The 57,671-nt window shown below is 72.0% G+C and carries 39 protein-coding genes, 1 pseudogene and 2 riboswitches (1 of these 42 running past the window's edge); of the genes and pseudogenes, 25 read left to right on the forward strand and 15 right to left on the reverse strand.

The genetic code is table 11. From position 1 onward, the window contains the following. Window positions 1–65: 65 nt before the first annotated feature. From ACZ38L_RS09355 to ACZ38L_RS09365, 3 genes are all read right to left on the reverse strand, one after another. Entirely contained in the window at window positions 66–563 is a 498-nt protein-coding gene (locus ACZ38L_RS09355) for an LLM class flavin-dependent oxidoreductase (RefSeq protein ID WP_465690872.1), read from the reverse strand. A gap of 363 nt (window positions 564–926) precedes the next feature. After that, entirely contained in the window at window positions 927–1,208 is a 282-nt protein-coding gene (locus tag ACZ38L_RS09360; protein ID WP_465690874.1) for a hypothetical protein, read from the reverse strand. A 413-nt stretch (window positions 1,209–1,621) separates the two neighbouring features. After that, window positions 1,622–1,798 (reverse strand): hypothetical protein, encoded by a 177-nt coding sequence (locus tag ACZ38L_RS09365; RefSeq protein WP_465690876.1) that lies wholly within the window; start codon window positions 1,796–1,798, stop codon window positions 1,622–1,624. On the opposite strand from ACZ38L_RS09365, the gene ACZ38L_RS09370 reads away from it, so the two are divergent. The 7 genes from ACZ38L_RS09370 to ACZ38L_RS09400 all read left to right on the forward strand — a co-directional run bounded on the left by ACZ38L_RS09370 (window position 1,791) and on the right by ACZ38L_RS09400 (window position 20,642). Next, window positions 1,791–5,045, forward strand: coding sequence for a S8 family peptidase (locus tag ACZ38L_RS09370; RefSeq protein ID WP_465690878.1), 3,255 nt, complete (start codon window positions 1,791–1,793; stop codon window positions 5,043–5,045). The two genes, ACZ38L_RS09365 and ACZ38L_RS09370, sit on opposite strands and share 8 nt — an antisense overlap. Before the next feature lie 486 nt (window positions 5,046–5,531). Beyond that, window positions 5,532–6,074 (forward strand): thiamine pyrophosphate-dependent enzyme, encoded by a 543-nt coding sequence (locus tag ACZ38L_RS09375; RefSeq protein ID WP_465690880.1) that lies wholly within the window; start codon window positions 5,532–5,534, stop codon window positions 6,072–6,074. Between the two features lie 251 nt (window positions 6,075–6,325). Further along, window positions 6,326–10,858, forward strand: a complete 4,533-nt coding sequence (locus ACZ38L_RS09380; protein WP_465690882.1) for a cation-translocating P-type ATPase — start codon at window positions 6,326–6,328, stop codon at window positions 10,856–10,858. 276 nt (window positions 10,859–11,134) lie between these two features. Continuing rightward, on the forward strand, window positions 11,135–14,530 hold the full coding sequence (locus tag ACZ38L_RS09385) for a DNA polymerase III subunit alpha (protein ID WP_465690884.1): 3,396 nt from the start codon (window positions 11,135–11,137) through the stop codon (window positions 14,528–14,530). After that, entirely contained in the window at window positions 14,527–15,525 is a 999-nt protein-coding gene (locus tag ACZ38L_RS09390; RefSeq protein ID WP_465690886.1) for a DNA polymerase Y family protein, read from the forward strand. Before ACZ38L_RS09385 ends, ACZ38L_RS09390 begins: the two co-directional genes overlap by 4 nt. A gap of 586 nt (window positions 15,526–16,111) precedes the next feature. Continuing rightward, the gene (locus ACZ38L_RS09395; RefSeq protein WP_465690888.1) at window positions 16,112–18,142 is read left to right on the forward strand and encodes a SpoIIE family protein phosphatase; all 2,031 of its coding nucleotides are present in this window, start codon (window positions 16,112–16,114) and stop codon (window positions 18,140–18,142) included. 106 nt (window positions 18,143–18,248) lie between these two features. Beyond that, window positions 18,249–20,642, forward strand: coding sequence for a SpoIIE family protein phosphatase (locus ACZ38L_RS09400; RefSeq protein WP_465690890.1), 2,394 nt, complete (start codon window positions 18,249–18,251; stop codon window positions 20,640–20,642). 71 nt (window positions 20,643–20,713) lie between these two features. Here ACZ38L_RS09400 and ACZ38L_RS09405 read toward each other — a convergent pair whose 3' ends face one another. Continuing rightward, window positions 20,714–22,474, reverse strand: coding sequence for an ABC transporter ATP-binding protein (locus tag ACZ38L_RS09405; RefSeq protein WP_465690892.1), 1,761 nt, complete (start codon window positions 22,472–22,474; stop codon window positions 20,714–20,716). A gap of 903 nt (window positions 22,475–23,377) precedes the next feature. After that, entirely contained in the window at window positions 23,378–23,920 is a 543-nt protein-coding gene (locus tag ACZ38L_RS09410; protein WP_465690894.1) for a GNAT family N-acetyltransferase, read from the reverse strand. Between the two features lie 130 nt (window positions 23,921–24,050). Between ACZ38L_RS09410 and ACZ38L_RS09415 the strand changes: the two genes are divergently transcribed. The 5 genes from ACZ38L_RS09415 (at window position 24,051) to ACZ38L_RS09435 (ending at window position 30,203) form a co-directional block, all read left to right on the forward strand. Next, a complete protein-coding gene (locus ACZ38L_RS09415) occupies window positions 24,051–24,179 on the forward strand; it encodes a hypothetical protein (RefSeq protein ID WP_465690896.1) in 129 nt (42 codons plus the stop codon). A gap of 296 nt (window positions 24,180–24,475) precedes the next feature. Further along, the gene (locus ACZ38L_RS09420; RefSeq protein ID WP_465690898.1) at window positions 24,476–26,500 is read left to right on the forward strand and encodes a S53 family peptidase; all 2,025 of its coding nucleotides are present in this window, start codon (window positions 24,476–24,478) and stop codon (window positions 26,498–26,500) included. A gap of 615 nt (window positions 26,501–27,115) precedes the next feature. Continuing rightward, window positions 27,116–27,919, forward strand: coding sequence for a Cof-type HAD-IIB family hydrolase (locus tag ACZ38L_RS09425; RefSeq protein ID WP_465690900.1), 804 nt, complete (start codon window positions 27,116–27,118; stop codon window positions 27,917–27,919). A 254-nt stretch (window positions 27,920–28,173) separates the two neighbouring features. Continuing rightward, window positions 28,174–28,743, forward strand: coding sequence for a cysteine dioxygenase family protein (locus ACZ38L_RS09430; protein WP_465690902.1), 570 nt, complete (start codon window positions 28,174–28,176; stop codon window positions 28,741–28,743). Between the two features lie 47 nt (window positions 28,744–28,790). Beyond that, the gene (locus ACZ38L_RS09435; RefSeq protein ID WP_465690904.1) at window positions 28,791–30,203 is read left to right on the forward strand and encodes an FAD/NAD(P)-binding protein; all 1,413 of its coding nucleotides are present in this window, start codon (window positions 28,791–28,793) and stop codon (window positions 30,201–30,203) included. A 225-nt stretch (window positions 30,204–30,428) separates the two neighbouring features. On the opposite strand, the gene ACZ38L_RS09440 is transcribed toward ACZ38L_RS09435, so the two are convergent. Then, window positions 30,429–34,415 carry an SGNH/GDSL hydrolase family protein gene (locus tag ACZ38L_RS09440; RefSeq protein WP_465690906.1) on the reverse strand — a complete coding sequence of 1,329 codons (3,987 nt, stop codon included), beginning with the start codon at window positions 34,413–34,415 and terminating at the stop codon, window positions 30,429–30,431. A 259-nt stretch (window positions 34,416–34,674) separates the two neighbouring features. Between ACZ38L_RS09440 and ACZ38L_RS09445 the strand changes: the two genes are divergently transcribed. From ACZ38L_RS09445 to ACZ38L_RS09455, 3 genes are all read left to right on the forward strand, one after another. Continuing rightward, window positions 34,675–35,124: a hypothetical protein gene (locus tag ACZ38L_RS09445; RefSeq protein ID WP_465690908.1), complete on the forward strand. Its 450-nt coding sequence runs from the start codon at window positions 34,675–34,677 to the stop codon at window positions 35,122–35,124. A 359-nt stretch (window positions 35,125–35,483) separates the two neighbouring features. Continuing rightward, complete coding sequence (locus tag ACZ38L_RS09450; RefSeq protein ID WP_465690910.1) at window positions 35,484–36,110, forward strand: methyltransferase family protein; 627 nt, start codon at window positions 35,484–35,486, stop codon at window positions 36,108–36,110. Between the two features lie 151 nt (window positions 36,111–36,261). Next, entirely contained in the window at window positions 36,262–37,383 is a 1,122-nt protein-coding gene (locus tag ACZ38L_RS09455) for a threonine aldolase family protein (RefSeq protein WP_465690912.1), read from the forward strand. Window positions 37,384–37,616: 233 nt separating this feature from the next. Here the strand turns inward: ACZ38L_RS09455 and sigJ are convergent, their stop codons facing one another. Then, window positions 37,617–38,549: an RNA polymerase sigma factor SigJ gene (sigJ, locus tag ACZ38L_RS09460; protein WP_465690914.1), complete on the reverse strand. Its 933-nt coding sequence runs from the start codon at window positions 38,547–38,549 to the stop codon at window positions 37,617–37,619. A gap of 233 nt (window positions 38,550–38,782) precedes the next feature. On the opposite strand from sigJ, the gene ACZ38L_RS09465 reads away from it, so the two are divergent. From ACZ38L_RS09465 to leuE, 3 genes and pseudogenes are all read left to right on the forward strand, one after another. Then, complete coding sequence (locus tag ACZ38L_RS09465) at window positions 38,783–39,256, forward strand: carboxymuconolactone decarboxylase family protein (protein ID WP_465690916.1); 474 nt, start codon at window positions 38,783–38,785, stop codon at window positions 39,254–39,256. Between the two features lie 145 nt (window positions 39,257–39,401). Then, window positions 39,402–39,788 (forward strand): DoxX family protein, encoded by a 387-nt coding sequence (locus ACZ38L_RS09470; protein ID WP_465690918.1) that lies wholly within the window; start codon window positions 39,402–39,404, stop codon window positions 39,786–39,788. Window positions 39,789–39,923: 135 nt separating this feature from the next. Further along, window positions 39,924–40,571: pseudogene (gene leuE / locus ACZ38L_RS09475) on the forward strand (leucine efflux protein LeuE). 102 nt (window positions 40,572–40,673) lie between these two features. Here the strand turns inward: leuE and ACZ38L_RS09480 are convergent. Continuing rightward, window positions 40,674–41,582: an NADP-dependent oxidoreductase gene (locus tag ACZ38L_RS09480; RefSeq protein WP_465690920.1), complete on the reverse strand. Its 909-nt coding sequence runs from the start codon at window positions 41,580–41,582 to the stop codon at window positions 40,674–40,676. A gap of 347 nt (window positions 41,583–41,929) precedes the next feature. On the opposite strand from ACZ38L_RS09480, the gene ACZ38L_RS09485 reads away from it, so the two are divergent. After that, complete coding sequence (locus tag ACZ38L_RS09485) at window positions 41,930–43,060, forward strand: FAD-dependent monooxygenase (protein ID WP_465690923.1); 1,131 nt, start codon at window positions 41,930–41,932, stop codon at window positions 43,058–43,060. 350 nt (window positions 43,061–43,410) lie between these two features. Here the strand turns inward: ACZ38L_RS09485 and ACZ38L_RS09490 are convergent, their stop codons facing one another. Together ACZ38L_RS09490 and ACZ38L_RS09495 are read right to left on the reverse strand one after the other, a co-directional pair. Then, window positions 43,411–44,997: a Na+/H+ antiporter gene (locus tag ACZ38L_RS09490; protein ID WP_465690925.1), complete on the reverse strand. Its 1,587-nt coding sequence runs from the start codon at window positions 44,995–44,997 to the stop codon at window positions 43,411–43,413. 135 nt (window positions 44,998–45,132) lie between these two features. Next, the gene (locus tag ACZ38L_RS09495) at window positions 45,133–45,726 is read right to left on the reverse strand and encodes a TetR/AcrR family transcriptional regulator (RefSeq protein ID WP_465690927.1); all 594 of its coding nucleotides are present in this window, start codon (window positions 45,724–45,726) and stop codon (window positions 45,133–45,135) included. Window positions 45,727–45,798: 72 nt separating this feature from the next. Between ACZ38L_RS09495 and ACZ38L_RS09500 the strand changes: the two genes are divergently transcribed. The 4 genes from ACZ38L_RS09500 to ACZ38L_RS09515 all read left to right on the forward strand — a co-directional run bounded on the left by ACZ38L_RS09500 (window position 45,799) and on the right by ACZ38L_RS09515 (window position 50,116). Continuing rightward, window positions 45,799–46,626, forward strand: coding sequence for a methyltransferase domain-containing protein (locus ACZ38L_RS09500; protein ID WP_465690930.1), 828 nt, complete (start codon window positions 45,799–45,801; stop codon window positions 46,624–46,626). A gap of 204 nt (window positions 46,627–46,830) precedes the next feature. Next, window positions 46,831–48,105 carry a DUF4185 domain-containing protein gene (locus ACZ38L_RS09505; RefSeq protein WP_465690932.1) on the forward strand — a complete coding sequence of 425 codons (1,275 nt, stop codon included), beginning with the start codon at window positions 46,831–46,833 and terminating at the stop codon, window positions 48,103–48,105. Between the two features lie 466 nt (window positions 48,106–48,571). Continuing rightward, on the forward strand, window positions 48,572–48,955 hold the full coding sequence (locus ACZ38L_RS09510; RefSeq protein WP_465690934.1) for an MOSC domain-containing protein: 384 nt from the start codon (window positions 48,572–48,574) through the stop codon (window positions 48,953–48,955). Window positions 48,956–49,486: 531 nt separating this feature from the next. Next, window positions 49,487–50,116: a hypothetical protein gene (locus ACZ38L_RS09515; protein ID WP_465690936.1), complete on the forward strand. Its 630-nt coding sequence runs from the start codon at window positions 49,487–49,489 to the stop codon at window positions 50,114–50,116. A 301-nt stretch (window positions 50,117–50,417) separates the two neighbouring features. On the opposite strand, the gene ACZ38L_RS09520 is transcribed toward ACZ38L_RS09515, so the two are convergent. Beyond that, window positions 50,418–51,164, reverse strand: a complete 747-nt coding sequence (locus ACZ38L_RS09520) for an SOS response-associated peptidase (protein ID WP_465690938.1) — start codon at window positions 51,162–51,164, stop codon at window positions 50,418–50,420. A gap of 906 nt (window positions 51,165–52,070) precedes the next feature. After that, a riboswitch (M-box (ykoK) riboswitch) is annotated at window positions 52,071–52,249 on the reverse strand. A 239-nt stretch (window positions 52,250–52,488) separates the two neighbouring features. After that, window positions 52,489–52,667, forward strand: a riboswitch (M-box (ykoK) riboswitch). Between the two features lie 686 nt (window positions 52,668–53,353). Here ACZ38L_RS09520 and ACZ38L_RS09525 point away from each other — a divergent pair. Next, the gene (locus ACZ38L_RS09525) at window positions 53,354–53,977 is read left to right on the forward strand and encodes a hypothetical protein (protein WP_465690940.1); all 624 of its coding nucleotides are present in this window, start codon (window positions 53,354–53,356) and stop codon (window positions 53,975–53,977) included. Between the two features lie 52 nt (window positions 53,978–54,029). On the opposite strand, the gene ACZ38L_RS09530 is transcribed toward ACZ38L_RS09525, so the two are convergent. Both ACZ38L_RS09530 and ACZ38L_RS09535 read right to left on the reverse strand, forming a co-directional pair. Further along, on the reverse strand, window positions 54,030–54,893 hold the full coding sequence (locus ACZ38L_RS09530; RefSeq protein ID WP_465690942.1) for an SCO6745 family protein: 864 nt from the start codon (window positions 54,891–54,893) through the stop codon (window positions 54,030–54,032). Window positions 54,894–54,951: 58 nt separating this feature from the next. Next, the gene (locus tag ACZ38L_RS09535) at window positions 54,952–55,656 is read right to left on the reverse strand and encodes a GntR family transcriptional regulator (protein ID WP_465690944.1); all 705 of its coding nucleotides are present in this window, start codon (window positions 55,654–55,656) and stop codon (window positions 54,952–54,954) included. A 134-nt stretch (window positions 55,657–55,790) separates the two neighbouring features. On the opposite strand from ACZ38L_RS09535, the gene ACZ38L_RS09540 reads away from it, so the two are divergent. Continuing rightward, on the forward strand, window positions 55,791–56,333 hold the full coding sequence (locus ACZ38L_RS09540; RefSeq protein WP_465690946.1) for a YbhB/YbcL family Raf kinase inhibitor-like protein: 543 nt from the start codon (window positions 55,791–55,793) through the stop codon (window positions 56,331–56,333). Window positions 56,334–56,508: 175 nt separating this feature from the next. Here the strand turns inward: ACZ38L_RS09540 and ACZ38L_RS09545 are convergent, their stop codons facing one another. Together ACZ38L_RS09545 and ACZ38L_RS09550 are read right to left on the reverse strand one after the other, a co-directional pair. After that, complete coding sequence (locus ACZ38L_RS09545; protein ID WP_465690948.1) at window positions 56,509–57,279, reverse strand: maleylpyruvate isomerase N-terminal domain-containing protein; 771 nt, start codon at window positions 57,277–57,279, stop codon at window positions 56,509–56,511. Between the two features lie 197 nt (window positions 57,280–57,476). After that, a protein-coding gene (locus ACZ38L_RS09550) for an STAS domain-containing protein (protein ID WP_465690950.1) crosses the window boundary here: on the reverse strand, window positions 57,477–57,671 show its end. 288 nt of this gene lie beyond the right edge of the window; only the last 195 of its 483 coding nucleotides appear in the window; its start codon lies off the right edge, out of view — the gene reads right to left on this strand; the stop codon is at window positions 57,477–57,479.

The raw sequence follows: 57,671 nt of genomic DNA on the forward strand, positions 1-57,671 counted from the left end.
ACCTGGCCAAGCTCCGCGAACTCGGCTACGACGTCACCGCCGAACCGCCTCCCGCCGCATAGCGATCACCCGCAGGAGGTTTTCACCTCAGAGTCGGGCACCGGCTCAAAGATCGATGCGTCGAAGGGCGTGGCGTCCATCGCGTCCAGGTAGGCCCGCATGTCGGACAGCGGTGTGCTGGAGTCGTGTCCGCGGCCGCGGACGAGAGGCCGGTGGCTGACGCCGAGGCCGAGCACGAAACGGCCCTGCCATGCCTCGTGCAGGGTTCTGGCGCCGTTGGCCGCGGCCGTCGCGTCGCGTCCGTAGATGGTGGCGATCCCGGTGGCGACCATCAGGCGCCGGCTTGCGGACAGCACCAGGGCCGCATGGGTCAGCGCCTCCTTCCCGGCGGGGGGCTCGTCGATCCACAGCGTCCCGTAGCCGAGGTCCTCGATGGCGGCGACGGTACGCCGCTCCTCATCCGCCGTCGCCGCGGACAACGACGCGAGCCATACCCCGGTGCGGCCCAGGCGGCGTTTGAATGCGGGCAGGTCCGTGAGCAGGGTGGTGATGCGTTCGGTCATGGTGCACTCCGCACTGTTCCTGGGCTTGGGTACAGCAGCCTGGCACTTCCTCGATTCGCGGCGAGATCAGCCTGACTCTGCCGATATGTGACGCAAAGTCAGAGTTGCCGCTCACGGCAACCGCCGGGGGCGTCCGGTGTACGCGTAGACATGGTCAGTTTCGGCAGGCCGACACCCTGAGACCGGCATCACTCGAACTTCGCTGACACTGCTCGGACTCCTCTGTCACGGGACACTCACCGCCGGCCGGCGGAACCGGCGGGACGCCCGCCGTCCGGACCCGTGATCACAGCAGTCCGCCCAGGGGAACGCGGGCAACGGAGAGCCCCCGCCATGGCAGGGGCTCTCCGCACCTCGGTGCCGTCAGAACGGCTCCGAACCCATGCCCAGGATCTGAATCCGCGTCGACCCCGCCTCGTGCGACGCGCCCGGATCCACCGTGAAGTCGCCCTCCTGTCCCGTGGGGAACAGCAGCATGCCAGTGCGGCGGGCAAGGAGCTCGGTCAGGTCCTTGGGATCCACGACCGTGAGTGTGCCGCGCCACTCGGACGGTGCGCCCTCGGCGTGCTCGGCATGGAGTTCGGCGTCGGCGGGAAACTCCACGTCTCCGGAGACAACCGTGACGCGGCTGTTGTAGGTCCTCATGGCGGCAGGTTATGGCGGAGTGGGTGGCCTGGCGCGGGGTGTGGGCCGTCCGGGTCAGGGGCCGTCGGGTTCGGTGGGGCCAGCCGGCAGCTCGGCCTCGGCCTTCTGCTCTCAGTGGGCCGGGCGGGCAGCGGCTGGCGCCGCACCCACGGCTGGCCCGGGCCGCGGTCGGCGGGTGCCGGTACCTCCAACGACGTCCTGCTCACCCGGCGGCGATCGAGGGCGCGGCGTGGATCGCCCGGGCCGGCTACCGGGCGCGGAAGTGGCCGCTGACGGAGTACCGGTCGTCCCGATGGGCCGGCCGGCACGTTCGCACCGGAGTACATCCGCGCAGTGCTCAACTTCGAAGAAAACCCGGGGTTTTCCCTCTAGCACTGGCAGGTCCATGGCGACGATAATCGCCGCGCCGCGACTCAGGTGGCGCGGAGATGGAGGGGACTCATGAGGCGCGTGAAACCGAGGACCGGGGTGGGTGTCAGCGTTCTGGCAGCCACCGCGCTGGCTTTCGGATCGATGCCGGCCGCGGTCGCGTCGACGGGAGCGACCGCGTCGCCCGCCGGACCGAGCCGGCCGGTGATCGTGGTGCTCACGGATCAGCACCAGAACCTGCCGGACACGCGCGCCATGGGGGCCGTCCGCGAATCGGCGGTGGCCGCGTCACAGACCCCTGTGATCAAGGCGTTACACGCGGCCGGTGCCAAGGACATCCACTCGATGGACGTGCTGAACGCCGTGGCCGCCACGGTCTCGACGCGGGAGGAGGCCGCGTTGCGGTCCGACTCGAGCGTCGCCGAGGTCGTGCCCGACGCCGCTGTCAAGGTGATCGACCAGCCCGGGCCGCCGGTGTCGTCGGCCGCGGCCGACGGTACCCCGGGCGGGTCCCAGCCGCCGGCCAGCCTGCCACCCGGAGTCTGCGCGCCGGTGGGCGGTGTGCAACTCGACCCCGAGGCGGTCGAGGCGGTGCACGCGGCCTCCGACAATCCGCGCGAGCAGACCGCGCGTTCGCTCGGTGCGACCGGCAAGGGCGTGATCGTCGGTGACATCGCCGGCAGCATCGATGTGAACACGCCGGAGCTGATCCGAGCCGACGGCTCTCACGTCATCGCCGACTACAAGGACTTCACGGGCGAAGGCGGCTCGGTGGAGTCCGAGGACCTGGAGTCGTTCCTCGACGACGGCATGATCGCCGCGCAGGGCCGGCAGGTGTACGACCTCGCCGACTACACCACGCACCCGTTGGCGCAGCCCTGCCTGATCCGGCTCCAGGGCGTCGCGCCGCAGGTGACGTTGGACGCCTACAAGGTGTACGCCACCAACGACTACACCACCACCTCCGCCTTCCTCGAAGCGATCGACTACGCGGTCGGCGTCGATCACGTGAACGTGCTGAACGAGGAGGCCGGCTCGTTCCCGATGCCGGACACCAGCGCGGACCTGATCAAGCAGGCCAACGCCAACGCGATGGCGGCCGGGGTGACCATCACGGTGCCCTCCTACGACGCCGGCCCCGAGAACACCATCTGGTCGCCCGCCTCCCAGCCCGGCGTGATCTCCGTCGGCGCGTCCACCACCTTCCGCTCCTACGCCCAGGCCGACTCGGCCGGCTACGACAGCATCGGCGCGCGCGGCTGGGTCAGCGACAACATCAGCTCCCTGTCGTCCGGTGGCGCGACCGAGCAGGGGCGGAGCATCAACGTGGTGGCGCCGGGCGACCTGGACTGGGCGATCTGTACGGCGAACACGTCGATCGCGCCCGACTGCCTGAACGGCCGCGGCCAGCCGACCGGCGTGTACCAGTCCGGCGGCACCAGCGAGGCAGGACCGCTGGTGGCGGGCGTGGCCGCGCTGGTGATCCAGGCGTACCGGGAGGCGCACGGTGGCGCCGGCCCGACCCCACAACTGGTGGATCAGATCATCACCGGCACCGCCGACGACCTCGGCGTCGTCGGCTCGGAGCAGGGCAGCGGCCTGGTCGACGCCTACCGGGCCGTCGAGGCCGCGCGTTCCGTCCGCACCGGCGACGGTGCCCCGCAGCCGGTCGGCGACACGCTGCTGACCAGCACCGACCAGCTCGACGCGACGGGCGATCCCGGCACCACCGCGCCGTTCTCGTTGCAGCTGACCAACACCGGCCGCGACGCGCAGACCGTGTCACTTGCGGGTCGCACGCTCGGCGCGAGCCGACTGATCGCCGGCAGGACCGCGACGCTGCGCGACGGCGGCCCCAGCTACCAGGACGCGTCCGGACTGACCCACAACGTGGCCCGGTTCACCTTCACCGTGCCTCCCGGCGCGGACCGGCTCGACGCGAACATCGCGTATCCGGGGACCAGCAGCCAGCAACCCGCCGACCTGACCCTGCTCGATCCGCGTGGACGGCTCAACGGCTACAGCCTGCCGCAGGGCGACGGCAATCACGGGCACATCGACCTGCGTGCCCCGGCACCGGGCAGCTGGACGGCGGTGATCACCGACTTCCTCGGCAACCCCGCCGCCGGTCCGACGGGTTACACCGGGCCGGTGAGCTTCGCCGCCACGGTCGCGTCGTTCCACCCCTTCGGCACGGTGACGCCGTCGCGGGTCACCCTCGCACCCGGCGCCTCGACCACGGTGCGCGTCACCGCGCCGCTTTCCGCACAGGCCGGCGACGAGAGCGCGTCGTTGGCGATCGACTCGCCGCAGGCGGGACCGAGTTCCGTCCCGATGACACTGCGTTCGGTCATTGCGGTACGCGACGGCGTCGGCCAGTTCACCGCCGGCGTGATCGGCGGGAACGGCCGCGCAGGGGTACCGGCGCAGACCCTCTTCTACCAGGTGAACGTGCCTGCGGGGCAGCCGGCGCTCGATGTGCGGCTGGCGCTGGGCAACGGTGCCACCGATCCGTTCACGGCCTACCTGGTCTCACCGGACGGCCAGAACCCGGCGCGCGCCGGCAATCAGGTACTGGTGGGGCAGCCGGGCGCGAACCAGACCGTCGTCAGCACCTCGGCCGCGCGGCTGCACGTGCTCGCGCCGGCCGCGGGCTCGTGGACGCTGATCGTCAGCTTCAGCAATCCGGTGACCGGGAGCGCGTTGTCGACGCTGCTCGACGGTACGGTCGACTTCGCGCCGGTCGTGGCGAGCACGACCGGCGTGCCGACCGGTGGGGTGTTGGCCGCCGGCACGTCACACCTGGTCAGCGTCACCGTGCACAACGACTCGACCGCCGTCGAGTCGTACTTCCTCGACGCCCGGCTCGACCAGCAGACAACCGTGCCGCTCAGCTCGTTCACGCCGTCGAGCAACCTGACGTTGCCGTTGACCGTGAACGCGCCCGAACCGCAGTGGATCGTACCGACCGGCACCTCGCAGCTCGTGGCGACGGCCACCTCGACGGCGCCCGTCATGTTCGACTTCTCGCCCGCGAACGGCGAGCCCGATCTCGCCTCGACGGCCGACGGCGACGACGCCTATGGCAGTTACGCGATGCCGGATCTCACGCAGGGCGACTGGGACATCGTGCCGCAGCCCGCCGGGCCGTCCGGGGCCGGCGCGGTGCCGTCGTCGGTGGCGAACCTGGGGCTCACCGCGATCACGCGGGCCTTCGATCCGTCGGCCGGTTCACCATCGGGTGACCTGTGGGAGCTCGGCCTGCACCCCAACGCATCGTTCAGCCCGGTCGTCGTCCAGCCGGGGCAGAGCACCACGTTGTACCTGAACATCACGCCGAGCGGTCCCGCCGGAAGCACGGTGTCCGGCGACATCTACCTCGACGACGCCAGCTCGCTCAGCCAGAACGGTTACACGCCCACGGGAGACCAGCTCGTCGCGCTTCCCTACCACTACTCGGTCGGCTGAGAGTCGAACGAGACGCGGGTGGGCGAGCGGACTCCGCCCGCCCACCCGCGTGGCTGAACGAGCTCGGTCCGGCCTCTTCGAGGGGGTCCGCCCCTCGCCGTCGGCGTGGGCGAGCAGTCCGGGTCAGGTCATCTCCAGAGTGCGCGCACCATCACCCTGTACCGGAGACGCCATGACCGCCGCCACCGTCAGTGCTCGACTCGTCGCCGCCCTGGCCGCGCCCTTGGATCCGGCCGAGGCCGATGCCCCGTCCGTTTCTGTGCTGGCCGGGCCGGCGACTGCTGGTGCAGCGGGGCGACACGGAGCTCGTCGCCTACGACCTGGACGAGCTGACGAGCGGCGCGGGCGAGCCGACGGCGACGTGCTTCCCGGCTCCCTGGCCGCGCCGGTTACGGGATCGCCGGACTCCTTGACCACCTGCCCGAACGCCTCGACGGCTCGCTCCCCGAACCGGCTCCCCGACCCGCCCCCGAACTGACCACACCCATGCACGGGGAGTACGTCCTGCGTCTGCTCGGGGACGTTCTACCGCCGGACACCGTGATCGTCGAAGAGGCACCGACCTTCCGGGAAGTGCGGTGGCGGAACCTGCCCGTACGGCGGGGCGGCGGCTACTACAACGCGGCCAGCGGCGGTCTGGGCTGGGGTCTGCCCGCCTCCGTCGGCATCGCCCTGGCCGACCCCTCCCGCCCCGTGGTCTGCCTCCTCGGCGACGGCTCGGCCCAGTACTCGATCCAGGCCCTCTGGACAGCCGCCAGGCTGGGCCTGCGGCTGATCGTCATCGTGCTCAACAACGGCGAGTACGCCGCGATGAAAGACCTCTCCCTCACCTTCGGCGCCCACCACCCGCCCTCCTACGACCTCCCCGGCATCGACATCACCCACCACGCCCGGGGATACGGCTGCACCGGCCTGCGCGCCGACGGGCCCGACAGCGTGGTCGAAGCCGCCCGCACAGCTCTCGCCACGCGGACCACCACCGTCATCGACATCCCCATCGACCCGCGCACCGCAGCCCTGTACACCTGACGCACTGCGCCGCGCAGCCGCATCCACGGTCGGGGCGACGCCGCGGACGGTCCGGCCGGCCCAGGCGCGGGTGAGCGGAACGGGTTGACACTGGTACTGGTGGAGCCAGGGCGCGCACGGCCGGTGGGCCGGTCGGTCCGCCCCCCGAGGGCTGGGCCGGGAGGCGGGCGACCGAAGGGTCGCCGGGCTCCGCGGGATCGTCGGCGACAGCGGGAGGACCCGGATTCCCGACATTCGCGAAGGTGAGAGAGATGCTGCGCTTGCTGAGCAGGCTGCCCGCAGCGGGATTGGGCGTCGCGCTGGGAGTTCCCTCGCAGGCCCGCCGGGTCCTCCCGACGGCCGGTAGCGTCGTGCGGCTGGCGGTCGGTGCCGCGCACGTGGGGGTCCGCACGACCGCGCGAGGTGCTACGGCGGCGGTGCGGGTGGGCCGGGTCGGGCTGAACGCGATGTCGCCCGCGCAGGGGTACTGGCGTGCCGGATCGCGGGTGCAGCTCCCGCTGCGTCCGAGCCCGGGGACGACCGTGCGTGGTGTCGAGGCGGCGGCCAGGCGCGTGGCGTCCGGTCTGACGCAGCGCCCGGACGTGCTGGCCGCCTACTGGGACGGCGGGTTGGCCCGGCTGGTGGTGCGGATGACGCAGGACGCGGTCGCCGACCGGGTGGTGGAGCGGGCGACCGAGCTGGCGGCCGGTCAGAAGCTGGAGCGACCGGACGAGGATGTGCTGGAGCCCGCGCACCCGGGCCACACGGGCGGCATCCGGTCCGGGGCGCTGGCCCTGGCGTGTGACGCGGTGGGCGTCACCACCGCGGTTGCCGCGCGGGCCGTCCAACTGGGGAGTACACCGCACCTGGTGACCGCGGGGGTCACGCTGTTGCGCGAGGACCCGCGGATTCGGGTGGCGCTGCGGCGCCGTCTCGGCCGGTCGGCCACCGATCTCGTGCTGGCCACCGCCAACGCGGCCGCCCACGGCGTCGGGCAGTCCCCCACCGCGCTTGTCCTGGATGCCGCGCTGCGGGCCGGCCAGCTGGCCGAGGCCGTCGCCCGGGCCGCCGCCTTCGACGCCGCGCACGACACGGTTTGCGCGCCGGAGCGGCTGAGCCTGGCCGGCCGGCAGGTCGCCCGCCCGGCGATCCGCCGCTACCCGGCCGAGGAGTTCCGGGGCCAGGCGGTCACCGGCGCGCTGCTCGGCGCCGTCGGTACGCTGCTCTTCTCCCGGGACGTGCACGAGGCGGCGGAAGCGCTGATGGCCGGCAACCCCAAGGCCGCCCGCTACGGACCGGCGGCCTTCGCCGCGGCCCTGGGCACCGAGCTGGCCCGCGAGGGTGTCCTGGTCCGCAATCTCGACCGGTTGCGGCAGCTGGAGCTCGTCGACACGGTGCTTCTCCACCCCGCGGCGTTGCGCAGCACCCGGCGTACGGTCCTGGACGTCAACTCCAACCGGTCCGACTGGGACCACGACCGGTTGTGGCAGGCCGCGACCGCGGCCCTGGAGTCCGGCGAGGGGATCGGCCTGAGCCCGGTGCCGGACCAGCGCGGCTCGGAGACCGGGTTGATGGTCGCGTCCGAGCGGGGCAGGGACATCGGCACCGTCCTGGTCGGCTGGGAGCTGGATCCGCTGGCCGAGGCGGCGTTGGACGCGGCCCGGCGGGCCGGTCTTCACGTCGTGGTGCAGGACGACGGCACGCTCGGTGACTTCGGACCGCTCGCGGACGAACTCGTGGGCGCGGAGCGGTCCTTGGCCGATGTGGTTCGAGAGCTCCGGCGGCGCGGCCGGACCGTCCTGACGGTGGCCCATGTTCCGTGCGGTCATGCCGCGACGGAGCAGCAGCTCAGCGCGGAGAGCCGAGAGGTGCTGGCCGGCCTGCTGTGCAGCGACATCGCCGTCTCGCTCACCGACGACAGCAGTGCGGTGGTGTGGGGCGCGGACGTGCTGCTGCTGCACGGGCTGGCCGGGGCGTGGCGGCTGCTGGCGGCGATTCCCACCGCCCGTGAGGTCGGTGAGCACGCGAAGGTCTTCGCCGAGGCGGGTGCGGCACTCGCCGGGTTGTTGGTGGTGACCCGCGGGGCGCGCTCCGAGCGCCTCACCTTCCCGCTCGGGTTCCGGCTCAGCCCGGTCAACGCCGCCGCTGCCGCCTCCCTCGTTTCGGGCTGGCTGGCGGCACTTAGGGTCGGTGCCGATCGCGCGCCGCACCCGCCCGCGCGGGTTCCCTGGCACGCGCTGGAACCGCAGGAGGCCCTGGCTCGATTGCGGGCCGAGGCCAGGGCCGCGGAGCCGAGCGTACTCGCGAGCGTTCGGGAGGCGGTCGGGAAGGTGGTGCGGCATCCGGTCTTCGCGCCCGAGCGCCTCGGCGTGCGCCTGCTCAACGCCGTGCGTGCCGAACTCCGCGACCCGCTGACGCCGTTGCTCCTCGTCGGCGCTACCGCCTCCGCGCTGCTCGGCTCGAGCGTGGACGCGCTGATGGTGCTCGGTGCCATGGGTGTGAACGCCCTCGTCGGCGGGGTCCAGCGTCTGCGGGCCGAGTACGCGCTCTCCGGACTGAGGCTGAGTCAGCGTCAAAAAGCACGCAAAGTGGCCGACTTCGGCGAGGGTGGGACCAGGACGGTGGAGGCAGGGCGGCTGGCTCCGGGCGAGGTGATCGAGCTCTACACCGGCGACGTGGTACCCGCCGACGCCCGGCTGCTGCTCTCCGACGACCTGGAGGTGGACGAGTCCTCGCTGACCGGCGAATCGCTGCCCACCACCAAGCAGGTGGACGCCACCCCCCAGGCCCCCGTGACCGACCGCCACTGCATGGTCTTCGAGGGCACCACAGTGGTGGCCGGCCACGGCCAGGCCGTCGTGGTGGGCACCGGCGACGAGACCGAGGCAGGACGGGCGGCGCATCTGGCCTCCCACGCGCGCCCGGCGCCCGGCGTCCAGGCCAGACTGCACGAACTCACCGGCCGGATGCTTCCGTTCACCCTGCTCGGCGGCGCCACCGTGACCGGCCTGTCGCTGCTGCGCGGCCGGCCGGTGCGGGAGGCGGTCCGCGGTGGTCTCGCGGTCGCGGTGGCCGCCGTTCCGGAGGGCCTGCCACTGGTGGCGACCGTCGCGCAGCTGTCCGCGACCCGGCGGCTCGGCCGGATCGGCGTTCTGGTGCGCACGCCGCGCGCCCTGGAGGCGCTCGGCCGGATGGACACCGTCTGCTTCGACAAGACCGGCACACTCACCGAGAACCGCCTGCACGTGGTGCGCGTCACGGCCGCGGACGGCACGGAGTACCCGGCTGACGCCGCCGATGCGGCCCCGCTGCTCCAGGCCGCCGCGCTGAGCTGCCGCACTCCCGAGCAGGAGGCGGGCATCCATGCGCACTCCACCGACGAGGCGATCATCGCCTCGACCCCGCCCGGATCGCCCTGGACTCCCGTCGAGGTGCAGCCCTTCGAAGCCAGCCGCGGCTACGCCGCCGCCGTCGGGGCCGACCCGGACGGGAGCCGCGAGCTCGTGGTGAAGGGCGCGCCCGAGGTCGTGCTGACCGGCTGCAGGGGCGCCACTGGCGACGACCTCGCGCAGTCCCTGGCCGCTGACGGCCTACGGGTACTGGCGGTGGCCGGCCGTCGCCTGTCCGACACCGAGGAGGCCGCCGACGTACTCGGCCGACCGCCGACGGACCTGGACCTGCTCGGCTACGTCGCGCTGGCCGACACCCCGCGCCCCAGCTCCGCACCGCTGGTGGCCCACCTCCGGGACGCCGGCGTGCGGCCCGTCATGCTCACCGGTGACCACCCGCGGACGGCCCGCGCGGTGGCCGTCCGACTCGGCTGGCCGGCCGACACGGCGGTGGTCACCGGCGATGAGCTGGCCGCCCAGGACCGCGGCGGCCGGGCCCGCCTCCTGCGCGACTGCGGGGTGGTGGCCAGGGTCGCCCCGGAGCAGAAGCTGCACGTGGTGGAGGCTCTGAAGGCCGCCGGCCGGGTGGTGGCCATGGTCGGGGACGGTGCCAATGACGCCGCCGCCATCCGCGCCGCCGATGTCGGCGTCGGCATCGCCGTACGCGGCTCGGCGGCCGCCCGGAACGCGGCCGACCTGGTGATCACCAGCGAAGACCTGTCGATGCTGGTCGACGCCGTGGCCGAGGGCCGGGCCCTGTGGCGCAGCGTGGCGGACGCGATCAGCGTCCTGATCGGCGGCAACGCGGGCGAGATCGGCTTCTCCGTCCTCGGTACCCTGCTGGCCGGGGCCTCGCCGCTGTCCACCCGGCAGATTCTGCTGGTCAACCTGCTCACCGACATGTTTCCGGCGATGGCCGTCGCGGTCACCCCCAGGGAGGAGACCGCCGAGGAGGGCCCGAACAGCGAGTCGGCCCTGGCCGACAGCGTCCCCGTGGGGGTCGCGGTCCTCGGCGATCCCCTGACGCGGCAGATCCGCCACCGCGGCGTCGTCACCGCGCTCGGTGGCAGCACGGCCTGGCTGCTCGGCAAGCTCACCCCGGGTACCGCACGGCGGACCAGCACGATGGCCCTGTGCGGGGTGGTGGGTGCCCAGCTCATCCAGACGGTGACCGGGCGACGGCACAGCCCGCTCGTGCTGGTGACGGTCCTGGGCTCGGCGGCCGTCCTGGTCGGGTTGATCGAGACCCCGCTGGTCAGCCAGTTCTTCGGCTGCACACCCCTCGGCCCGGTGGCCTGGGCCGGGGTCGCCATCGCGATGACCGTGGCCGCACTGGGCCCGCGAGCGCTGCCCGCGCTCGAACGACTGGCCCAGCATCTCGCGGGGACGACGCGGCCGGTCACCTCCACCGGCTGAGCACCCGGCACAAACAGCGGAGTTGGAGGCGGGCTCCGTGTTCAGGCGAACCGCCGATGGAGCCACCGGGCCGACGGAGGGGGAAGTCGGCCGCCATCGACGCCGCGCTGCGTCCACCTCCACCCTCCCTCCCGTCCTTCCGCTGTCGGTTCGTGTCGTCGGGAACGCTATGTGATCGAAATCTAGTCGAACACATTATCGAATAGGCGCTACGCTGGAAGGGCGGAGGGGAACCGGACATGGCGGAGGGGGCGAGGTAGTGAGGAGTCGACCTGCGTGTTTACCCACCTGCATGTCGCTTCCGGCTACTCGGTGCGCTATGGGGCCGCTCTGCCGGAGCAGTTGGTCGCGCGGGCCGCGGAGTTGGGCCTGGACGCCCTGGCGCTCACTGACCGTGACACCGTTGCCGGTGCGGTGCGGTTCGCGAAGGCCTGCGCGAAGGCGGGCATCCGGCCGGTGTTCGGCGCGGACCTGGCCGTGCCCCGCCTCCAGCTGCCGCCGGGCGCGGCAGCGGGAGCCCGGTCGCGGACGCCGGTGCGCGGCGGGGCGTTCGTGGACGAGTCCGCCCCGCGGATCACCCTGTTGGCCCGTGACCGGACCGGCTGGGCGAACCTGTGCGCGCTGATCACCGCCGGCTGGGCCGCTCGGGCCGCTGCCGGCGGCGGCCAGCCGATCGTTCCCTGGCCGGCCCTCCACCAGCACGCCGAAGGCCTGACCGCGCTGCTCGGCCCCGCCTCGGAACCCGTCCACGCCCTCGCCCAGGGCCGCCCGGACAAGGCCACCGACCTGCTCAGCCCTTGGCGCGACATCTACGGGCCCCACCTGCGCCTGGAGGCCGTCCACCACCGCCGTACCGGCACCGGCCCGGGTTCGCTCCGTCTGGCCGCCCGCACGGTCGGGCTGGCCGCCGACCTGGATCTGCTCGCCGTGCTCACCAACGCCGTGCGCTACACCCACTCCGGGCGGGCACCGGTCGCGGACGTCCTGGACTCGGCCCGCCTGCTGGTGCCGATCCGGCCCGGACACGTCGACAACGGTGAGCGCTCGCTGAAGGACACGCCCGAGATGGCCGAGCTCGCGGAGGAGGTCGCCCGGGCGGCCGGCCGGGAGAGCGGGGGAGCGGCGCACCTGCTGGCCACCACCGCGCGCACCGCGGGCGAGTGCCGTCTGGATCCGGAGGCCGACCTGGGCCTGGGGCGGGTGCACTTCCCGGAGGAGGACCAGATCGGCGCCGCCCCCGGCACCAGCGCCCGGGTGTTGCGCGAGCGGTGCGAGGCGGCGATGGCCCGCCACGGCTACGACCGCAGCCCGACGATGCGGGCCCGGCTGGAGGAGGAGCTGCGGGTCGTCCAGACCCTGGGCTGGCCCACCTACTTCCTGACCGTCGCCCAGGTCGTCGACGACGTCCGCGAGATGGGGATCCGGGTGCAGGCCCGTGGCTCCGGCGCCGGCTCCCTCGTGGTGCACCTGCTCGGGATCAGCTTCGCCAACCCCCTGGACCACGGGCTGATCATGGAGCGGTTCCTCAACCTGCGCCGCCGTTCGCTGCCGGACATCGACATCGACGTGGAGTCCGCCCGCCGCCTGGACGTCTACCGCCGGATCCTCGGCCGGTTCGGCACCGAGCGCGTGTGCACGCTGTCCATGCCGGAGACCTACCGGGTGCGGTGGGCGATCCGCGACGCCGGACTCGCGCTCGGCCTGCCCCCGGACGAGGTCGGCAACCTGGCCAAGGCCTTCCCGCACATCACCGCCCGCTCGGTGAAGACCGCGCTGGCCGAACTGCCGGAGCTGCGACAGGTGGCCCGGGCGGCCCACCGGTACGGGCCGCTGTGGGACCTGGTGGAGGGCCTGGACGCGCTCCCGCGCGGCACCGCCATGCACCCGTGCGGCGTGATCCTCTCCGACGCCACCCTCCTGCGGCGCACCCCGGTGGTGCCGACCGCAGGCGAGGGCTTCCCCGCGACCCAGTTCGACAAGGAGGACGTCGAGGACCTCGGCCTGCTCAAGCTCGACGTGCTCGGCGTTCGCATGCAGTCCTCGATGGCCTACGCGGTCGGGGAGATCGAGCGCACCACCGGTCACCGCATCGACCTCGACGACCGCGAGCAGGTCCCGCTCACCGACCCGCAGGCGTACGAACTGCTGCGCGAAGGCGAGTCGATCGGCGTCTTCCAACTGGAAAGTCCCGGGCAGAAGGAACTGCTGGGGCGCCTGCAGCCGACCACGTTCGAGGACCTCATCGCCGAGATCTCCCTGTTCCGCCCCGGGCCGGTACAGGCCGACATGATCAAACCGTTCCTGCTGGGTCGGCACGGCGAGAAGCCGGTCCGCTACCCGCACCCGGACGTGGAGGGCTGGCTGCGCCCCACCTACGGCGTGGTCATCTTCAACGAGCAGGTGATCGGCCTGTTCGCGACGATGACCCGCTCCGACCTCGCGATGGGGGAGGAGGCCCGCCGCGCCCTCGCGAAGCCGGAGCGGCTCCCGGCGCTGGAGGCCTGGTACCGCCGGCGCGCGGCCGCATCCGGCTACTCACCCGCGGTGGTCGACGAGGTCTGGCGGATGCTCAAGGACATGGGCGCCTACGGCTTCGCGAAGAGCCACGCAGTCGCCTTCGCCCTGCCCACCCTGCAGTCCGCCTGGCTGAAGGCCCACCACCCGGCCGCCTTCTACGCCGGCCTCCTGGAGCACGACCCCGGCATGTACCCCAAGCGGCTCGTCCTCGCCGACGCCCGCCGCCGCGGCGTGCCGATCCTCCGCCTCGACGTCCAGCACTCCGCCGACCACTACCGCACCGAACTCCTCCCCGACGGCCGCTTCGGACTGCGGATCTCCCTGGCCGACGTCCACGGCATCACCACCGAACAGGCCCGACGCATCGCCACCCGCCGCCCCTACGCCGACCTCGCCGACTTCTGGACCCGTGCCCACCCCTCCCACCCCATCGCCGAACGCCTCGCCCGCATCGGCGCCCTCGACCCCATCGCCGACGGAGCCAACCGGCGCGAACTGCTCCTGCGGATCGACGAACTCCACCGCCAGCACCGCGCCCACGCCGACTCCACCCAACCGCCCCTCGTGCCTCCCACCGCGCTGCCCGGCGGCACCGGGCTTCCCGAGATGACCGAACGAGAGACGATGCAGGCCGAGCTGGAGGTGATCGGCATGGACGCCAGCCGCCACCTCATGGAGCCCTACCACCCGCTGCTCGCCGAACTCGGCGTCACCCCCTCCCACCTGCTGCACAAGCAGCGCACCGGGGACACCGTGCTGGTCGCCGGCGCCAAGGTGGCGATCCAGACCCCGCCGATGAAGAGCGGCCGACGCACGATCTTCGTCTCCCTGGACGACGGCAGCCGCGGCGGCCAGATCGACCTCGCCTACTTCGACACCAGCCACGAACAGGCCGCCTACCCGCTCTTCCACCACTTCCTGCTGCTCGCCCGCGGCACCGTCTCCCGACGCGGCAAGTCCGTCACCCTCGTCGGCTCCCACGCCTGGAACCTCGTCGACGTCGCCGACGCGCACCGCACCGGCGGCACCGCGGCCGTCCGCCGCCTGCTCGCCGCCGGCCCGACCCCGGCCCGTCGCTCCGAGGAACCAGCCGGCGCACCCACCGGCTCGGGGGCCGGCCGGCTCTGGCACGCGAGCCCGGGGAGCGCCGGGTGACCGCGATCCTGCACCTGCGCTTCGCGAGGCCCAGCTTCGAGACCTACCGCGAGCTGTTCACCGTGCTCGAAGATGTCTCGCCCATGGTCCAGGCCCTTCCGCCCGACTCGGTGCTCATGGACGTCACGGGAGCCCAGCGCTACTTCCGCCGCACCCCGGCCGAACTCGCCGACCTGTTGCAGACCCGCCTGCTGGCCCGCTACGGCCTGCACACCGCGATCGGTGGGGGCGACACCCGTCTGCTCGCCACCCTCACCGCCCAGACCTGCCGACCCGGCGAGACACTGATCCTCGGCGACGATCCCGACACCGACACCGCCTTCCTCCGCGGCCGGCCCGTCCAGGCGCTGCCCGGCGTCGGCCCCGTCCTCGCCCGCACCCTGGCCCGTTACGGCATCACCACCATCGGCGACCTCGCCGACCTCCCGCCGGCCACCCTCCAGCGGATCGCCGGCGCCTCAACCGGCCGCCTCCTGCACGACCGTGCCCACGGCACCGACCCCCGCCGCATCACCCCCACCGGACCGCCCGCCAGCATCGCCGCCGGCCACCGCTTCGACCACGACGTCCTCGACCCCGACGACGTGCGCCGCACCCTGCTCGCCCTCGCCACCGATCTCGGTACGCGGCTGCGCGCCTCCCACCAGGTCGCGTGCCAGGTCGAGCTGCAGGTCAGCTACGCCGACCGCTCCCACACCAGTCGCGCGCGGACCTTGGCCGAGCCGACCGGCCACACCCCTGTCCTGCGGGACGCCCTCTACGGCATCCACACCGCCCTGGGTCTGCAACGCGCGCGCGTCCGCGCGGTGACCGCCCGCGTCGCCCAACTCACCCCCGCCGCCCGCAGCTACGTGCAGCTCACCCTCGACCGGGGCATCGAGGACCGCCGCCGCTTGGAACCGGTCCTCGACAAGGCCGCCGCCCGCTACGGCACCGGAACGCTCGGCCCGGCAGCCCTCACCGGCCCGGCCCGGCCACGCCCGTTCCACCGATGAGAGGGACAGCGCAGCCACCGGCGAACCCGGACTGCCTGTCACCGACAGCCCCCGGGTGTCACCGGCCCGCCGCCCGGGCTGCGCGCGCCGCCGACCGCCGGGAGAGTGGAGTGGATCCTCTTCAGCGCCACCGTCGCCGAGACCCGAGTACGGGGTCCGACCGGGGGCGGCAGCGGGGAGCCGAACGTTCGACACCGCTGGCGTGCGCTGCTGTGACCTGGGCGGTTGATCGCCGGACCGGAAGCGGGGTGCTCCGAAATGGGAACTCGAGTTCGATGGTGGAGCTCTGGCCAGCCGCGGTTCCGTTTCCCGCCCGCGCGCCTCGCCTTCTGGGCCGCCGGCCACGGACCTGTCCGAACACTCGGCGCGCGCAGTGCGGTCGGCTGATCCAGGGGGACTATGGAAGCCGGAGCACTCACTCGACGAGGGGCAGGCTACAGACAGGTGGACAGGCCACGGATCCGGGGCGAGCGGGGTAGCCAGCGTGGTCCGACAGGTGGAAGGAGTGCCTGCGGTGGGCGCAGCCGGAGGGCGTCCGGCTGACGCCGGTCGGCCGGAGGGAAGACCAGCGCAGCCGAGCGGGTTGATGGACCTCCTGGGTGTCGCCGCGGTGTTGCTGGATGCCGGTGGGCGGATCGTCCTGTGGAGCCCGCAGGCCGAGGATCTGTACGGCTACACCGCCGAGGAGGCGCTCGGCCAGTACGCGGCGCCACTGCTCGTGCACGAACAGGACTGGGGCCTGGTGCTCAAGGCGTTCGCCGAGGTCATCGAGACCGGCCGGAGCTGGAGCGGCGCGTTCCCCATCCGGCACAAGGACGGCACCACGCGGCAGGTGGAACTGCGCAACATGCGGTTGCTGGACGACCACGGCGACGTCTACGCCCTCGGGCTCGCCACCGACTCCCCGACGCTGCGCGAGGTCGAGCGGGACCTCGCGTTGTCCACCCGGCTGATCTCCCAGTCCCCCATCGGGCTGGCGATCCTCGACACCGAGCTGCGATACGTGTCCGTCAACCCGGCCCTGGAGCGGATGCACGGCGTCCCCGCGAGGGACCATCTCGGCCGGCACTACCGCGAGGTCATGACCGCCGCGAAGTTCGAGGAGCCCGAGGCGGCCATGTGGAGGGTCCTCCGGTCCGGTGTCCCCATGGTCGACCAGTACACCGTCGTCGGCCGCAGCCCCACCGATCCGGGCAACGAGCACGCCTGGTCACTCTCGTTCTACCGGCTGGAAGATCCCCAGGGACGTGTCCTCGGGGTGGCCGACCTGGTGGTGGACGTCACCGACCGGCACCAGGCGGCCATGGAGGCCGCCCGGGCCAGGCGACGCCTGGCCGTGATCGCCGATGGCACCGCCCGTATCGGCACCACCCTGGAAGTGGATCAGACCGCCCGGGAACTGGCCGAGGTCACCGTCCCCGAACTCGCCGACGTGGTCGCGGTCGACGTCCTCGACTCCGTCCTGGACGAGCATCCCCCGGCCCCTGCGGAGGGCCCCGCGCTCTTCCGCGCCCTCGCGGTCAAAGCCGCCTACCCCACCGAAGCCCTCCAGGCGGCCGATCCACCCGGCCGGATCCTGGCCTACGACGCCGACCACCTGGCCGCCCAGTGCGTGCGCACCGGCCGCCCGATCCTGGTCTCCCACGTGGACGCCACCGACCTCGTCCGCATCGCCCGCGACGAGCACACCGCGCGTGTGCTGGCCCGCGCCGGCGTGCACTCCTACCTGCTGGTCCCGCTCACCGCCCGCGGTCGCATCCTCGGCTTCCTCGGTCTCACCCGTGCCCGCACCCCGGTGCCCTTCGACGAGGACGATCTCGCCCTCGCCACCGAGCTGGCCGCCCGCGCCGCCGTGTGCATCGACAACGCCCGCTCCCACCAGAGCGTGCGCAACGCCGTCGAGACCCTGCAGCGCAGCCTGCTCCCGGACCACCCACCGCGCCTGCCCGGTCTGGAGGTCGCCTCCCGGTACCGGCCCGCACAGGCCAGCTACGAGGTCGGTGGCGACTGGTACGACGTCCTCCCGCTCGACGGTGACAGGACCGCGCTCGTCGTGGGCGACGTGATGGGCAGCGGCATCGACGCCGCCGCCACCATGGGCCGCCTGCGCGCCGCCACCAGTGCCTTCGCCGACCTCGACCTCGACCCCTCCCAGGTGCTCCAGCACCTCGACAAGATCACTTCAGGGCTGGAGCACTACATCGCCACCTGCGTCTACGCCGTCTACGACCCACATCACGCCGAGTGCCGCATCGCCACCGCCGGCCACCTGCCCCCCGTCCTCGTGCGCCGAGGCAGGCATCCCGAACTCCTCGACCTGCCCACCGGCACCCCGCTCGGAGTCGGCCAGGTCCCCTTCGAGACCACCACCTTCAGCCTGGACTCCGGCGACCAGCTGGTCCTCTACACCGACGGCCTGGTCGAAACCCGCCACCACGCCATCGACGAACGGCTGGAAACCCTCCTCCACCTGCTCGACACACCCGACCCCTCCCTGGAACAGACCTGCGACCGGCTCCTCCACGAACTCCGCCGCCCCGCCGACCCCGACGACGTCGCCCTCCTCATCGCCCGCGCCCAGCCCCTCACAGCCGCCCCCGAGCACCCCCGGCCGTGACCCACGCGGCCCGGGGCCCGCGAACGTCCCCCCAGGGCCTGACGCGAACTGGCCGTGCACCCGAGAGATCCTTGAACCAGTGGGTACCCGAAGGCGAGGTGGAACCATGGGCGAGCCGTCGAGCAGCCCCGGAGGTGCCTCCTTCCCGGCCGCGGTGGCTTCGGCCGTGGCGACCGCGGACGGGCTGGTGGCCGGCTGGGGCGCCGGGGCGGAGCAGTTGCTCGGGTACTCCGCCGCCGAGGTCGTCGGCCGGCCCGCGGCGGAGTTGCTCTCCTCGCCGCTCCCGTCGGCCGCTGGGGAGCGGTTCGGCCGACGGGAGGGCTGGGCCGGACGGGTGGGGCTCCGCCATCGGGACGGCAGTGCGGTGACGTGCTCGTTGCGGGCTCAGCCGCTGGCCTGGGGTGACGGGCCGGGCCACTGGCTGTTGGAGGTCCGGGCGGAGCGCGAGCCCGCGGACCGTGGGACGGACCTGCTGATCCACCGGTCGTTCGACAAGTCACCGTTCGCCCTGGCGATCTTCGACACCGGGGGTCGGTTCCTGCGGGTCAACGAGGCCATGGCCAGGCAGATGGCCGCCTCCGAGCAGGAGCTGCGCGGGCTGCGGATCACCGACCACATGGCCGACCCGGCCTTCCAGGAGCCCGAGCGGTGCGTCGACAGGGTGCTGGCGACCGGCGAGCCCGAGTACCTCGTGAACTACGTCAAGGTTCCGGGAGAACCGCGGGCGCACGCCTGGATCGTCCACCTCACCCCGCTGACCGACTCGCTCGGGTCGGTGACCGGCGTGCAACTGGCCGCGCTCGACTTCTCCGAGCAGTACACGGCCCGCGAGCACCTCGCGCTGCTCAACGAGGCCAGCAAGCGGATCGGCAGCACCCTGGACGTGCTCCGCACCGCCCAGGAGCTGGCCGACGTGGCCGTGCCCACCGTCGCGAACTTCGTCTCGGTCGATCTGCTCGACGCCACACTGCGCGGTGAGGAGCCCCCACCGATCCCGCTCGACCGTCCGCTGGAACTGCGCCGCGCGGCCGTCCGATCCGACGCGGAGGAGATCGTCGCGGTCGGTGAGACGAGCCGCTACGCGCAGTTCTCGCCGGTCGCCCGCTGCCTGGCCACCGGCTGCGGCATCGTCGACCGGGTCAGCGGACTGGAGGTCGTGCGCTGGCTGGCCCACGACTCGAAGCGCGCCGCCTGGGTGAACCAGCACCAGCCGCACTCACTGATGGCGGTGCCGCTGCACGCCCGCGGCACCAATCTCGGCGTCGTCCTCTTCACCCGGCTCGCCCCCTTCGCGGCACCGTACGGGCAGGACGACCTGCGGGCCGCCGAGGAACTGGCGGCCCGCGCCGCGGTCTGCATCGACAACGCCCGTCGCTACACCCGCGAACGCACCACGGCCCTGGCCCTCCAGCACAGCCTGCTGCCGCACCGGCTCCTCGAACAGGCCGCCCTCGACGTCGCCGGTCGCTACCTGCCCGCCGACACGAAGGTCGGCATCGGCGGCGACTGGTTCGACGTGATCCCGCTCTCCGGCGCCCGCGTCGCCCTCGTCGTCGGCGACGTGGTCGGCCACGGCATCCACGCCTCCGCCGCCATGGGACGCCTGCGCACCGCCGTCCGCACCCTCGCCGACGTCGACCTGGCCCCGGACGAACTGCTCGCGCACCTGGACGACCTGGTCGCCCGGCTCAGCACCGAACCCGAACCGGAAGCCGAGGCACCCTTCGGAGAACTCGGAGCCACCTGCCTGTACGCGGTCTACGACCCCATCTCCCGCACCTGCTCGGTCGCCAGCGCCGGCCACCCCCCTCCCGCCCTGGCCACCCCGGACGGCGAGGTGGAAGTCCTGGACCTGCCCACCGGCCCGCCCCTCGGCCTGGGCAGCATGCCCTTCGAGTCCATGGAACGCGAACTCCCCGAAGGAAGCCTCCTGGCGCTGTACACCAACGGCCTGGTCGATGCCCGCCATCGCGACGTCGACGCCGCCCGGCACGCCCTGCGCACGGCCCTCGCGGACTCAGCCCCCTCACTGGAAACCACCTGCGACAACGTCCTGAAGGCGCTGCTCGGTGATCAACTCGCCGACGACGTCGCGCTGCTCATCGCCCGCACCCGCGCCCTGGGCGGCAGTCATGTGGCGGCCTGGGACATCCGCCCCGATCCGGCCGTCGTCGCCGAGGCCCGCGCCCAGGCGGCCGCCCAACTCCGTGCCTGGGGCCTGGACGAGCTGGTCTTCGTCACCGAACTCGTGGTCAGCGAGCTGGTGACCAACGCGATCCGCTACGCGGCCCAGCCCATCCAGCTGCGGCTGATCAAGGAACGGAGCCTGATCTGCGAGGTCTCCGACGCCAGCAGCACCGCGCCGCACCTGCGCCGCGCCCGCATCTTCGACGAGGGCGGACGCGGCCTGATGCTGGTCGCCCAGCTCACCGAACGCTGGGGGTCACGCCATACCGGCACCGGCAAGACCATCTGGGCCGAACAGCCCCTCCCCACGTAGGCGCGCTCGGACCCACGCGGTCCTTCGGACACCCTCGGTGGTGGCGGCTCGCCCGGTGATGGCGCGCGGTATCACGTCCTGTCCGCGCCGGATGTCCCGGGCGGGACGGTGTCCCCGTCCAGGCCCGGTGCGGTGTTCGCCGGTTTCAGGGTGAGGACGTGGTCGGCGATGCGGGCGAAGGCCTCGTCATGGGTGATCAGCACGGTGGTGCGTCCCGCCATGAGGTGGCGCAGTGGGATGATCACGTGTTCGGCGGCCTGGGGATCGAGGCCGGCGGTGGGTTCGTCGAGGACCAGGACGGCTGTGCCGCGCAGGAAGGCGCGGGCGATGGCGATGCGCTGGCTCTGTCCGCCGGAGAGTTGGAAGCCGTCGGTGCCGATCCTGGTGTGGTAGCCGTCCGGCAGTGCCATGACGAAGTCGTGGGCGCCGGCGTTGCGGGTGGCGCGCTCGATCTCGGCCTGGGAGGCCTCCGGCCTGCCGTAGGCGATGTTGTCGCGGATCGTGGCGTGGAAGAGGGGCGCCTGCTGGGGCAGCAGGGTGACGGCCTGGCGCAGTGAGGTGAGGGTCAGGTCCCTGAGGTCGTGGCCGTCGAGGCGCACGGTGCCGATGTCCGGGTCGAGGAAGCGGATCAGGAGCTTGGCGAGGGTGGACTTTCCCGAGCCGCTCGGTCCCATGACGGCCAGGACCTCGCCGGGGCGGATGTCGAAGGTGACGTCCGTCAGTACCGGTCGGTCGGGACTGCCCGGATAGCTGGCGCGGACGCCGTCGAAGGACACCCGTCCCTGGACGGTGCCGGCGTCGTGCGCGGTGGGGCTCTCGCGGACTGGGCTGCGCATGTCCAGGAGTTCCAGAACGCGTTCGGCCGAGGCGCCGGCAGCGCCGGCGACCGGGGCGAGCCCGGAGAGCTGCTGGGCCGGCTCGAACAGCTGTGCCATGAAGGCGGCGAAGGCGAGCAGGCCGCCCAGACTCAGCATTCCGCGGTCCAGTTCGACCGCGCCGACGCCCACGACGGTCAGTCCGGCGATCATCTGGAGGAGGTTGAGCCACGGGGGGTAGAGGCCGGCCACGCGCGCGGCGGCGAGTTCGGAGTCGAGCAGGGCCTCGCCCTCCCGGCGCACGCGCTCGACCTCGCGGACCTCCTGGCCGCAGGTGCGGGTGATGACGGCGTTGCGCAGGGTCTCCTCCAGCAGGGCCGTGACACCGCCGGCCCGCCGTTGGACCTGCCGTTCCCGCCGCAGGATCCGACGCCCGAAGAAGCGTGTGGAGAACCAGAACAGGGGAGCCACGACCAGGGCCGCGAGGGTCAGCGGCCAGCTCAGGTACACCGCCGCCGCGGAGAACAGCACCAGACTGAGCAGCGCCGCGCCCCCCTCGATCAGACCGGAGGCGACCAGCTGCTCGATGGTGGAGATGTCCGAGGTGAGCCGGGCCACCAGGTCCCCGCGCCAGCGGCTCTCCAGGGTGTCGGGGGGCAGGGTGTGCAAGTGGGCGACGGTGGCCGTGCGCAGCCGCAGGATGTACCGCTCGGCGATCCTGGTGGCGGTGTAGCCGCCGGTGAAGGTGAACAGTGCCGCCACGGCGGTGACGCCGACCATGGCCGCGGCGAGCGGCCAGAAGGCGGCGAGGTGCCGCGGGACGAGGACGTCGTCGATCAGGTCCTTGAACAGCCAGACCGACGCCACCTCGCCGAACGCGCCCGCGACGAGCAGGCCCGCACTGACCGGCAGCCATCGCGCGTCCGGGCGTACCCACGGCCAGAAGCGTCGAAACGCCTCACGCAACGGGACGGTGGGTGACGCGGTGACCGGTCCCTCGGTGCTGGCCCCGTCCATCGAAGGACCCGAAGGCGGCGCTTCCTCCACGGAGATCCCCCGATCAAGGCGAAGGGGCCGGCGGCGTACCGCCGGTCCCCGGAGATTTGGGAGCATCCCAATTCAGGCTAGACAGGTACAGCTGGTACTGCTACTACCACCAGCCCCAACCGCCGCCGCGCCCGAATCCTCTGCCGTAGCCACGGCCGAAACCACGACCGAAGCCGTAGCCTCCGTAGCCTCCGTAGCCGCCTCCATAGCCGCCGCCACGGCCGCCGTAGCCGCCGCCACGGCCACCACGGCCGAAGTTTCCACGATAAGCGCTCATCATGGTGTCCTTTCTTCGCATCGCCATGCCGCCGGATCCGCCTGCCGATCCACAGGACCAGCGAGGCTCGAACCAGCAACACGAATATGCCGTTTGTGTGGAAACGGACCATCCTTTTGCCCTGTGCACTTGGTGCACCAGAGGCGGACCACTCCCACACCTCCACTATCCGCGATTCTCGGGGAACGCGCACCCGAGGACGAGAACGGCGCACTGGGTGGAACGCCGGCGCCGTGGCGATGCCCTGCGGCAGGGCGTGGAGCACGGCAACCGGACCGGTCTCGCGCTGCCCCCACCCGCGGAACCGGCCGCCGCTCGTCGACGCGGTCACCGCGCTGCCCGAGCCGCGGGCACGCGCTCCACGGAGCATCCGCCCGCCGGGTGAAGGCGGGGTGGAACTCGTCCCGGAAACGTGACGGTCCGGCGAACGCATCCCGTCGCACGCCATCGCGCGGCAGACCCACGGCCGCGTACCGATCGTGGGTGCTCCTCGGCCGGGACGCATGATCAGGCGAAGTCCGCTTCCACGTACGGCAGTTGCCGGTACGAGTGGTCGAGTTCGGCAGGCGTTCGAGGCGATTGCCCGAAGAGTCCGGCTAGGTCGGTCCGCCGGCGAGGTCGCCCGGGCGCAGTCGGTAGACCTGCAGGCTCAGCCCGTAGTACTTGTTGGTCTCGCCGACCCACTGCATGCCCAGCCGCCGGGCCATCGCGATGGCCCGGGTGTTGCCGGGCCGGGCAACCGCGAAGAGCTCGTCGGTGTCCTGGGTGAAGGCCCAGGCGGCCAGTGCGCGGGCGGCCTCGGTGCCGTAGCCCTGGCCCCACGCGTCCGGGGCCAGCTGCCAGCTCATCTCCAGGTCGTCCTCGTACGGGGGTAGCAGCCGGATGCCGAGGCCGCCCACGACCGTGCCGTCCGCCTTGCGCTGGACGGCCCAGCGGCCGCGCGGGGGCGGCAGGTTCGGTTGCGCCTCGGCCCAGGCCTGCAGTACCGAGCACATCGCGGCCAGGTCCCCGACCTGCTCCATCACCGGGGTGAGCCAGCGGGCGACGTCGCGGGTGCCGTAGATCGTCAGCGCGTCCTCGGCGTCCTCGGCGGTCCAGTCCCGGATGATGAGTCGATCGGTGGTCAGTGGGGTGTTCATGGCCCGGCACCCTCCTCGGGTCCTTGTGCTGGCCATGATGCCGCCGCCCATGGCTTTCCCGCACCCGCGTGACCGCGACCGGCCGATGGGGTGCCCGGGCCCGGCTCGGCTACCTGAAGGCGGCACTGGGATGGCCGCGTTCGGGACGTCCCGGGCCAGGGGCACCTACCTGCGGGCACGCCACGAACGGCTGACCTCCCGCCGCGGCCGGATCGAAGCACAGGTCGCCGTCGAACACCCGATCGGCGCAGCGATCTGACACGTGTTCAGCGCCGGCGTCCCGTGTCACGAGCACGGAGCTCGGCGGAGATGGCCCCGACCGGGTCGGGCCCTGCCCGGAAGCGCCCCGCCTGCTGGTTCGCGCCTCGGAGTCGCACAGGACCGGCTGTGCGCGCCCCCGGCCCGTCTGGCGCTGGACGGCACCCTGGACTCCTTGCGACTCATGCAATAGCATGCCGCACATGTGATATTTCACATGTCTTAAGGCACCGCCCCTCTCAGCGCAAGGCCCTGTTCTGCACGGAAGGCACCCCCACTTCAGCGCGAAGGAGCAGCATGCCCCACCGAATGGCGCGCAGTCGCCGCACGGCCGTGTCCGCCGCGTTGGCGCTCGCCCTGAGCGGCGCGGCGGCGCACGTCGCGGCCGCATCGGCACACCCTGGGCCCGCCGTCCTGGCCGGCAGCCAGCCGTCCTGGGCGACAGCGCGGGCCGACCAGGGTGCTGTCCCGGCGAGCAGCGGGATCTCCATCGAGGTCCTGCTGAGCGGCCAGGACCCGAGCGGCCTGGCCGCCTACGCTCAGGCGGTCTCGTCCCCGAACGGGCCGGAGTACCACCACTACCTGACACCGGCTCAGCAGAGCGCCCGCTTCGGCCCGTCCGCCGCGCAGTCCGCCGCAGTGCGCGCCTGGCTCACCGCCTCCGGGTTGAAGATCACCTCGTCCACGGAGCAGTACGTCGCCGCCACCGGTACGGCCGCGCAGATGACGGCGGCGTTCGGTACTCCGCTGCACGACTACGGCGTCGACGGCCACACCTACTACGCGCCGCAGCACCCGGCGACCGTCCCGGACTCCGTGGCCGACGCGGTGCTCGGTGTCGAAGGACTCGACGACGCGCCACACGTCAACAAGCCGGCCTCGGCCCCGGCCGTCGCCCCGAGCGCCGGCGCCAAGCTCGTCACGGGCCCGAACGGCGCACCGTACATCGGCGTGACGCCGTGCACGACCTACTACGACCAGAGCGCGCCGAAGGACCTGCCCAAGGCCTACGGCGCCCACCAGCCCAGCCCCATGTGCGGCTACCTGCCCAACCAGCTACGCGGCGCGTACCAGGTCCCGCAGAGCGGTCTGAGCGGCGCGGGCGCCACGGTTGCCATCGTGGACGCCTTCGGCTCGCCGACCATCGAGTCCGATGTGGACACGTTCGACAGGTACAACGACTTTCCGCAGTTCAAGCCGGGACAGTTCACCGACCTGAGCACCCCGGCCGACTTCTACGACCAGTCCGCCTGCGGTGATTGGACGCCCGAGGAGTCGCTCGACGTCGAGGAGGTACACACCATGGCGCCCCAGGCGAAGATCGACTACGTGGGCGCGAACTCCTGCAACGACGTCGACTTCATCGCCGCCGAGTCCGACATCGTCGACAACCACCTCGCGGACATCGTCTCCGACTCGTACACCGAGGACCTCTACGACACCAACGGCAACACCTCCCCGGCACTCATCAACGCCTACGTCCAGGTGTTCGAGGAGGGCGCGGCCGAGGGCATCGGCTTCTACTTCGCCTCCGGCGACTGCGCCGACGACGCCCCGGCGATCGTGGGCAGCGGCGTCAACTGCGACACCTACTCCTCCGAACCGCAGACCACCTTCCAACCCTCGATCCCGTGGGTGACGGCGGTCGGTGCGACGGCCATCGCGATCGGCAAGGGCCGGAACTACGAGTTCGAGACCGGCATGGGCGACTCCGAGGCGACGCTGCAGAACGGTGCCGCCTGGTCGAGCCTGCCCGGCACGTTCAGCTTCGGCAGCGGCGGCGGCACCAGTGACCACTTCGCCCAGCCGTGGTACCAGAAGGGCGTCGTGCCGGACTCGCTCGCCGACACGCTGCTGACCGGACAACCGGCGAGCCAGCCGATGCGCGAGGTGCCGGACGTGGCCATGGAGGGCGACCTGCTGTTGACGACGATGGTCGGCTTCACGCAGAAACTGCCCGACGGCACCACCGGCTTCGCCGAGCAGGGCTACGGCGGCACCAGCATCGCCTGCCCGCTGTTCGCCGGGGAACAGACCGACGCCGAACAGGCACTGGGCTTCCCGATCGGCTTCGCGAACCCGGAGATCTACGCCAAGTACCAGTCGTTGGGCAAGCGGGCCTTCCACACGGTCACCGACGACCCGGGCGGCCGGACGAAGGCCGTGGCCTACGACGACGGCGTCAAGAACGGCGTGCGGCAGGGCCGGCTCTTCACCCTCGGAACGGACTACACGCTCAAGGCCACGCCCGGCTACAACGACGTCTCCGGTGTCGGCTCGCCGACCCTGGGATACCTGGAGTCGTTCAAGCACCAGGGCTGACGGGTCGCCAGGGGCGGACTGCGGAGGACGAGGGTCCGAAGCGGGTGACGTCGATGCGGCGGGAGTCGGGCTCCCGCCGCATCGACGGCAGAGAGTAGCGGGGGGCCGTTGCTTGTGGCGTCACGCCAGAGGGGGGGGGGGGGAGGGGGGCCGGAGGGGGGGGGGGTGGGGGGGGTGGGGGCCCCCCCCCCCCCCCCCCCACGGCAGCGAGCGCCGGGAGCCTGTCGCTTGTGGCGTACCGCCGGGAGTGGGCGGAGGAAGTCGCCGAGTCGGTCGCGTCCGCGTACGTCGAGGCGTGTGGTCTGCTCGGGGTCGGTGATCGGTTGGGGAGTAGCCGTGGCGGCCTTCTCGCGTTCGCGCCGCCCGCCCGTTTCCGCGTGGTCGATCGTCTCCGCGATGTCCCCAACCATGTCCGGCCCAGGAAAGGCTTGGAACCATTATATGTTTGCAGTCGTTCTCAATACCGTGGGTGATGCCTGACGGGTCCGCAGCACAGGGCTCGGCTGTGATCCGGGGCCGGCGAAGGGAACCCCGGGGGATAATGGAGCAGCACGCGCCCGCTGTCGTTGCCGCTCCCCGCCCGGGCCGGCCGCGACCAGAGCTCATGGAGGCGCCATGCCACCCCCTGCGATCCGCCTGCTCCTTGCCGACGTCGACGGCACCCTGGTCACGGATGACAAGGTCCTGACCGACCGCGCCGTCCAGGCGGTCCACAAGCTCCACGGCGCTGGCATCCTCTTCGCGGTGACCAGCGGGAGGCCGCCACGCGGCATGTCCATGCTCGTCGAGCCGCTCGCGCTGACCGCCGAACTCGCCGCCTTCAACGGCGGTCTCATCGTCAAGCCGGACATGACCGTCGTCGAGCAGCGGGTCCTTCCCGCGGAGGTGGTGCCCCCGGCCGTCGCGCTGATGGAGTCGTTCGGCCTGAGCGTCTGGATCTACCGGGGCGCTGACTGGTACGTCCGCGACGTGACGGGGCCGCACGTGGACCGCGAGAGCTGGACCGTGCAGTTCACGCCCACGCTCGTGCCCGGCTTCGACGGGCTCGAGCAGGACGTCGCCAAGATCGTCGGGGTCAGCGATGACCACCAGGTCGTCGAGGCGGCCGCGGTCGCGGCTCGCGCGCAGTTCGGCGATCGTGTCTCGGCCGCCCGCTCCCAGCCCTACTACCTCGATGTGACCCATCCGCAGGCCAACAAGGGCGGTGTCGTCAAGTACTGGTCCGCCAAGCTCCGGATTTCCTCCGACCAGATCGCCACCATCGGCGACATGCCCAACGACGTGCTGATGTTCGCGCACTCGGGACTGTCCATCGCGATGGGCAACGCCAGCCCCGAGGTTCAGCGCGCGGCGCGGCGGGTCACGACGAGCAACGAGGAGGAGGGTTTCGCGAACGCGGTCGAGCAGTTCATCCTTTGATCCGCGTCGCCGCGAGTTCCGAGTTCCGCTCGGTGGGCGCGCGTGACTTGGCGCTGTCCCGAGGATGCCGGCCGGCTCTCCGGGACCCAACTTCTGCTTATGCAACGGGACGTGCCGACATCGCGACGGAGTGTGACCGCTGCCGTGCTCCCCGGTCCACTCGCGGCGCGCCACCCGATTCATAAGCCCTGCTTGGCAAGGGGCTCACGATTCATTGTTGGACATGACAGCACGGTCGGCCCGATGTTGGCGGTATGACGTCTCCCACTGCGTCCGGCGCAGTCGTCGCCAGGGTCACGGCGCGGATCGACGACCTCGTCGTCGGGATCCGTGAGGTCATCCAGCGCGGCCTGCCACCGGAGTTGACGGCCCATCTGGTCGGTGAGTTACTCGCCCCCGTCCTCGACACCGCGGATCTGCTCACCGCCGAGCAGCGCGAGGGCGACCCCGACAGCTACCGGCAGCACGTGCTGCACGCCGAGCCGGACGGCAGCTTCTCGATCGTCGCGCTGGTCTGGCTGCCCGGTCAGCAGACCCAGATCCACGACCACGTCTCCTGGTGCGTCACCGGTGTCCACGAGGGGCAGGAGCGCGAGCGCCGCTACCGGCTGATGACCGACGGACGGACGTCCCGGTTGATCCCGACCGAGGACGTGGTGAACCCCACCGGCGCGATCGCCGCCTTCGCGCCGCCCGGCGACATCCACCGGGTGCGCAACTCCTGTTCGACCAAGGCGATCTCGATCCACGTCTACGGCGCGGACATCGCCCGGCTGGGCACCAGCATCCGCCGAATCTACCGCGCGCCCGAGGGCGAGCAGTGAACCCCCTTCCGGTCGCGGGCAGCCGCTTGGACAAGGACGCACTCCCTGTGAACCACAGCCGTACCTCTCACGACATCGCAGTGGTGGGCGCGGGAGCCGCCGGTACCCTGACGGTGCTGCGCCTACTCCGCAACATGGCCACCGGCCGGCCGGGGCCGGCCCGGATCTGGCTCATCGACCCCGAACCCGCGGGCCGGGGACTGGCGTTCGGTACCGACGCTCCGCACCACCTGCTGAACGTCCCGGCCGGCGGGATGAGCGCCCACCGGGACGACCCCGGCCACTTCGTGCGCTGGCTCGGCGACCGCGGCGGCGAGCACGACTTCGTGCCCCGGAGCCTCTTCGGCCGCTACCTCGCCGAGAGCCTTCAAGCGGCGAGCGACCGCGGTGACACCCCCGACCTGGTCCGGGTGCCCGACCGCGTCGTCGGCATCACCCACCGGCCGAAGTCGGGCGCCGCACCGCTGAGCCTGCGGCTCCGCGGCGGCCGGACACTCGACGTCGACGCCGCGGTGCTGGCCCTGGGCAACTTCGCGCCCGGTCTGGCCTGGGCACCGCCAGCGCTGCGCGCCTCGGGGATGCTCCTGGCCGACCCCTGGGCACCCGGTGCCCTGACCGCGGTCCCCGAGGACCGCGACGTCCTGCTCGTCGGCACCGGCCTGACCATGGTCGACATGGCGCTCAGCCTGCAGCGCCCCGGACGAATCGTGCACGCGCTGTCGCGGCACGGCCTGGTCCCCCAACCGCACGCCACCACCCCGCTCGTCGTCCCGGCCGCCCCGGAGCTCGACGCCCACTCGGGAGTGGTCGGGCTGCGCCGGGCGGTGCTGCGCCAGATCGCCCACTGCCGCCGCGTCCACGGGGACTGGCGGGTGGGGGTCGACAGCCTCCGCCCTGTCACCAGCGCTCTGTGGCAACAGCTTCCACCCGCCGACCAGGCTCGGCTGCTGACCCAGGACCTCCGGCTCTGGGAGACCCACCGCCACCGGATCCCGCCAGTCAGCACCAGGGCCCTGCGCACCGCCGTGGACGCGGGTCTGGTCAGCATCGGCCGGGGCACCGTGGCCGACGCCGAGACCCCCACCGGCACCCCCGGCGATGTCGTCGAGGTCCGGTTGGACAACGGCCGCCGGCTGCGGGTGGGGGCGGTGCTGAACTGCACCGGCTCCGAGGCCGACCTCACCCGGATCGACGACCCCCTGGTCACCGACCTGCTCGACGCCGGCCTCGGCACGCCCGCCCCCGTCGGCGGCGGTTTCGACACCACCGCCCACGGCCAGCTGCGCCCCGCGGGCGACCGGGCGCCGGCACCGCTGTGGACGCTGGGGTCGCTCCGGCGCGGCAACCTGCTGGAGACGACCGCCATCCCGGAGATCCGTCGCCAGGCCGACGACCTCGCCCTGCTGCTACTGGACCGCAGCGCGTTGGGAACGCGGGGCGAGCCGGCACCGGCCCGCTGAGCCGGCGTGGCCTGAAGGTGTCAAGACTCCGAGTCGGCGCACGTCACGAGCATCACCCCGACGTGGCACGGAAGTTGGAGATGGGCGGCTTCTTCCACCAGCCGGCCGGCGGCCCTGGTCGCGTGACGCGGGTGACGGGAACCGCCGCGGCGATCGGCCCCTGAGGGCTGATGATCGCCGCGGCGGCGGGCCTCCGGCAGTCGCCGGTCTCCTGCTCTCCTACCGTCACATCCTCATGGTGCGAAGCGTGGCGTCCGCCGCCTTGGCGTAGTTGGCCGCCCCCGCGACGGTCGGGTGGAAGGACTGTTGGGAGGGGATCTTTCCGTTCTCTCCCGGCGAGTCCGACGTGACCAGGTCGTTGATCGTCTGCGGGTTCCCGCAGACGGCCTGGCCGGCGAAGGCCGATGACGGATCGGAGAAGGTGACGTTGATCCCGTCCGCACTCGCCGTCGCCGCGGCGGCCTTCATCGAGGCGTCGAGCGTCGTCCCCGTCTGGTCCATCCAGGCGGCGTCGGGGGAGATGTGCGGACTCGCCAGGATCTCGGCGACCGTGGCGACCGACCCGAGGACACCACCCACGCCCGGGATGCCGAAGGCGCCGATCACGGCTGGGGTGATCTTGGGAAGGATGCAGGTTCCCACGGCGGAGAAGAGCGGCGGGTAGCCCATCAGGAGGATCTTGGCGTTCGGTGCCCGCACATGGATCTCGCTCAGCACCTCGGTGATCGACTGCCGCACCGGTCCGTTGATCAGAGCGGGCTCCGCCGTCGCCAGCGAGGAGGTGTCCCCGTCCATCGTCGTGTCGGCGCAGTCGTCGTAGACCAGGCTCTTGATGCACTGCTCGAGGACGCTGACGAAGCGCGAGTCGTTGCCCCCGATCGAGAGCGTGACCAGCGTGGTGTTGTCGTCCAGATAACCCTGGTCCATCTGCGGCAGTTCGCCGTTCTCGTCCTGTCCGGCGAGCCCGAAGGCGTTCTTGGGAGAGTAGACGGAGAGCAGGTTCTGGGTGCGGGCTCCCGAACAGGCGATGAACTGGTAGTCCATGTCCGTGTTGTTCGGGTCGTCCGCGCGGGCGCCGATGGTCTGGCTGGAGTCGGCCAACGTGGACTGGCGGGACCAGGAGTACGGCGAGCGGTGGCAGAGGTCGGCCGAGGTCTTGCCGCCGTCGACGTCGGTGTTGGTGTAGTAGGTGCCGGTCCCCTCGCCCGAGGAGTACGAGTCGCCCATCGCGACCACGAAGTCCTTGGGCTTCGCGGGCAGTGGCTTGAACGCCATGGCGTCCCAGGCGATGTCGTCGTCGGCGGTGCCGTTCTCGGCGGTGTTGGTGAGCACCGCCCCCTGGAAGTCCGAGCCCGGGACGAAGTCGAACACCCCGAGGTCGACCCAGCGGTTCATGTTCCAGTGCTGGTCGACCACGCGGGACTCCACCGTGCCGTTGCCCAGGTGGACGGTGTAGGTCGCCTGGCCGGTGGTGGCACCGGTGTCGGGCACGTGCACCATCACCCTGGTCCAGGCGTTGATGCTCCTGTTGAGCTTGTAGGCGCCGCTCACCTGCATCCAGGCGCCGTTGTGGTCATCGTTGCGCGTGTGCGCGAACCAGAAGTGCGCGCCGAAGCCGCCGCCGATCTGGTGCAGGTCCTCCTTGGCCTCGTAGTGGTTGGACGAGTCGGCCAGGAAGCTGAAGCCGAGCGTGCCGGAGTCGGTCCACCACTTCGTGCAGGGCCCTGCCATCGGCGGTACGGCGCCGCTCACCGAGTCGATGATCAGGGAGCCGCTGGGCAGACCCGAGCTGCCGCAGTCCGGCGGGTCGATGCTGCCGTTGCCCGGTTCGACCCGCAGGGTCTTGTACGTGAGGTACTCGTTGCCGCAGTCGGTGCTGCAGTCCTTCCAGGTGACCGCCTTGGTGTACCACAGGCCCTGGAAGCAGCTCAGCACGGTGCACTTCGGCGGATTGGTCGAGTCGCACCCGTTGGTGCTGTTGCAGAACGCCGACAGCGGGGGCTTCACGGTCTCCCGGTCCGCCGAGTTGATCCACCACGCGGCCGAGTAGCCCGCTGTGTTGCCGTTGTTGGGCTTGCCGGTGTCGTCGAACGAGAGCCCGGTGTTGATCGGCCAGGCGGCCCAGCCGAGCACCTTCTCCTCGTACGGCCACTTCTGCGGGCTGGCGGCGTCCGCGTAGTGGTTGTTGTCGAGGAACGGCAGCCGGTTCTGGTCGTAGATCGGGTTGGCCGGGTTGTTGCCCCAGCCCAGCCCCCAAGGGCCGGTGGCGCTGTAGGAGTTGAAGCCCTCGTTGTAGTCCCAGGCCGCGGCGAACCAGTTCTCGATCTTGGACGGGTCGTCGTTGTTGATCGTGATCGGTGCCGGCAGCGAGGGCGAGTGCAGCTCGTTCCACTTGTCGGCCAGCGTCTGCGCCGCGACCGCGATGTTGGAGGCGTAGTCCAGTGCGACGGCCTTCTGCTGGGCGGCCGGCCACACCTTGTCGCCGGTGCGCAGCCAGTTGCTGGAGTGCATGCCGTCGGTCTGCTGGCCGATGCCGTAACCGCAGTCGACCGTGTTCCAGTCGATCTGCCACACCAGATCGGGGTAGTTCGGGTCGTACGGCAGGCTGCCGTAGAAGTTGCCGACCAGCGGGTTACCGGTCTCGCCGGGCTCCGCGTGCGAGGAGGCCTGCCAGAGGTTGGACTCCTGCGCCATGATGCCGAGCAGGACCTGGGCGGGGATTCGGCCACCGCCGGCCAGCGCGGGCAGCGGGAACATGCCCTGGGGGTTGACCGTGCCCAGGCCGTCGGCGCTGCGCCAGCCGCCCTGGCTCAGCCAGTTGCTGGTCAGGTCGCCGCGGACGGCCATGTCGGCCGCCCACTCGACCTGGTTGGGCGTGGGCTGCAGCGCCTGCTCCGCCGGGTCGTTGCGCGGAATCGCGCAGCCCCGATCGTCGTCGATGGTCGAGGTCGGCGAGCCGCTGGGAATCGCTGCCGTTGCCGCGCTTCGCGGTGCCGTCGCGGCCCGTGGCGCTGCCGCCGCGGACGGCGCCGGGGCGGTGGCGGAGGGCGCGGCCAGTGCTGGTGACGGCGTGTCGGTGCCACCCGCCTTGGCCGGGCTCGGGGCCACGCTGAAGTCCACCGACTGCTTGGTGGCCGGCACCTCGGTGTGGATCTTCACCTGGGCCGGCTGCTGGCCACGCGGCTCGGGGGCGAGCGGGTTCTGGGTGTGGGCCAGCACGTCGGTGGAGACGGCCGTGTCCACGGCGAGCGCGCCGTGCGTCGAGACGGTGGCGTCCGGGGCGACCGGGAGCTGCGTCATCCCCGTGGGCAGCTTGGTCTTCAGTTGCGGCTTGCCGGTGAGGAACACCCGGCCGTCACTGCCCGCGTGGAGCTGGACGGTGCCCAGCGCGCCGGAGGCGACGGTGGTCTGCTTGCCGGCGGTCAACGAGTGCACCCGGGTGGTGCCGTCCGCCGCGTCCAGGTAGTCGAGGCCACCGGCGGAGTCCGGGTGCAGGTCGAACGCGGAGCCGGTGGTGGCGGCCACGCTGCTGGCGTGGCCCGCGGCGTCGAACTTGGTGAGCGTGCCGGCCTGGGCGGCCACGATGCTGCCGCCGACCGGCACCGGCGAGGTGAACTGCCCGGCCGCGGTGACCTGTTGAGTGACCTTGCCGGTCGTGGTGTCGACGGTCAGCAGCCGGGTCTGGGTGTCGTGGTCGTCGCTCTGGCTCAGTACCGCGCTCTCGCCGGTGCCACAGCCCGGGTCGTAGTAGGCCAGCGAGACCTGCTCGGGTAGCTTGGTGACCTGGCCACTGGTCAGGTCCACGATCGCGGCGAAGCCGCCGCGCCGCATCAGCTGCTGGTCGTTGGTGAACTCCCGCGGGGCGTAGACCACCACGGCGCGCTGACCGGAACCGGTCACGCAGGAGTTGCCGATCCACTGGTCGGTGTCGAAGCCCGGCTCTTCGAGCGTGGCCACCGTTCGCCAGGCGTAGGCCTGGCTGCTGTCGGCGGCCAGCACGTGCAGGCCCTGCCCGTCGCCGGAAACCGTGACCGCGCGGTCCGCGGAGGTCTGCCAGCCCTTGGCCAGCGTCTTGTCGGGCGCGGCCACCCGGTCGGTGGCGGCGGGCACCGCGCCGGCGGGCGCGCCGGCGGCCGCGGTGGTGGACGGCGAATCGGCCTGCGCCACCGTGCCGGGCAGCACGGAGGCGAGCAGGCCGGCCAGCGCGAGCACCGGATACAGCCTGCGGCGCAGGTGTGAGGAGCGGCGGGGCGGTGGCCCCGCCCTCACTATGTGTTGCACTGATACCTCTGAGGGCTATTTGGGTCCCATGAACGGGACAATTCGACGCCCGCGGCGGTCGGCCGCCGGGCGAGGAAACAATAGCGGTACTCGCTCGAACTTTTCCCGCACTTGACACCGAGTTTCAACATCGCCAAACTCAAGCCGTCACCCACCGGGTGACACGGCTTCAGAGACGGGGAACAATAGAATGAAGACTCGCATCCTCAAGATGCTCGCGCCGCTAGTGATCGCGATCGGTTCGGTCATCGGCGTCCCGGCGGCGGCCCACGCGGCCACCCTCTGCGGTGGCTACACGAACATCGGCTACGCGGAGCAGTTCAAGGACAGCAAGGGCGTCCCGATGGCCACCCTGTACCTGTACAGCAAGGGCGGCCCGGGCAGTCAGTACTCGTCCGACACTCCCACCTGCGGCATCCTCTTCGCCGAGGGCGGTTACTCGCAGGAGTCCAAGTACATGGGCATCACCCTCTGCTCCAACTACATCGGCGTTCCGTGCACCACTGACCACGGGAATTACAGGGAATACGCCGGCCCGGTCTACCAGGCCCGCGGCGGATGCGGCCAGGCGACCTTCGTCATGAAGAATCCGCAGGGGACGACCATCGTCTCCGGCACCCGCGGATTCAACTGCGACTGAGCAGACCGCGCCGACCACGGAAATAACAGAATGGCTGTCCGCCGGAATGTCCCGGTGGACAGCCATTCTTCTTTTTCGGAGTATCGGTGGAGTAGCGCCGGGTCGAATTCCGGTAGCGGGACGGTAGCGCGGCGGGCGCCGCTTCGTATCGCGCCGCTCCTGTGTGACACGCCGTGAGCCCGCACCAGACCTCGACTCGGTGCCCGCCACCGTGGCCAGGAGGTCATTCCCCCTCCCGGAGATCAACGCCCTGAGCCTCTTGCGTGCCGGCTCACCGCCCGCCGGGCACGTGGGTACCGGGCGTCCGATCGGGAGGCGGCGCGGGCGCTTTTTGCCCGGTGGGGGAGCAGCCTTGAGCCATGGGCACTCTGCGTTCCGCGCTCGTCATCCTCACCGAGGTCTGTGTGTTCGTGTTCGTCGTCGCCTGGATCGCCGGAGCGGTCTACTTCGGTGCGAAGCGCGGCTCGGGGACCTTCGGCCGGGGGCCCGCCCCACGCCGCATTCTGCTGCCCCGGGTCGCCCTGGCCCTGGGCGCCAGCGCGTTCGTCGAACTTCTCCGCCGTACCCCCGCGTCCTTCTGGCACCACTTCGTGTACTGGCAGCCGGTCCTCGCCGTGCTGGGCGCCGTACTCGTCCTCGCCTCCACCGTCCTCCTGCTCTGGGCCCGCTGGACCCTGGGCACCATGTGGTCCAGCGTCCCCCTCGTGCACGAGTACCACGAACTGCGCACCGACGGCCCCTACCGGCTGGTCCGCCATCCCATCTACACCGGCTTCCTCGGCCTGATCACCGGTGGCATGCTCGCCTGCGGCTTCGGCGTCTGGCCCATCTTCCTGATCACCGCCGTCCCCTGGCTGCTGCGCCGCGTGCGCATCGAGGACGACCTGATGGCCCACCGGTTCGGCGCCTCCTACGCCGCCTACCGCGCCCGCGTCCCCGCCCTGCTCCCCCTTCCACGGCCGGGAATCCGCCCGTCCAGCCGCTGACCACGGCCCGCTCGGCAGCGGGTGGCGCGGTGCCGCCGTCGCGGACGGCGCGCAGGCCCGCCCCTCGCCTGGGTGCGCCCGCCGACGGCGTCCAGACCGTCGCTCCGAAAACCGGTTGGCCACAGCGGAGCGGTCCGCCGAGAATCGCCGGATGGACAACTCCCGGACCACGGCGGAGCGACGGTTCGCCGCCAGCCGTACCAGCCACCGCCTGCTCTCCGGCGAGCGGATGGCCACCATGCGTGAGCGACTGGCCCAACTCGCCGACCTGGACGGCTTGGACGTCCGGCCCGACGTCTACGGCACGGACGGCCCGGTGCGCGGGCTGGAGGAACGGGTCGCCGGTCTGCTCGGCGCCGAGGAGGCGGTCTTCTTCCCGACCGGCACGATGGCCCAGCAGGTCGCGCTGCGCTACGGCGCCGAGCTGACCGGCCGCCATGCGGTGGCCCTGCATCCGCTCAGTCACCTGGAGGTCCACGAGCGGCAGGCCTACAACCAGCTGACCGGCCTGCGCGGTCTGTGGCCCACCACCGAGCACCGCATCCCCACACCCGCCGAACTCGCCTCCCTGGGCGAGCCGTTCGGCACACTGACGGTCGAACTCCCGTTGCGGGACGCCGGTTACCTGCTGCCGACCTGGGACGAGCTGGCCGAGCTGGCCGCGGCCGCGCGGGCGACCGGCGCGCGGGTGCACGTCGACGGTGCCCGGCTGTGGAGCACGACAGAACACTTCGGCAAGCCACTCGACGCCATCGCGGGTCTGGCCGACAGCACGTACGTGTCCTTCTACAAGGACCTGCACGGGCTCAGTGGTGCCGCGCTGGTCGGTGACGCCGGGCTGGCCGGGTACGCCCGTGCCTGGCGTCACCGCCACGGCGGCACCCTCTACCAGCAGTGGCCCGCCGCCGTTGCCGCGCTGTACGGTCTGGACACCATCCTGCCCCGGCTGCCCGACTACGTGCGGCAGGCCAGGTCGCTCGCCCCCGCTCTCGGCGCGCTGCCCGGCGCCCGGATCAATCCCGCGCGGCCGCAGACCAACGAGTTCCAGCTCTGGCTCCCGCACTCCGCGCAGGCCCTGAACGCCGCCCACCTCGCGCTGGCCGAGCAGGAGGGCACCTGGTTCGTCGCGCGGTGGCGGGACGCCGCTCCCGGGCTGGCGATGGCCGAGGTCACCATCGGAGCCCCCGCGCTGGAGTGGACCCCGGCCGACGTCACCGAGGCGGGCACGCGGTTCCTGGAGCTGGTGACGCGGCAGGACACCACCCGACCCTGAACCGGCCCGCCGCCCGCGCGGCCGCCGATTCCGGTCCTCCGCGATGCCGACACCGCCCACCCCGAGGGGACGGCTGAACGATGCGGTGGACGGAACCGGCCGGGTTGCCTGGAACTCGCCAGCCAGCGCCCCGGGAACGGAGGCGCGCGAACGTGAAGACAGCGACACGTCGCCACTGCGGGCTCCAGCGGTGCGGGCCCCTGTGGAGCCACTGACGGCGAGGTGAGGGCAGGTCACCTCGCCGTCAGCCGTGCCACATCGGACACCGGTCCGATGTGGCCGAGCTTGTCGGGATTGGACACGGAGCGGATCGCCCGGATCAGGCCGTCAGCGATGTCGAGTTCGAGCACGCTGGCCACGCGCCCTTCGGCGTCGTACATCACGGCCCCCGGCCGGCCGTTGACCCAGACCGGCCGGGGGGAGACGCCGAGCATCCGGATCCGGCGGAACCCGCCGACCAGCAGCTGTGCGACGCGCCGCGGGTCGGCCAGCGACTTCCCGATCGCCCGTGCCTTGCCGCCGCCGTCCCCGTGGAACACCACGTCGGGTGCGAGCATGCCGAGCAGTGCGCCCAGGTCGCCGCCCGCGCTGGCCTCGAAGAACCTACGGGCGAGCTCCTCGCCCTCCGCCCGCCGCGCCGGGGGCGGTGCGCCGTCGATCGGCCGTCCTCCGGAGGCGATGCGCTTCCTGGCGCGGGCGAAGATCTGCCGGCAGTTCGCCTCGGACTTGCCGGTGATCCCTGCCACGTCCGGGTAGCCGTACCCGAAGGCCTCGCGCAGCATGAACACCGCCCGCTCCACCGGGGAGAGGGCCTCCAGCAGCACGAGGAAGGCCATCGACAGCGAGTCGGTCAGCTCGGCGTGCTCGGCCGGTCCCGGTCGGTCGGCGGAGACGACGACCGGCTCGGGCAGCCAGTCGCCCACGTACGTCTCCCGCCGTACCCGCGCCGAACGCAGGTGGTTGATGCCCAGCCGCGTCACGGTCGTGGTCAGGTACGCCTTCAGGTCGGCGATCGCGGTCCCCGCCTGGTGCGCCCGGGTCAGGCCGAGAAAGGCGTCCTGGACGATGTCCTCGGCGTCGCCCACGGATCCGGTCATCCCGTAAGCGATGGAGAACAGCAGCGGCCGGTAGCCGGCCGCGTCCGCCACACCTGCTGGTCCCGGCATGGAACCCCTCCCTCCAGCCCGCGTACCGCGACTTCCGGCCGAGCTCGGTCCTCGCCAACTCCGAAGATCCGCACGGCGTTCAGCAGGGTAGCCGAGGCGGGCCCGCCCGTGCCGCCGCGGTCGGCAGGTTGTCGGAACCCGGCGGGGAGACGCACGTCACATCCACTCCTGTCACAGCCTGCCGGGGTGCCCTGTCTTAGAGGGCACCAGCGGACAACGACAAGGAGCGCACGGTGGAAGCCCGACTGAACGTCCTCACCAACCGGGTCACGGCCACGTTCGGCAAGCACCTCGTCGCGGCGGGCAAGGTGCTCGCGGAGTCGACCCTGCCGGTCGCGACGCGGGAACTGGTGAAGCTGCGCGCCAGTCAGATCAACGGCTGCGGCTTCTGCGTCGACATGCACACCAAGGACGCCGCGCACGCCGGGGAGACCTCCACACGCCTCAACCTGGTCGCCGCCTGGCGGGAGGCCACGGTGTTCACCGACGCCGAGCGCGCCGCCTTGGAGCTGGCGGAGCAGGGCACCCGCCTCGCCGACGCGGCCGGCGGGGTGACGGACGAGGCCTGGGCGAACGCCGCCAGGTACTACGACGAGGACCAGCTCGCGGCCCTGGTGTGCACCATCGCCCTCATCAACGCCTTCAACCGCGGGAACGTCATGGTCCGCCAGCCCGCCGGCGACTACCGGCCCGGCCAGCACGGGTGAGCCGGAGTCCTGCCGCTCCCGCCCCTTCGCCCACGGGCGGAGCTCCCAGGACCTCGTGCCGCGGTGCGAGGTCCTGGGAGCTCCGCCCGATCGGCACGCCGCCCGCACCACCGAAGTGCACCGCACCCCTGCAAGGAGTCAAGTCATGAACCTCGCTCTATGGATCGTCGCCGGGTTGCTCGCCGCTGCCTTCCTGCTCGGCGGCGGCTACAAGGTGATCACGCCGAAGGAGAGGATCGCCGCCGCCGGGCCCAGTGCGAGTTGGGTCGAAGACTTCAGCGCCGGCAGCGTGAAGGCCATCGGCGCGCTCGAGGTCCTGGCCGCACTGGGTCTGGTCCTGCCTGCCGTGCTCGACATCGCGCCGGTACTGGTGCCGCTGGCGGCCCTCGGTCTGGTGATCCTCATGGTTGGCGCGGCGGTCACACGAATCCGGCGTCACGAGATCAAGCTCATGGCGGTGGACCTGGTCTATGTCGTCCTGGCCGTTTTCGTGGTGTGGGGCCGCTTCGGCCTCGAGCCGTTCCTCGGCTGACCGGGGCGGAACCCGGCCACGCGCCGTGGCTTCTTTCGGCGATGCGGCCGGAACGCCCGTGATCACCCCTTCAGGTTTCGCCGGGCCACTGTGACACTTGGTGATCAAGAAGACGGTGACCGGAAAGGCCTCGACATGTTCGGCACCCTCAACCTCCCCGAGTACGCGCTGGGTGCGCTGCTGATCGTCCTGCTGCCAGGACCGAACTCGCTGTACGTGCTCTCGGTGGCGGCCCGCAGGGGGTGCGGGTCGGCTACCGGGCGGCCTTCGGGGTGTTCCTCGGCGACACGACGCTGATCACCGTCACCGCGCTCGGCGCGGCCTCGCTGCTGGCACGCTCGCCCGCGGCCTTCGACGTGATCAAGTATTTCGGCGCCGGCTACCTCACCTACCTGGGCAGGCATGCTGCGCTCGGCGATACGCGCGCTGCGCAGCCGCCACACCGGACTACCGGCCGTGGCCCGGCCCGAGGCCGGCGTCGAACGTCCCTTCCGCAAGGCCCTGATCGTCAGCCTGCTCAACCCGAAGGCGATCCTGTTCTTCCTGGCGTTCTCCACCCAGTTCGTCGATCCGCACGCCGCCCACCCGGCCGAGGCGTTCGCCCTGCTCGGGGCGATCGTGCAGATCTTCTCCCGGGCCTACCTGAGCGCGCTCATCCTCGGCGGCGACCGCCTGGCCTCGGTGTTCCGCCGGCGCAGGCGGCTGGCGGCGTCGATGACCGCCGGCGTCGGGTCGCTGTTCCTCGGATTCGCCGCCAAGCTCGCCACCGCGTCACTCGGCTGAGGTACGGGTGTCGGCTGCGGCCCCGGTGGGCGCCGCCCCGGGGCCGCCGGGGCCCCTCGAGCCTCCTCGCCCGTTCGGCGCGGGTGGGGAGGTGGTCCGGAGTCAGGGCAGCAGGATGACCTTGCCGCGGGCGCGGCGGGCCTCGATGTCGGCGTGGGCCCGCGCGGCGTCGGCCAGCGGGTAGGTCCCCGCGATCGGGACCTCGAGCCTGCCGGCGGCGATCAGCTCGGCCAGCTGCGGGAGGGCCTGCCAGAACCGGTCGGTCGGATCGTCGCCGGTGAAACGCACTCCGTGCTGCGCGGCGGCCGTGTCGGCGACGGTGATCACCCGGGCCGCGTCGCCGACCAGGGCGACGGAGTCCGCCAGCACCCCCGCGCCGGAGCAGTCGAGGACGTAGTCCACTCCCTGCGGGGCGGCCGTCCTGACCCGTTCCACCCAGCCCTCGCCGTAGGGGACCGCGGTGGCGCCGAGCTCGGAGACACGCTCGATCTCCTGCGCCCCGACGGTGCCGACCACGGTGATGCCCCGGGCGGCGGCCAGTTGGACGGCGATGGTGCCGACGCTGCCGCCCGCGCCGTGGATCAGCAGGGTGTCGCCCGCCTTGGCACCCAGGTGGTGCAGGCCGCGGTAGGCGGTCTCGCCCACGGTCACCAGGCCGGCCGCGGTCTCGAAGGAGACCTCCCGCGGCTTGGCGACCGGCTGCTCCAGCAGCGCGTACTCGCTGTAGCCGCCGACGGAGGCCACCCCGAAGACCTCGTCGCCGACCAGGGCGGTGGCGTCCTCGCCGACCTTGTCGACGACGCCGGCCACGTCCCAGCCCGGCAGCACCGGGAACTCCACCGGTCTGACGTCGGCCATCGTCCCGGAACGGATCTTCAGGTCGATCAGGTTGACGCCGACGGCCCGGACCTTGATCCGGACCTGGCCGGACCCCGGCTCGGGGGTGTCGACCTCGGTCAGGGTGAGCACGTCCGGGCCGCCGTAGCGGGAGAAGGTGATCGCTTCGGACATCGAGAACTCCAGGAGGGGGTGGGAGGTGCAGGACGCGGCTGCGGACTGGCCCGCGACACCAGAGTGGCGTCAAAGTGGCGGGATGCCCCGGCGGCAGGCCGTGAGTCCGGGCGCGGGGCCGTGCGGGCGTCGTGGTGAACGGGCAACAGAAGCGTGGGGGAGTCGGTCCGGCCGCAGTGCCGGTGACTCTGGCCCGCCTCCCGCGGGGAGCCGAGCCGGGGGCGGGCGGTGTGCGGGCCTCGCGGTCGGCGACATGCTGCCTCCGGCGCAATGGCGCCCTGCCGCGCAGCGGTCGCTCAGCATGTGCTGGTAGGTAGCCGAGCTTGGCGAAGGCGCGAGGAGTCCCGATGGCCGGAGTGCGCGTGGTGATCGTCGGCGGTGGCATCGGCGGTCTGGCCGCGGCGGTGGCGCTGCGGGCCAGGGGCATTCAGGCGGATGTGTACGAACAGGCCCAACGGTTCAGCGAGGTCGGGGCGGGCTTCATGCTCGCGCCCAACAGTCTGCGGGTGCTCGAGCGGCTCGGGCTCCACGACAAGATCACCCAGTTCGGGGCGCACTTCACCGGGTTCACCGTCTGCCGTGCTGACGGCACCGAGGTGTCCTCGTTGCCGCTCGGCGGAGCCGACGGGTACACCATGTTCGGCATGTACCGCGCGGACATGGTGAACCTGCTGGTCTCCAGTCTTCCGGGCGACGCGTTGCACATCGCTCACCGGTGTGTGGCGTTCACGCAGGACGACGACCGTGCCGTGGTGACCTTCGAGAACGGGGAGACTGCCGAGGGCGATGTCGTGATCGGCGCCGACGGCATCCACTCGGTGCTGCAGCAGCATGTCGTGGAGCCCCGCGACCCGGTGTTCTCCGGTCTCGCGGCCTACCGTGGCGTGATGCCCGCGGAGCGAGTGCCCGACTGGCCCGACGGCGCCGTGCGGTTCTGGAGCGACAGCACCAGGAACCTGCTGGTCTACCCCGTACGCAGGGGTGAGCTGCTGAACTTCGTGGCATTCAGCATGGCCGACGAGCAGATGCGTGAGTCCTGGTCGGCACCGGGCGACCCGCGGCAGCTGGCCGCCGGCTACGCAGACGGCTGGGATCCGCTGGCGGGCGAGGTCGTCTCGCAGGTCGACGCGACCTTCCGGTGGGGCATCTACGACCGGGAAACCCTGCGGCAGTGGACGCGAGGGCGGTTGGCGCTGCTCGGCGACGCGGCCCACCCGATGCTGCCGTACATGGGCCAGGGCGCCAACCAGGCCATCGAGGACGGGATGGGACTGGCCACGCTGCTGGAGGGGGTGAGTACCGTCGACGTGCCCCACGTCCTGGTGCGCTACCAGACGCTGCGGCGCGATCGTGCGGCCCGGTTCCAGCAGGGCTCCCGGTTCAACGTTGAACTCATGGCCGCGGGCAAAGCCCCGATCCTCGGCATGCCCTGGATGTACGACTACGACGTCGAGGCCGAGGCCCGCACCCTGCGCTGAGGGCGGAGCGTGACCCGATCGGCCCTCGGGCCGGCCCGACGGAAGGCGGCGGTCACGGCCGCCCCGACGGCGGTCGGGCACCAGGCCCTCGCCCGGTCGGCCTGCGGCGGGTTCCATGCGAGGCGGTGGGCGCGCGAACCAGCCCGATCGCCGGCATCGTATGCGCCGTTCGCACGGAGTTCGCCCGCTTCGGTGTGGCACGGTCGGCCTGACCGGGATCGGATCCGACCGGCGTGAGCTGGCCGGTACCGCTGAGGATTCCGTCGCGACTCGGGGCGTCGCGCCGGCCGGTGGGCCCGAGGCACGGCACACACCCCTGGGAAACGACGGAACGAGGACGGGGCCGGGGGTCACTCGCGGGCGCGGAGGCTGGCTTCCTCGAGGTCGAGTTCGCGCTGGATCCGGCGCCGGGTGGCATTGCTGATCTTGTTCGCTTCGTAGAGGTGCTGGAGTTCGGTCGCCTCGATGGCGATGAGTGTCCGGCGTATCTCGCGGTAGGCGTCGGCGGGTCGGGCGTCCGGGTCGCTGTGGTGGGCGTCCTCGGTTTGCTGGATGCGGGCTTCCAGGTGGCGGCGGGCCTGTGTCAGGGCGGCTTCGGCGGCGGCGCCCAGATCGGAGAGTTGATCCAGGTCACCGAGCTGTTTGAGCTCTTCGAGAGCGGTGTGGGCGATGTGCCGGCGGGTTTGGGATTCCTCGCGGGCGGTGTGTTCCGGCTCGAGGGCGATGCCCGAGCGGCGGACGACGGGGGCGAGGGTGAAGCCCTGGAAGATCACGGTGAGCGCGATGGTCCCGGTGGTCAGCATGAGGATGAGCGCTCGATGGGGCAGTGGTGCCCCTGTGTTGGTGGCCAGGGGGATGGAGAGCGCGGCGGCCAGCGGCATGACGCCTCGGGTGCCCGCCCAGGACAGGACGGCCGGTACCCGCCAGGAGAGGCGACTGTCGCCCTCCCTGTGCCGGCGGTGGATGAGGGCGGACAGCGGGAAGATCCACAGCAGCCGGATCGCCAGCACGGTGAAGGCGATCAGTGGCACCCACAGCGGCCAGCCGCGCTCGTCGTGTGCGAGGTGGCGGATGGCGGAGGGGAGTTCGAGGCCGATGAGGGCGAAGACGACGCTCTCCAGTACGAAGGTCACGGTGTCGTAGACGGCGTGGATCTGGAGGCGGATGGGGGCGTTGCTGAGCCTGTGGCCGGTGCTGCCGAGGACGACCCCGGCGACGATGACGGCGGTCACGCCGGAGGTGTGTGACTGTTCCGCGATGACGTACGAGGAGTAGGGGGTGATCAGGGCGATGACGGTCTCCACCACGGGGTCCTCGGTCCGTCTGCGGATGAGTGTCACCACCGCGGCGACCGCCGCGCCGATGAGGGCTCCTCCGCCGGAGAGGATCAGGAACTGCTCGACGGTCCCCGACACGGTGATGGCGCTGCCGGAGACCGCGGTGGCCACGGCGACCTTGTACAGGACCAGGGACGTGGCGTCGTTGAACAGGCTTTCCGCCTGCACCATGGCCTGCACGCGCGGTGGCAGGGACAGGCGCCGGCCGAGCGCGGTGACGGCCACGGGGTCGGTACTGGCCAGGACGGAGCCGAGGATGAACGCGGTCGCGGCGGTGAGGGGGGTGATCGCTCGCGCGACGTATCCGACGGTGATGGCCGACGCGAGGACCAGGCCGAAGACCAGGCCGGTCACGGGCCGCCACACGCTGCGCAGGTCGCGGACGGAGATCTCCCCAGCCGAGGCGTAGAGCAGCGGCGGCAGCACCAGCACGCTGATGACGTGCGGCGGCAGGCGGACCTCGGGGACCCAGGGCATCAGCCCGACGAGGAGGCCGGCGATCACGAGGAGCGAGGGAGCGGGCAGGCTCCAGCGCCGGGCACCGGTCGCCACGGCCGTGGCCAGGACCACGAGCAGCAGGATGACGGTCAGGCCGGTCATGGAGCATCCCGGTGGGTTACGGCTTGTTGTCCCCCTGTGGCCAGGTGCTTTACCAACGTAGCCGACCGGGGGAGGTGACGCAGCCGGCGGGCGCGACCTGCTCGCGACCGCACCACCACCGCGCCGGCCCCACCGCTACCCCTCCCGCAGTACGCCGGCGAGGGCCGCCGCCACCACGCGCTGGACGTCGTCGGGTGTCGGTGGGGTGCTGGTGCGGTCGGCGAAGAGGAGGTGGCCGGCGCCGATCAGGGTGGGGGCGAGGGTCGCCGGGTCGGCAGTGGGGGCGATCCGGCCGAGCTCGCGTTCGGCGGCGAGGTAGCCGGAGACCATGGCGGTGGCCTCGGTCAGCAGCGGGACGCCGCGCGGGCGGCTCTGCCGCAGCCGGGCGCGGAGGTCGTCGCGGAAGGTGACCAGGGCGACGATCGCCACCGCGACCGGGCCGAAGAACTCGGTCAGCGCGTCCGCCAGGTTCTCCAGCACGCTGCCGGTGCCGGCCGCCACCCGGAGCGTGGCCGTCTGGTGATCGATCCGGGCGATCCGGTCCAGCACCAGTTCGACCAGGAAGCCGTCGAAGTCCTCGAAGTGCCGGTGCAGCACCCCCTTGGCGCAGCCCGCCTCCGCGGTGACCGCGCGGCTGGTGAGCCCGCTGGGTCCGTCCCGCCGCAGGATCCGCTCGGCCGCGGCGAACAGTTGCGCCCGTACGTCGCGCAGCGCCACTCCGGTCGGCACAGTGCGCCTCCACCTCTCCTGGTCGGGCCCGGCTCATTGACGAGTGGGCATGTGCCCACTCATAGTGGGCACATGCCCACTCTACCGCCCGAGCGCTCTCCGCTCAGCCGGCGCGCATCCCATCAAGCCCGGGAAATGGCCGAGTCGTTCGGCGCCGACCCCGGGCGCTACGACCGCGCCCGCCCCGGCTACCCGCAGGAGCTCATCGCGGCGATCATCACCGACCACCCGGGTGCCGAGGTCCTCGATATCGGCTGCGGCACCGGGATCGCCGCCCGCCAGTTCCAGGCGGCCGGCTGCACGGTATTCGGCGTCGAGGTCGACGAGCGCATGGCCGACTGGGCGCGCGAGCACGGCGTGGACGTCGAGGTCTCCGCCTTCGAGCACTGGAAGTCGGCCGGCCGGACTTTCGACGCGGTGATCGCCGCCCAGGCCTGGCACTGGGTCGACCCGGTCGCGGGCGCCGCGAAGGCCGCCGAGGTGCTGCGCCCCCACGGCCGGTTGGCCGCGTTCTGGAACATCGACCAACCGCCGACCGAGTTGGCCGAGGCCTTCGCCACCGTCTACCGACGGGTGATCCCCGACTCGCTGCTCGCCCAGCGCCCGGCGGCGCCGGGGCCGGACGCCTACACGGGCCTGAGCGCCCGGGCCGAGGACGGGATCCGGGCCGCCGCCGCCTTCGGCCCGCCCGAGGCGTGGCGCTTCGAGTGGGAGCACCCGTACACCCGGGACGAGTGGCTGGACCTGCTGCCGACCAGCGGTGCCCTCGCCCAAGTCCGACAGTCCGCCCTGGCGGAGGTGCTGGCCGGCATCGGCGCGGCCGTGGACGCGGCCGGCGGAAGCTTCACCATGCGCTACTCCACGGTGGCGGTCACCGCCGTCCGCGCCGGAAGTGGCTGACCCAGCACCCCCGATCCAGAATCCGCTGGGCCGGCGTCAGCGCGGACCACGCCCGCCACACCGGTCACGTTCGGCCTCGGTCAACCAGGTCCGGTCGAACTCGAACAATCCACCACGAGTTGATGTGTACCTGGCTAGGGTGGGTCGAGGTCGTCGGGCGTGGTCCGCCATGCCCGACTCCCCGACACCGTGGAGGGTCACGACATGTCCGATTCCAGCCCCGCGCCGTCCACCCCACCCACCCCACCCACCCCGGGTGGCCGTACTCCCGTGGCCTCCCGTCGCTCGGTCCTCAAGGCCGGGGCCGGCTTGGCCGTGGGCGTCGGCACGCTCGCCGGGGCCGCCGGTGCCCTCGGCACCGTGCCGGCCGCCGCGGCCGCGAGCGTCACCGCCCGCCCGCTGCTGCAGAGCGGCACCGCGCTGTGCCAGAACCCCGGCGACTCGGCGAGCCAGCAGGGGCTCGGCTGCGGCGACCTCGGCATCCCGTACTACCGGGCGCACGACAACAGTTGGGGCTACGTCTTCGGCGACTCGTGGCGGACCGCCACCCAGGACCCGAACGGCTACCTGGGTTCCCCCGTGATGCTCAACCAGGCGAGCTTCGACGCGTCCGGAGGCACGCCGATCTCGTTCACCTGGGCCATGCCCACCAGCGGCCAGGCCGCCCAGCTCTTCAACTACCAGCACAACGCGAACAACGGGTTCGGCGTCGAGGTGAGCCGGATCCCCAACGACTGCGTCGAGTTCGGCGGCCGCACGTACATCCAGTACACCTCGGTGGCCCAGTGGCCCACCAAGGACAATCCGTTGCCCGCCGGCCACGACGGCTCGCTGATGTCGGGTGTCGCCTACTCCGACGACTACGGCGTGACCTGGACCGACTACCCCTACCACTGGGCCGGCGACCTGCAGGGCGTCAACCAGTCGCTGTACGGCATGTGGTCGTTCGCCGGCATCGATCCGGACGGCTGGCTCTACGTCTTCTCCAAGCGCTGGAACGGCAGCCACCAGAACACGGCGGACGGTGGCGCCATCCAGCTGTTCCGGATCCAGCCGAACGACTTGCGGGCCGGGAACTTCGGCGCGCAGCAGAACTGGGCCTACCTGAGCGGCTCCTGGCAGTGGACCACCGCGGCACCGCCATCGGTGATCCTGTCCGGCAACAACATCGGCGAGTTCTCGGTGAAGTTGATCGGCGGTAGCTACTGCATGAGCTACTTCGACGTGACCGACTACTCGATCTGCACCCGCACCGCCCCGCGGCCCGACGCCGTCTGGTCCGCGCCCACCCCGCAGATCGTCGGCAACAACCTGCTGCCGCCCAGCCACTGGGGCAAGCCGCAGGCCCCCAACCTCTACGGCGGCTACATCCACCCCGGCAGCGCGAGCGCCACCTCGCTCACTCTGATCGTCTCCCAGTGGAACCCGCCGAACCAGCAGCCCTACCGGGTACTCCAGTTCGACGGGATCAACCCCTGACGGTCGGAACCGCGGGAACCGGCGTGCCGTCGGTCAATCCCTCGAGCCCGCGAGGTGGCACGGTCGGCGACGGCGTACCAGGTGCCGTCGCCGACCGCGGTGACGATGCCGCCGAGCGGGAACGGGTGCTCGATCAGCTCCGGGGCGGTGTCGCGGGCGCGGTGATCACCGATCTGCGCACCGGGGCCGCTGGGAGGGCACCGGGGTACGGCCGGACGTCACCGCCGAACCGGACCCGGCACTCCTGGCCGCCGGGGCACCGGAGCTGGACCGAGGGCTGTCGGCCCTGCTCGGCCGCCCCGTCACGCTCAGCGACGAGCCGCCGGGGTACGGCCTGCTGGGGCGTCAGCTACCGGACTACGAGGGCGGCCTGCCCGAGGCCCTGGCCCCGACGGCCGTCACCGACGCCACCGGCGCCTCGATCACCTCGGGCCGCACCGCCGCCGGCACGTTCATCGACTTCGGCATGGTGCGCCTGGTCACCACCGGCACCCTGGACCGGCTGCGCCGGCGCCATCCGGCGGGCGACCTCGACCCGTGCCGGTTCCGCCCCAACCTGGTGCTCGACACCGGCAGGACCCCCGGCTACCCCGAAGACGGCTGGCAGGGCGCCCGGCTGCGGGTCGGCGAGGCGCTGTTCCAGAGCCAGGTGCCGACCCCCCGCTGCGTCGTGCCCACCCTGGCCCACGGTGCGCTGCCCGCCGACCCGGCCCTGATGCGCACCGTCGTGCGTGAGCACCGGGTCCCGGTGCTCACGCTGGGCAGGCTGGCCTGCGTCGGCCTCCACCTCACCGTGCTGGAGCCCGGGACGGTGAGGTCCGACGACCCGGTCACGGTGGCATCCCGGTAGCGTGCGCAGGGCGCGAGCCGAGTGGCCGTCTGCTCGGCGCCCGCCCCGGGCCGCCCCGGGGCGGGCGGCCTCGAGGATGACGCGGGGCCGCCCGCGCGCCCGCCTCTGCTCACCGGCGGAGCGACACTCGCCGAGGTTGCGGTGCGGGAGGCATTGAGCCGGATGTTCGTGTGCTGACGGTGGCTCTCCTGGCCGGAGGCGCATCGGGACGCCGAAGACAGCGCACGGTGCCCCGTCCCCGACCCGTCGAGGCCGGGGCGTGCCGTCCCCTGATGGCGACTCACCTCATCCGTCGGCAGGCGCCCGCTGCCGAAAGGATGAGTGGGCGTCAGCAATCACCTGGACGGGTCAATGCTCCGTCAATGTGCCTATGGTCGTACAAATCTGACAATTCATCAGAAAAACCGGAACCTGCTCTGATGCCCCGTTCGGCTCCCCGGCGCCAGTCCTTCGATATGCCCGATATGACCGCCCTCAGTACGTTCAAGTCACGGGTCGGCGGTCCCAGCCGACAGAGACAGGAGAAGTTCCATGGAGATCACCCGAGCCACCGCCATCACCGCGGCCGTCGGCGCTGCCGCGGCCCTGGCCGTGACCGGCCTCACCTACTCCTCGGCTGCCTCCCAGCCGATGACCCAGGCGGCCCAGGCCGCCCCGGTCGTCCAGCAGGCGGCCACTCCTGCACAGGAGCCGTTCGCACTGGCGCCCTTCGGCAACGACGGGAAGGGCAACGAGGGCAAGGGCAACGAGGGCGGCGGTGAGCACCGCCACCGGAGGCACCACGAGGAGGGCTGGGTCCACATCAACGAGCGGTCGTACTCCTCCCGCGCGGGCGACTGCGTCACCGTGGTCAGCGGCCTCGGTGCCAGAAGCCTGAACATCCGCAACGACAGCCACAGGACCATCGAGGTCTTCAACGGGGCGGTCTGTGACAACGGCGCTCCGATCGCCACCGTCGGGCCCCACAGCTCCGCCGACGGCGTAGAGCCGCACTGCGTCGGCGATGTCTTCGTCAAGGACGGAGTGGTGGCCAGCTTCCGGGTGGGCCGAGACCATGAGGGCGACCGCGAGGGCGGCTACGGCGGCCACGAGGGCGGCTACGAGGGTGGCCACGAGGGCGACCACGAGGGTGACCACGACCACGGGGACTACGAGGACTGATCAAGCCTTCTCCGGAAGGCCGGAGCAGTGATGGTCTCGACGTCCATGGGCTGCGGCCGAGGGGCCGCAGCCCATGGACGTTTCGATGGATCGAGGACGCGCTCGGTCACCACCTTCCCTGACCGGCGAAGCGTGATCCAGCGTCGCGACAGGAGCCGGACGGGCACGGCCGGGTGCCCGTGGCGCTCACCGCCGGCCCTGACTTTGTGCGGCACTCCGACAGGGTGACGGGCGCAGCGCCTGCCCGGGGGCGGGTCCGTGCCGTGCTGGTCCACGACGGCCGGGTCCGCCAGCGGGTGCGTCAGGTCAGAGGTGGCGCGTCGGGATCCTCCGTCAGCAGTGCCGGGCCGTTGTTGCGGACGCTGTTGACGGCGGTCGAGACCGGACGGACGGTGAGGTGGCCGTCGGCGGGGGTGTGGAGGAGCCGGCGGAGCTGGGCGGGGTCGGTGAGGTCGGGGTCGAGCCAGGCGTCGAAGTCCGTGGTGTCGATGACGAGCGGCATGCGGTCGTGGATGCGTCCGGCGTCGTCGGTGGCCTGGGTGGTGATGATCGTGGTGCTGGTCAGCCAGGCGAGGGGGTCGTCGTCGGGGCGGGTGGGGTCGCGCCAGAACTCGTACAGCCCCGCCATCGCCATCAGGCCGCTGTCGGCCGGCGCGATGAAGTACGGCTGCTTGTACGCCTTCTTCCCCTCAGCGGCCGGGACGGCGACCCACTCGTAGTAGCCGTCGGCCGGCAGGAGGCACCGCCGGGTCGTGAAGGCCTTGCGGAAGGCGGGCTTCTCGCGGACGGTCTCGGCCCGCGCGTTGATCATCCGCGCCCCGACACTGGGGTCCTTCGCCCAGGACGGCACCAGGCCCCAGCGCAGCGGCCGCAGCTGGCGGGCGAGTTCGCCGCTGTCGTGGTCCACCCTTTCCAGGACCGCCCAGATCCGGTCGGTGGGTGCGGTGTTCCAGCTGGGGTCGAGGGTGTCGGCCGGATCCCAGCGGGTCACACCGAAGAGGGTGACGAGGTCCTGGGGTCCGGTGGTGGAGACGAAGCGACCGCACATGCACCCAGCCTGCCACCTGGGGAGCGCGGTTCAGCTGATATCGGCGTGCACGGTGGTAGCCGGTCGGTCGAGGTCGAGTACCCGCGGGGGCCTGGCAACCCGGCCCCGGTGCCCCGGGGACGTCCGCACGACGGCTGACGGACGGTCAACGATCGGTCATAGGTCGGATCGGCCTACTTAATCGGATCGGCCATGTCCAGGGCGGTGACCAGCACCGCGGGCTGGCATCTTGGCTCGGAGCATCGGAGCAGTGGCGGGTCCGACCGCCGGAGCCGGACCGGGAGAGGCGTCGTGACCGGACAACTGAGCGGGGAGGTGGCCCGGGTGAGCCGTCGGAGATTCCTGTCGTCGTTGGCGGTGGTGTCGGCGGCCGTGGTCGGCCTGGAGGGTGGCGCCACCGTCGCGGCGCACGCGGATGTCACGGTGCCCGAGGCGGTACCGGTGCCGCTGGCGTACGACATCGACGGCGCTTCGTACGACGGGGACCGGGCGGCAGCGGACTTCGACGGACGGGGACACGCCCGGCTTCGGGTGCGTCGGACAGCGGCCACGAGGACCGACGGGGGAGAGCGGGCAGCGCGGACCGCACCCACGACGACCGCGGAGCGGAACGGCACGGACGAGGGGACGTCCGGGCAGGCCGGACCGGCCAGAAGAGCAGTCGGGCATCCTGCCGCTGGACGTCGAACCGGGCTGAGCAGTGAGGTAGTTGGACCTATCGGACGGCTACCGCTCAGATGTGCGGGACATCCTGTGCGGAAGCGGATCGGGCGCTGGGACTACTGCCAGGTTCCATCCCGACCACCTCCTCCTGAAACCGCGCACGGTGCGCTCTCCACACGGGCGGCGAAGCCGCCACCCGTCCAGGGCAGCACGAAACCGAGCCCGGCCGGCGCTACCCCCTGGACGGCACCCCTCACGTAAGAGTTTCGGCACTGCACGGCGTATCCCCACCCTCCATGGGCGGGAAGCCACTTGGGGGCACCCCTTGATCCGAGGAGACCTGTCCTGATCCTGGGCGTCTCGCGACGTCGTGGGGTCAGTGGCCTGTATCCGTGCAGACGCCTCACCGAACGAGGTGTCGCATCGCACAGTATGGCGCACGCTGTTCACACACTGTCAAGCCGGACCTTCACGCCGCCCTCGCAGCGGGGGGACAGCTGCGACGGGCACTGCCATTCGCCGGCAATCACCCTTCCCAGCAGCCACTTTCGCATCGTGCTGGAGCTCCGTGCCGCATCGCGCGGCGCGACCGCCGGCGTCAAGATTCAGCAAAGACGGCAAGCGTGGGACCGGAGAGGGTCTAGTCTTGTCGGGGTTTTGAAAGGCACCTCGTTCGGTGAGGCGTCTTCACGGACACAGGCCACTGACCCCACGACGTCGAGAGACGCCCAGGTTCAGGACAGGTCTTCCCGAATTAAGGGTTGATCCCAAGTGGCTTCCGCTCCTTTGGAGTTGGATCACGCCGTGAAGTGCCAAAGCTCTGACGAGTTGGGGTGAACCGGTCGCAGGGGAGCCGGTCCGCTCCTTGCCGTGTCGCTACGGCGCCCACCTCCGTGTGCCCCGACCGCGAGGAGGCGAGAGGCATGGATGCGAGTTGCAGTACGCCGGGCCGTCATCGCCCCCTCCCGCATCTCTCCCCGCTTTCCGCGGGCTCGCGGTAGCCGCCTTCCCCGTCCACACCCCTGACGTGTCCGGATGGCCTGATGCCATCGCGGTCCGCCGCGGCGTGCGCACGCGGGGGCAGACGGCTGCCGCACCCCGACCGGAAACCCTCACCACCTCAACCGAGGAAGGAAGGGCATACCCAGCCGTGAATCTGACGATGCGTCAAGAACTGTCGCACCGGACACGCGCCGCACGCCAGCCGGCACACACCTGTCCGCGCGTCACCCTGGCCCTGCACGACGGTCTGGAACGGGCCTACCGGCTGGACGACCCCGGCACCTGCCCCCCCGGTCCGGCACGGAGAACACCCCGGCCTCCGCGTACGACCCCCGGGTACACCTCGCGTACCTCCTCGCCCGTCAGGGCCACCGCGCCAGCTGGCTCGCCCGCTACGCCGACCTGCCGCTGTCCGCCGCGCGCCGCATCACCGAGGCCGCCGCCCAGCCGCACGACTGACGCTCTCGCCACGGCCCCGTGCCGCCACTTGGCACCCGGGCAGGCACGAAGGGAAAGGGGAGGACATGGCCCGGCTGAGGGCGGTGCCGCGCCCGCGGACCCGCGAGGGTGCGGCTGCGGTCGTCGCCGTCGCGGCGGCAGTGCTGGAGCTGGCCGTGCTGAGCGCGGTTCCGGCGCGGGAACGGCCGGTGGTCGGCGGTGCGCTGGTCGGCGCGGCCGCCTCGGTCCTCGGCGTGCTCGGACTGATCCGGCACCGGCTCCGAAGCCCTCGGCAACCAGTGCCGCGAGCCGAGCGGGCAGCGGAACGGGTGACGGACGGGCCCTGGTTCACCGCCCGCACCCTGGAGGGCTTCCCCGTGGAGGCGGTCCGCCCGCTGCTGCACGGCCCGCAGGCTCCCAGCCTCAACGCCCTCTACACCGCGTGGGTCTTCGTGATCCAGGGATACGACACGCGATGGATCGCCCGGCAGCTGTACCTCCCCGCCGAGCTGGTCCGCCTGCTGGCCGACACCGCCCGCGGACCGGAGCCGGCGGGCCGCCCGCCCCGGTCCGCGGGCGCCGGCGCCGGTCCGCCGTCCAAGCCCGACATCAGCCCACCAGGCGGGTGTCAGAACTCTGATCAGGCCGCTGGTCCGGGGGCTTCTGGCGGTGGGGGCGAGGCGCGGGCGGTGCGGCGTGGCACTCGTTGAGCTGCCCGCCGAGTACCCGACGGTGCGAAGGACGCTCCGGTGGGCCCGGCGCTCAGCCCTTGCCGAAGTGCACCGCGGGGAAGGCGCCCGCCGCCCTGAGGGTTCTGGTGAAGCCGCCGGCCAGCTCGGTGAGGCGCTTGGTGGCGGCCGGGCCGAGGTGGTCGTACGGGGCGGCGTCGAGGCGGTCGGTGAGCACCTCGGTCTCGTCGCGCAGGGCCGCGCCCGACTCCGTGAGATCCCCCGCCCCGTCCAGCAGGCCGCGCTCGCGCAACTGCTCCCGGGCGGCGGCCCACTGCTCCGCGGACCAGCCGCGGGTCCGCATGAACAGCGCGGACGTCGGTGCCTTGCCGGTGGCGTTGTGCAGGACCAGCGCCTCGATCCCGGACAGGCCGGCGACCGCCAGGGCGGCGAGGTGACCGTCACCCCGGTGCTCGCGCAGCAGCGTCGCGGCGTGCCACAGGGCCAGGTGCGGTTCCTCCGGTACGGGGAGGTCGGCGTTGGCGGCGTACAGCGGCCGCGCCTCTCGGCGGCACGCTTCCGTGGCGCGCAGGGCCAGCCCGGCCGCCTCGGCCATCTCCTTCGACGCGAGGGCCTCCTCCCCGAGCAGCCGCCGCAGCGTGCCGTGCGCGCCGCGCAGCCGGGCCGTGAGCACCGCCTCCGGTGTGCTGATGGCCCACGCCGCGGGGATGTACCGCGCGACACGCGCGTGGTTGAAGTTGTAGAACGTCGCCGTGACGGTGCCCGCGCCGACTGCCCCGAGCGGGGCCGCGCGGCCCGCGAAGTAGGCCATGGCTCCGCGCTCCAGCCCGAGCGCCGCGAGTTCGTCCTCCAGCTCCGGCGCGAAGTACACGGACGAGTGCAGGGGATTGACGACGTTGTGGCAGTGGCGGCCTGTGCTCGCCTCGAGGGAAGTCATGCCGTGGCTCCGGTGTCGGTGGTCAGGCGTGGTCGTTCGGTCGGGTTGGCGAGGCGCATCAGGCTTCCTCCGCGGGTTCGTGGTGGGTGCGGCCGGTCAGTCCGGCCACGGTCAGGGTGAGGTGCTGGGCCAGTACTTCGGCCGCGGTGTCGGCGTCGCGGGCCAGCGCCGCCTCCTCCAGCCGGCGGTGCTCGCCAACGCCGTCCCGGTGGGGATTGCCGTGCGCCGACCAGCGGCGAGCCAGCTCGCTCGCGGTCCACATCCGGTCGAAGGTCTCCAGCAGGACGGGGTTGCCGCATCCCTCCAGGAGGGTGCGGTGGAAGGCCCGGTGGGCTTCGGACCAGGCGGCGCAGTAGTACTCGCCCTCCTCCGGCACGTACGCCGGGGTGCGGGTCAGACGGTGATGGGCGGCCCGGACGCGCGCCTCCCAGTCGAGGTCGCCGCGCTCGACGGACATCCGCAGCACGACCGGTTCGATGGTCCGGCGGGCCTCCGCGATCTCCTGCCAGCGGCGGTCGGAGAAGGCCGGGACGGCGAAGCCACGGTTGGGCAGCCGGTCGGCGAGGCCCTCGCCGACCACGCGCACGAGCGCCTCGCGCACGACGGCCAGGCTCACGCCCTGCGCCACGGCGAGGTCCTGCGGTTTGAGGGCGTCACCGGGTGCGAAGTCCCCGCGCATGATCGCCTCCCGCAGGTGTGCGTAGACCTGCTCGGAGAGCATCTGCTTCCCCGACGAGGTCGAGGTGTGGGTCGTCCGGGCCATGCCCCCATCATAGACGATCCGGTAAATAATCGATTATTGGTGTTAGGGTCGACCTTGCCGGACGAAGGCGGCGCCGCGGGCCCTCCGTCCGCCGCATCACCGCCACCCCACAGCACGGCCTTGAAAGGAACGACGTGACGAGCGCCAACGACCCCTTCGCCCGCCTCCCCGAGGCGGCCTCCTTCACCGTTACCAGCACCACCATCAGCGACGGCGCCGCCTGGTCGCCCGAGCAGTTCTCCGGCATCTTCGGCGTCCCCGGCGGCAAGGACATCTCCCCGCAGCTGTCCTGGAGCGGCGCACCGGAAGGCACCAAGAGCTACGCCGTCACGGTCTACGACCCCGACGCCCCCACCGGGTCCGGGTTCTGGCACTGGGCGGTCGCCGACATCCCCGCCACCGTCACCGAGCTGCCCGAGGGCGCCGGTGACGACACCGGCTCGGGCCTGCCCGAGGGTGCCTACCAGCTGCCCAACGACGCCCGCGTGGCCCGCTTCATCGGCGCCGCTCCGCCGGCCGGGCACGGTCCCCACCGCTACTTCATCGTGGTGCACGCCCTCGATGTCGAGTCCATCGGTGTCCCGGCGGAAGCCACCCCGGCCTTCCTCGGCTTCACGATGTCCGGCCACACCCTCGGCCGCGCGGTCCTGACAGCCACCGCTGAAACCCCCGCCTGACGAACGGCGACGGGGATGGTCCTCGACCACGACCGTGGTCGAGGACCACCGCGTCGCGGCGACCGGCGATGTCACCGCGACCCGGGCACGACGTCCCTGCTACGGCGGAAGGTGTGCGCGGGCCTGCCCCGCGCGTGACGGCCGGCCAGTTCTCCCGGGATGGTCGGCGCCCCGGTCAGTACCCGCTCAGAAGGGCCCGCACGCGGCGGAGGGTCTCGGGCCCGGCGTCGCTGTGCCAGCGCGAGGGATCCGCGGGGCGTCGGCCCCAGAGAAGCAGGAGGCGGGTGGCCGCGTCGCTCTCCACGGTGGCCGGTCCCTCGGGGGTGGCGAATCCGATGCTGGTGCCGACCGCGTCCGCGGTGACCAGGATGTCATCGGTGCCCGGGACGCGCAGTCGTCCCTCCACCCGGCCGTCAGGGCCGAGTTCGAGGCCGGAGAAGCCCCGGGCCAGCAGCGGAATGCCCACAGTGGTCACGCTGTGCTCCGTGATCCACGACTCGTTCAGTGCCCGCACGGCCGTGCTGTCGTCACCGGTCAGGTCCCAGCGGTGCAGTACCAGCTCTTCGCGCATGTGTTCTGCGAAGAAGGCGGGCGTCACGGTCCGGCCGGTCCAGATCACCTCGGCCGCCGGTGACAGGTCGCCCGCGGCGGCCGCCGCGGTCTCGACGAGCTGTGCACAGCGGGCGAGGAAGGCCGACCAGAGCTCGGAGTCGGACATGGCCCGGTAGGGGGCCTCGCGGTAGAAGCCCCTCGTCTCGACGGGCGTGCCGGCCATGTGGGCCGCGAGTACCCGGGCCAGTTCTTCGGCGGTGCCCGTCTGGTGGGCGACGATGTCGCGGACGGTCCACGCCTCGCACCAGGTGCCGCTGTCGGGCTTTCGCGCCCGCGCGGCATGGGCGAAGGCCTCCAACTCCGGAAGAGCGTCATCGACGCGGGACCCGCTCACGGGCAAGGGATATCCAACGGCCAGGAGACCGAACCTCGGGACACCCGCCTGGCGGGCAGCGGGAACGGCGTGGGACGCCCCGGCGACACGGGATCGGGACCGTCGCCGCGCCGGGAGGGTTCGGGAGCGCCGCGCCCCTGCCCCGGTCCAGCGGACCCTTGACCGCAGCGGGCTCCGGACCCAAGGAGGGCCGTGGCTCAACCGGTGCGTCGCAGCCCGGGGGTACGGGTGGGCGCGCGCCCGTTCGGAGGGGTGGGAACGAGGAAGAGGGCCCGGGTCTCGGTGAGCCGGAGCAGACGTTCGGCTTGCGGGCTGGCGGCGCAGACGGTGAACGGCCGGCCGAGGACGTCGCGGGCCTCATGCCGCACCCGGAGGAGGGTGTTGAGCCCGGC

The organism is Kitasatospora sp. NPDC024654 (assembly GCF_055559155.1).

What these genes read in the sequence shown, in the direction of transcription:
- ACZ38L_RS09355 (WP_465690872.1), bottom strand. Translation starts at nt 563, where the DNA reads ATGACCGAACGCATCACCACCCTGCTCACGGACCTGCCCGCATTCAAA.
- ACZ38L_RS09515 (WP_465690936.1), top strand. Translation starts at nt 49,487, where the DNA reads ATGGAGATCACCCGAGCCACCGCCATCACCGCGGCCGTCGGCGCTGCC.
- ACZ38L_RS09485 (WP_465690923.1), top strand. Translation starts at nt 41,930, where the DNA reads ATGGCCGGAGTGCGCGTGGTGATCGTCGGCGGTGGCATCGGCGGTCTG.
- ACZ38L_RS09430 (WP_465690902.1), top strand. Translation starts at nt 28,174, where the DNA reads ATGACGTCTCCCACTGCGTCCGGCGCAGTCGTCGCCAGGGTCACGGCG.
- ACZ38L_RS09375 (WP_465690880.1), top strand. Translation starts at nt 5,532, where the DNA reads ATGCACGGGGAGTACGTCCTGCGTCTGCTCGGGGACGTTCTACCGCCG.
- ACZ38L_RS09505 (WP_465690932.1), top strand. Translation starts at nt 46,831, where the DNA reads ATGTCCGATTCCAGCCCCGCGCCGTCCACCCCACCCACCCCACCCACC.
- ACZ38L_RS09380 (WP_465690882.1), top strand. Translation starts at nt 6,326, where the DNA reads ATGCTGCGCTTGCTGAGCAGGCTGCCCGCAGCGGGATTGGGCGTCGCG.
- ACZ38L_RS09520 (WP_465690938.1), bottom strand. Translation starts at nt 51,164, where the DNA reads ATGTGCGGTCGCTTCGTCTCCACCACCGGACCCCAGGACCTCGTCACC.
- ACZ38L_RS09360 (WP_465690874.1), bottom strand. Translation starts at nt 1,208, where the DNA reads ATGAGGACCTACAACAGCCGCGTCACGGTTGTCTCCGGAGACGTGGAG.
- ACZ38L_RS09500 (WP_465690930.1), top strand. Translation starts at nt 45,799, where the DNA reads ATGCCCACTCTACCGCCCGAGCGCTCTCCGCTCAGCCGGCGCGCATCC.
- ACZ38L_RS09405 (WP_465690892.1), bottom strand. Translation starts at nt 22,474, where the DNA reads ATGGACGGGGCCAGCACCGAGGGACCGGTCACCGCGTCACCCACCGTC.
- ACZ38L_RS09415 (WP_465690896.1), top strand. Translation starts at nt 24,051, where the DNA reads ATGGCCGCGTTCGGGACGTCCCGGGCCAGGGGCACCTACCTGCGGGCA.
- sigJ (WP_465690914.1), bottom strand. Translation starts at nt 38,549, where the DNA reads ATGCCGGGACCAGCAGGTGTGGCGGACGCGGCCGGCTACCGGCCGCTG.
- ACZ38L_RS09410 (WP_465690894.1), bottom strand. Translation starts at nt 23,920, where the DNA reads ATGAACACCCCACTGACCACCGATCGACTCATCATCCGGGACTGGACC.
- ACZ38L_RS09535 (WP_465690944.1), bottom strand. Translation starts at nt 55,656, where the DNA reads ATGGCCCGGACGACCCACACCTCGACCTCGTCGGGGAAGCAGATGCTC.
- ACZ38L_RS09480 (WP_465690920.1), bottom strand. Translation starts at nt 41,582, where the DNA reads ATGTCCGAAGCGATCACCTTCTCCCGCTACGGCGGCCCGGACGTGCTC.
- ACZ38L_RS09450 (WP_465690910.1), top strand. Translation starts at nt 35,484, where the DNA reads ATGGGCACTCTGCGTTCCGCGCTCGTCATCCTCACCGAGGTCTGTGTG.
- ACZ38L_RS09470 (WP_465690918.1), top strand. Translation starts at nt 39,402, where the DNA reads ATGAACCTCGCTCTATGGATCGTCGCCGGGTTGCTCGCCGCTGCCTTC.
- ACZ38L_RS09420 (WP_465690898.1), top strand. Translation starts at nt 24,476, where the DNA reads ATGCCCCACCGAATGGCGCGCAGTCGCCGCACGGCCGTGTCCGCCGCG.
- ACZ38L_RS09510 (WP_465690934.1), top strand. Translation starts at nt 48,572, where the DNA reads ATGGTGCGCCTGGTCACCACCGGCACCCTGGACCGGCTGCGCCGGCGC.
- ACZ38L_RS09395 (WP_465690888.1), top strand. Translation starts at nt 16,112, where the DNA reads ATGGACCTCCTGGGTGTCGCCGCGGTGTTGCTGGATGCCGGTGGGCGG.
- ACZ38L_RS09425 (WP_465690900.1), top strand. Translation starts at nt 27,116, where the DNA reads ATGCCACCCCCTGCGATCCGCCTGCTCCTTGCCGACGTCGACGGCACC.
- ACZ38L_RS09490 (WP_465690925.1), bottom strand. Translation starts at nt 44,997, where the DNA reads ATGACCGGCCTGACCGTCATCCTGCTGCTCGTGGTCCTGGCCACGGCC.
- ACZ38L_RS09455 (WP_465690912.1), top strand. Translation starts at nt 36,262, where the DNA reads ATGGACAACTCCCGGACCACGGCGGAGCGACGGTTCGCCGCCAGCCGT.
- ACZ38L_RS09400 (WP_465690890.1), top strand. Translation starts at nt 18,249, where the DNA reads ATGGGCGAGCCGTCGAGCAGCCCCGGAGGTGCCTCCTTCCCGGCCGCG.
- ACZ38L_RS09445 (WP_465690908.1), top strand. Translation starts at nt 34,675, where the DNA reads ATGAAGACTCGCATCCTCAAGATGCTCGCGCCGCTAGTGATCGCGATC.
- ACZ38L_RS09530 (WP_465690942.1), bottom strand. Translation starts at nt 54,893, where the DNA reads ATGACTTCCCTCGAGGCGAGCACAGGCCGCCACTGCCACAACGTCGTC.
- ACZ38L_RS09525 (WP_465690940.1), top strand. Translation starts at nt 53,354, where the DNA reads ATGGCCCGGCTGAGGGCGGTGCCGCGCCCGCGGACCCGCGAGGGTGCG.